At 67.7% G+C, this 55,690-nt stretch carries 53 protein-coding genes, 1 tRNA gene and 7 pseudogenes; 26 read left to right on the top strand and 35 right to left on the bottom strand.

Annotation, left to right across the window (positions count from 1 at the left end; translation table 11 throughout):
• Positions 1-243: 243 nt before the first annotated feature.
• Entirely contained in the window at positions 244-1,062 is an 819-nt protein-coding gene (locus ACZ5VQ_RS46680; protein ID WP_469110331.1) for an aminoglycoside phosphotransferase family protein, read from the top strand.
• 221 nt (positions 1,063-1,283) lie between these two features.
• Entirely contained in the window at positions 1,284-1,784 is a 501-nt protein-coding gene (locus ACZ5VQ_RS46675) for a hypothetical protein (protein WP_469110330.1), read from the top strand.
• A 95-nt stretch (positions 1,785-1,879) separates the two neighbouring features.
• Here the strand turns inward: ACZ5VQ_RS46675 and ACZ5VQ_RS46670 are convergent, their stop codons facing one another.
• From ACZ5VQ_RS46670 to ACZ5VQ_RS46650, 5 genes are all read right to left on the bottom strand, one after another.
• On the bottom strand, positions 1,880-3,373 hold the full coding sequence (locus tag ACZ5VQ_RS46670; protein WP_469110345.1) for a UvrD-helicase domain-containing protein: 1,494 nt from the start codon (positions 3,371-3,373) through the stop codon (positions 1,880-1,882).
• Positions 3,370-3,654 (bottom strand): hypothetical protein, encoded by a 285-nt coding sequence (locus ACZ5VQ_RS46665; protein ID WP_469110329.1) that lies wholly within the window; start codon positions 3,652-3,654, stop codon positions 3,370-3,372. The genes ACZ5VQ_RS46670 and ACZ5VQ_RS46665 overlap by 4 nt, the downstream gene beginning before the upstream one ends.
• Positions 3,655-3,844: 190 nt before the next feature.
• Complete coding sequence (locus tag ACZ5VQ_RS46660) at positions 3,845-4,045, bottom strand: hypothetical protein (RefSeq protein WP_469110328.1); 201 nt, start codon at positions 4,043-4,045, stop codon at positions 3,845-3,847.
• On the bottom strand, positions 4,045-4,626 hold the full coding sequence (locus ACZ5VQ_RS46655) for a DUF6083 domain-containing protein (protein ID WP_469110327.1): 582 nt from the start codon (positions 4,624-4,626) through the stop codon (positions 4,045-4,047). Before ACZ5VQ_RS46655 ends, ACZ5VQ_RS46660 begins: the two co-directional genes overlap by 1 nt.
• Before the next feature lie 73 nt (positions 4,627-4,699).
• Complete coding sequence (locus ACZ5VQ_RS46650) at positions 4,700-4,963, bottom strand: helix-turn-helix transcriptional regulator (RefSeq protein WP_469110326.1); 264 nt, start codon at positions 4,961-4,963, stop codon at positions 4,700-4,702.
• A 724-nt stretch (positions 4,964-5,687) separates the two neighbouring features.
• Here ACZ5VQ_RS46650 and ACZ5VQ_RS46645 point away from each other — a divergent pair.
• Positions 5,688-6,176 (top strand): hypothetical protein, encoded by a 489-nt coding sequence (locus ACZ5VQ_RS46645; RefSeq protein ID WP_469110325.1) that lies wholly within the window; start codon positions 5,688-5,690, stop codon positions 6,174-6,176.
• Positions 6,177-6,394: 218 nt separating this feature from the next.
• Positions 6,395-7,030, top strand: a complete 636-nt coding sequence (locus ACZ5VQ_RS46640; RefSeq protein ID WP_469110324.1) for a BlaI/MecI/CopY family transcriptional regulator — start codon at positions 6,395-6,397, stop codon at positions 7,028-7,030.
• Between the two features lie 1,352 nt (positions 7,031-8,382).
• Here ACZ5VQ_RS46640 and ACZ5VQ_RS46635 read toward each other — a convergent pair.
• Positions 8,383-8,850, bottom strand: coding sequence for a DUF6099 family protein (locus ACZ5VQ_RS46635; protein WP_469110344.1), 468 nt, complete (start codon positions 8,848-8,850; stop codon positions 8,383-8,385).
• A 244-nt stretch (positions 8,851-9,094) separates the two neighbouring features.
• The gene (locus ACZ5VQ_RS46630; protein WP_469110323.1) at positions 9,095-9,670 is read right to left on the bottom strand and encodes an RNA polymerase sigma factor; all 576 of its coding nucleotides are present in this window, start codon (positions 9,668-9,670) and stop codon (positions 9,095-9,097) included.
• A gap of 676 nt (positions 9,671-10,346) precedes the next feature.
• Between ACZ5VQ_RS46630 and ACZ5VQ_RS46625 the strand changes: the two are divergent.
• Positions 10,347-10,689: pseudogene (locus ACZ5VQ_RS46625) on the top strand (hypothetical protein).
• A gap of 175 nt (positions 10,690-10,864) precedes the next feature.
• Here the strand turns inward: ACZ5VQ_RS46625 and ACZ5VQ_RS46620 are convergent.
• The 4 genes from ACZ5VQ_RS46620 to ACZ5VQ_RS46605 form a co-directional block, all read right to left on the bottom strand.
• Entirely contained in the window at positions 10,865-11,548 is a 684-nt protein-coding gene (locus ACZ5VQ_RS46620; protein ID WP_469110322.1) for a restriction endonuclease, read from the bottom strand.
• Complete coding sequence (locus ACZ5VQ_RS46615) at positions 11,548-11,754, bottom strand: hypothetical protein (protein ID WP_469110321.1); 207 nt, start codon at positions 11,752-11,754, stop codon at positions 11,548-11,550. Before ACZ5VQ_RS46615 ends, ACZ5VQ_RS46620 begins: the two co-directional genes overlap by 1 nt.
• A gap of 612 nt (positions 11,755-12,366) precedes the next feature.
• Positions 12,367-12,642 carry a hypothetical protein gene (locus ACZ5VQ_RS46610; protein ID WP_469110320.1) on the bottom strand — a complete coding sequence of 92 codons (276 nt, stop codon included), beginning with the start codon at positions 12,640-12,642 and terminating at the stop codon, positions 12,367-12,369.
• Positions 12,639-13,127 carry an HD domain-containing protein gene (locus tag ACZ5VQ_RS46605; RefSeq protein ID WP_469110319.1) on the bottom strand — a complete coding sequence of 163 codons (489 nt, stop codon included), beginning with the start codon at positions 13,125-13,127 and terminating at the stop codon, positions 12,639-12,641. The genes ACZ5VQ_RS46610 and ACZ5VQ_RS46605 overlap by 4 nt, the downstream gene beginning before the upstream one ends.
• On the opposite strand from ACZ5VQ_RS46605, the gene ACZ5VQ_RS46600 reads away from it, so the two are divergent.
• Both ACZ5VQ_RS46600 and ACZ5VQ_RS46595 read left to right on the top strand, forming a co-directional pair.
• Positions 13,113-13,670, top strand: coding sequence for a helix-turn-helix transcriptional regulator (locus ACZ5VQ_RS46600; protein ID WP_469110318.1), 558 nt, complete (start codon positions 13,113-13,115; stop codon positions 13,668-13,670). The two genes, ACZ5VQ_RS46605 and ACZ5VQ_RS46600, sit on opposite strands and share 15 nt — an antisense overlap.
• A gap of 66 nt (positions 13,671-13,736) precedes the next feature.
• Positions 13,737-15,137, top strand: a complete 1,401-nt coding sequence (locus ACZ5VQ_RS46595) for a transposase (RefSeq protein ID WP_469110317.1) — start codon at positions 13,737-13,739, stop codon at positions 15,135-15,137.
• A gap of 108 nt (positions 15,138-15,245) precedes the next feature.
• Here ACZ5VQ_RS46595 and ACZ5VQ_RS46590 read toward each other — a convergent pair whose 3' ends face one another.
• On the bottom strand, positions 15,246-15,815 hold the full coding sequence (locus tag ACZ5VQ_RS46590) for a maleylpyruvate isomerase N-terminal domain-containing protein (RefSeq protein ID WP_469110316.1): 570 nt from the start codon (positions 15,813-15,815) through the stop codon (positions 15,246-15,248).
• Positions 15,816-16,683: 868 nt separating this feature from the next.
• Entirely contained in the window at positions 16,684-17,043 is a 360-nt protein-coding gene (locus ACZ5VQ_RS46585; RefSeq protein ID WP_469110315.1) for a hypothetical protein, read from the bottom strand.
• A 111-nt stretch (positions 17,044-17,154) separates the two neighbouring features.
• Between ACZ5VQ_RS46585 and ACZ5VQ_RS46580 the strand changes: the two genes are divergently transcribed.
• Complete coding sequence (locus ACZ5VQ_RS46580) at positions 17,155-17,565, top strand: hypothetical protein (RefSeq protein WP_469110314.1); 411 nt, start codon at positions 17,155-17,157, stop codon at positions 17,563-17,565.
• Positions 17,566-17,715: 150 nt separating this feature from the next.
• On the opposite strand, the gene ACZ5VQ_RS46575 is transcribed toward ACZ5VQ_RS46580, so the two are convergent.
• Positions 17,716-17,997: a hypothetical protein gene (locus tag ACZ5VQ_RS46575; protein ID WP_469110313.1), complete on the bottom strand. Its 282-nt coding sequence runs from the start codon at positions 17,995-17,997 to the stop codon at positions 17,716-17,718.
• A gap of 180 nt (positions 17,998-18,177) precedes the next feature.
• On the opposite strand from ACZ5VQ_RS46575, the gene ACZ5VQ_RS46570 reads away from it, so the two are divergent.
• Positions 18,178-18,381, top strand: coding sequence for a hypothetical protein (locus ACZ5VQ_RS46570; protein WP_469110312.1), 204 nt, complete (start codon positions 18,178-18,180; stop codon positions 18,379-18,381).
• Positions 18,382-19,138: 757 nt separating this feature from the next.
• On the opposite strand, the gene ACZ5VQ_RS46565 is transcribed toward ACZ5VQ_RS46570, so the two are convergent.
• Both ACZ5VQ_RS46565 and ACZ5VQ_RS46560 read right to left on the bottom strand, forming a co-directional pair.
• The gene (locus ACZ5VQ_RS46565) at positions 19,139-20,254 is read right to left on the bottom strand and encodes an alkene reductase (protein ID WP_469110311.1); all 1,116 of its coding nucleotides are present in this window, start codon (positions 20,252-20,254) and stop codon (positions 19,139-19,141) included.
• A 525-nt stretch (positions 20,255-20,779) separates the two neighbouring features.
• Positions 20,780-22,126, bottom strand: a complete 1,347-nt coding sequence (locus ACZ5VQ_RS46560) for an aldehyde dehydrogenase family protein (protein ID WP_469110310.1) — start codon at positions 22,124-22,126, stop codon at positions 20,780-20,782.
• 169 nt (positions 22,127-22,295) lie between these two features.
• Here ACZ5VQ_RS46560 and ACZ5VQ_RS46555 point away from each other — a divergent pair, with 169 nt between their 5' ends.
• Together ACZ5VQ_RS46555 and ACZ5VQ_RS46550 are read left to right on the top strand one after the other, a co-directional pair.
• Positions 22,296-22,649, top strand: a complete 354-nt coding sequence (locus ACZ5VQ_RS46555) for an ArsR/SmtB family transcription factor (protein ID WP_060895109.1) — start codon at positions 22,296-22,298, stop codon at positions 22,647-22,649.
• Between the two features lie 174 nt (positions 22,650-22,823).
• A pseudogene (locus ACZ5VQ_RS46550) lies at positions 22,824-22,937 on the top strand (transcriptional regulator); the annotation flags it as partial.
• A gap of 479 nt (positions 22,938-23,416) precedes the next feature.
• Here the strand turns inward: ACZ5VQ_RS46550 and ACZ5VQ_RS46545 are convergent.
• On the bottom strand, positions 23,417-24,025 hold the full coding sequence (locus ACZ5VQ_RS46545) for a TetR/AcrR family transcriptional regulator (protein ID WP_469110309.1): 609 nt from the start codon (positions 24,023-24,025) through the stop codon (positions 23,417-23,419).
• A gap of 88 nt (positions 24,026-24,113) precedes the next feature.
• Between ACZ5VQ_RS46545 and ACZ5VQ_RS46540 the strand changes: the two genes are divergently transcribed.
• A complete protein-coding gene (locus tag ACZ5VQ_RS46540; protein ID WP_469110308.1) occupies positions 24,114-24,833 on the top strand; it encodes an SDR family NAD(P)-dependent oxidoreductase in 720 nt (239 codons plus the stop codon).
• 20 nt (positions 24,834-24,853) lie between these two features.
• On the opposite strand, the pseudogene ACZ5VQ_RS46535 reads toward ACZ5VQ_RS46540, so the two are convergent.
• Positions 24,854-25,004 (bottom strand): annotated as a pseudogene (locus ACZ5VQ_RS46535) (MFS transporter); the annotation flags it as partial.
• Between the two features lie 251 nt (positions 25,005-25,255).
• Between ACZ5VQ_RS46535 and ACZ5VQ_RS46530 the strand changes: the two are divergent.
• Together ACZ5VQ_RS46530 and ACZ5VQ_RS46525 are read left to right on the top strand one after the other, a co-directional pair.
• Positions 25,256-26,095 carry an IS5 family transposase gene (locus ACZ5VQ_RS46530; protein ID WP_469110307.1) on the top strand — a complete coding sequence of 280 codons (840 nt, stop codon included), beginning with the start codon at positions 25,256-25,258 and terminating at the stop codon, positions 26,093-26,095.
• Between the two features lie 526 nt (positions 26,096-26,621).
• A complete protein-coding gene (locus tag ACZ5VQ_RS46525) occupies positions 26,622-26,858 on the top strand; it encodes a hypothetical protein (protein WP_469110306.1) in 237 nt (78 codons plus the stop codon).
• 227 nt (positions 26,859-27,085) lie between these two features.
• Here the strand turns inward: ACZ5VQ_RS46525 and ACZ5VQ_RS46520 are convergent, their stop codons facing one another.
• From ACZ5VQ_RS46520 to ACZ5VQ_RS46495, 6 genes are all read right to left on the bottom strand, one after another.
• A complete protein-coding gene (locus tag ACZ5VQ_RS46520; protein ID WP_469110305.1) occupies positions 27,086-27,535 on the bottom strand; it encodes a DUF6300 family protein in 450 nt (149 codons plus the stop codon).
• 385 nt (positions 27,536-27,920) lie between these two features.
• Positions 27,921-28,433, bottom strand: a complete 513-nt coding sequence (locus tag ACZ5VQ_RS46515) for a P-loop nucleotide/nucleoside kinase family protein (protein ID WP_469110304.1) — start codon at positions 28,431-28,433, stop codon at positions 27,921-27,923.
• A 677-nt stretch (positions 28,434-29,110) separates the two neighbouring features.
• A complete protein-coding gene (locus ACZ5VQ_RS46510) occupies positions 29,111-29,584 on the bottom strand; it encodes a hypothetical protein (protein WP_469110303.1) in 474 nt (157 codons plus the stop codon).
• 10 nt (positions 29,585-29,594) lie between these two features.
• Positions 29,595-32,420: a CHAT domain-containing protein gene (locus ACZ5VQ_RS46505; protein WP_469110302.1), complete on the bottom strand. Its 2,826-nt coding sequence runs from the start codon at positions 32,418-32,420 to the stop codon at positions 29,595-29,597.
• Between the two features lie 227 nt (positions 32,421-32,647).
• A complete protein-coding gene (locus ACZ5VQ_RS46500; protein WP_469110301.1) occupies positions 32,648-34,201 on the bottom strand; it encodes an ISL3 family transposase in 1,554 nt (517 codons plus the stop codon).
• Positions 34,202-34,871: 670 nt separating this feature from the next.
• Entirely contained in the window at positions 34,872-35,348 is a 477-nt protein-coding gene (locus ACZ5VQ_RS46495; RefSeq protein ID WP_469110300.1) for a MarR family winged helix-turn-helix transcriptional regulator, read from the bottom strand.
• 87 nt (positions 35,349-35,435) lie between these two features.
• Between ACZ5VQ_RS46495 and ACZ5VQ_RS46490 the strand changes: the two genes are divergently transcribed.
• Together ACZ5VQ_RS46490 and ACZ5VQ_RS46485 are read left to right on the top strand one after the other, a co-directional pair.
• Positions 35,436-36,326 carry an alpha/beta fold hydrolase gene (locus ACZ5VQ_RS46490; RefSeq protein WP_469110299.1) on the top strand — a complete coding sequence of 297 codons (891 nt, stop codon included), beginning with the start codon at positions 35,436-35,438 and terminating at the stop codon, positions 36,324-36,326.
• A 608-nt stretch (positions 36,327-36,934) separates the two neighbouring features.
• Entirely contained in the window at positions 36,935-37,252 is a 318-nt protein-coding gene (locus tag ACZ5VQ_RS46485) for an Imm51 family immunity protein (protein ID WP_469110298.1), read from the top strand.
• Between the two features lie 30 nt (positions 37,253-37,282).
• Here the strand turns inward: ACZ5VQ_RS46485 and ACZ5VQ_RS46480 are convergent, their stop codons facing one another.
• Positions 37,283-38,404, bottom strand: a complete 1,122-nt coding sequence (locus ACZ5VQ_RS46480) for an IS630 family transposase (RefSeq protein ID WP_469110297.1) — start codon at positions 38,402-38,404, stop codon at positions 37,283-37,285.
• 356 nt (positions 38,405-38,760) lie between these two features.
• Here ACZ5VQ_RS46480 and ACZ5VQ_RS46475 point away from each other — a divergent pair, with 356 nt between their 5' ends.
• The 3 genes from ACZ5VQ_RS46475 (at position 38,761) to ACZ5VQ_RS46465 (ending at position 40,896) form a co-directional block, all read left to right on the top strand.
• Positions 38,761-39,138, top strand: coding sequence for a transposase family protein (locus tag ACZ5VQ_RS46475; RefSeq protein WP_469110296.1), 378 nt, complete (start codon positions 38,761-38,763; stop codon positions 39,136-39,138).
• 121 nt (positions 39,139-39,259) lie between these two features.
• On the top strand, positions 39,260-39,943 hold the full coding sequence (locus ACZ5VQ_RS46470) for an ISAs1 family transposase (RefSeq protein WP_469110295.1): 684 nt from the start codon (positions 39,260-39,262) through the stop codon (positions 39,941-39,943).
• A 659-nt stretch (positions 39,944-40,602) separates the two neighbouring features.
• A complete protein-coding gene (locus ACZ5VQ_RS46465) occupies positions 40,603-40,896 on the top strand; it encodes a hypothetical protein (RefSeq protein ID WP_307530378.1) in 294 nt (97 codons plus the stop codon).
• Positions 40,897-41,425: 529 nt separating this feature from the next.
• On the opposite strand, the gene ACZ5VQ_RS46460 is transcribed toward ACZ5VQ_RS46465, so the two are convergent.
• Complete coding sequence (locus ACZ5VQ_RS46460; RefSeq protein ID WP_469110294.1) at positions 41,426-42,916, bottom strand: tyrosinase family protein; 1,491 nt, start codon at positions 42,914-42,916, stop codon at positions 41,426-41,428.
• Positions 42,917-43,377: 461 nt separating this feature from the next.
• On the opposite strand from ACZ5VQ_RS46460, the gene ACZ5VQ_RS46455 reads away from it, so the two are divergent.
• From ACZ5VQ_RS46455 to ACZ5VQ_RS46430, 6 genes and pseudogenes are all read left to right on the top strand, one after another.
• Positions 43,378-43,451, top strand: a tRNA-Met gene (locus ACZ5VQ_RS46455).
• A gap of 146 nt (positions 43,452-43,597) precedes the next feature.
• A pseudogene (locus ACZ5VQ_RS46450) lies at positions 43,598-43,744 on the top strand (IS5/IS1182 family transposase); the annotation flags it as partial.
• A 317-nt stretch (positions 43,745-44,061) separates the two neighbouring features.
• Positions 44,062-44,853 (top strand): matrixin family metalloprotease, encoded by a 792-nt coding sequence (locus ACZ5VQ_RS46445; protein WP_469110293.1) that lies wholly within the window; start codon positions 44,062-44,064, stop codon positions 44,851-44,853.
• 215 nt (positions 44,854-45,068) lie between these two features.
• Positions 45,069-45,227 (top strand): annotated as a pseudogene (locus tag ACZ5VQ_RS46440) (IS5/IS1182 family transposase); the annotation flags it as partial.
• 34 nt (positions 45,228-45,261) lie between these two features.
• A pseudogene (locus ACZ5VQ_RS46435) lies at positions 45,262-45,789 on the top strand (transposase family protein); the annotation flags it as partial.
• A 139-nt stretch (positions 45,790-45,928) separates the two neighbouring features.
• Positions 45,929-46,474, top strand: a pseudogene (locus ACZ5VQ_RS46430) (IS5 family transposase); the annotation flags it as partial.
• A gap of 154 nt (positions 46,475-46,628) precedes the next feature.
• Here ACZ5VQ_RS46430 and ACZ5VQ_RS46425 read toward each other — a convergent pair.
• The 9 genes from ACZ5VQ_RS46425 to ACZ5VQ_RS46385 form a co-directional block, all read right to left on the bottom strand.
• On the bottom strand, positions 46,629-49,361 hold the full coding sequence (locus ACZ5VQ_RS46425; RefSeq protein WP_469110292.1) for a Tn3 family transposase: 2,733 nt from the start codon (positions 49,359-49,361) through the stop codon (positions 46,629-46,631).
• Entirely contained in the window at positions 49,343-49,648 is a 306-nt protein-coding gene (locus tag ACZ5VQ_RS46420) for a DUF4158 domain-containing protein (protein ID WP_469110291.1), read from the bottom strand. Before ACZ5VQ_RS46420 ends, ACZ5VQ_RS46425 begins: the two co-directional genes overlap by 19 nt.
• Before the next feature lie 186 nt (positions 49,649-49,834).
• Positions 49,835-50,269 carry an SRPBCC family protein gene (locus tag ACZ5VQ_RS46415; RefSeq protein ID WP_469110290.1) on the bottom strand — a complete coding sequence of 145 codons (435 nt, stop codon included), beginning with the start codon at positions 50,267-50,269 and terminating at the stop codon, positions 49,835-49,837.
• A gap of 96 nt (positions 50,270-50,365) precedes the next feature.
• Complete coding sequence (locus ACZ5VQ_RS46410; RefSeq protein ID WP_469110289.1) at positions 50,366-51,109, bottom strand: SDR family oxidoreductase; 744 nt, start codon at positions 51,107-51,109, stop codon at positions 50,366-50,368.
• A 79-nt stretch (positions 51,110-51,188) separates the two neighbouring features.
• Entirely contained in the window at positions 51,189-52,298 is a 1,110-nt protein-coding gene (locus tag ACZ5VQ_RS46405) for an NADH:flavin oxidoreductase/NADH oxidase (protein ID WP_469110288.1), read from the bottom strand.
• A 99-nt stretch (positions 52,299-52,397) separates the two neighbouring features.
• Positions 52,398-53,063 (bottom strand): NAD(P)H-binding protein, encoded by a 666-nt coding sequence (locus tag ACZ5VQ_RS46400; RefSeq protein WP_469110287.1) that lies wholly within the window; start codon positions 53,061-53,063, stop codon positions 52,398-52,400.
• Positions 53,064-53,065: 2 nt separating this feature from the next.
• Positions 53,066-53,467, bottom strand: coding sequence for a RidA family protein (locus ACZ5VQ_RS46395; RefSeq protein WP_469110286.1), 402 nt, complete (start codon positions 53,465-53,467; stop codon positions 53,066-53,068).
• Positions 53,468-53,515: 48 nt separating this feature from the next.
• Positions 53,516-54,169 (bottom strand): NAD(P)H-binding protein, encoded by a 654-nt coding sequence (locus tag ACZ5VQ_RS46390; protein WP_402052627.1) that lies wholly within the window; start codon positions 54,167-54,169, stop codon positions 53,516-53,518.
• 49 nt (positions 54,170-54,218) lie between these two features.
• A complete protein-coding gene (locus ACZ5VQ_RS46385) occupies positions 54,219-54,650 on the bottom strand; it encodes a VOC family protein (protein WP_469110285.1) in 432 nt (143 codons plus the stop codon).
• 128 nt (positions 54,651-54,778) lie between these two features.
• On the opposite strand from ACZ5VQ_RS46385, the gene ACZ5VQ_RS46380 reads away from it, so the two are divergent.
• Positions 54,779-55,441 (top strand): GntR family transcriptional regulator, encoded by a 663-nt coding sequence (locus ACZ5VQ_RS46380; RefSeq protein ID WP_469110284.1) that lies wholly within the window; start codon positions 54,779-54,781, stop codon positions 55,439-55,441.
• Positions 55,442-55,690: the final 249 nt, after the last annotated feature.

Here is a 55,690-nt window from a genome sequence, read left to right as displayed (position 1 = left end):
GATGGGACGTACGCGCTTCCGCGCCCCTTCACGGCGGAGGGCTGCCGCACCTGGCCACCGCCGAGCTCGCGGATCTGCTCCACCCCCGGCTGAGCATCGCCCAAGCCTGCCTCCTGGCCGTCGCGTCCTGCCCCGGCGTCTCAAAAGTGCTGCTGTCGGCCTCGACTCCGGCACACTGGGACGCCGCTCGCACCGCCCTCAACGAGCCGCCCCTGCCCGCCGAGACCCTGCGGAAGGCCCTCGATGTACTCGCCCCCCACCACCCGGACTGACGAACAGCGCACCCTGGCCGCCCAGTCGGCCGCCGCCCACGCCCTCGGCATCACGTTCACCGGCCCCCGCCAGTGGGGCTACCAGGGACGCACCCTCGGCCAGCAGGCCCGCCACCCTGCCCACGGAGCCTGCTGGCTGCGCCTCATCTCCGCCCCCGCCGACAAGGCGAACGGAAAACTCTGGGACGGCACCGCAGAGGCCGCCGCCGCGTTCCCCACCGTACACAAACCCGCCCTGCACGCCCTCCACGACCTGGACCACGACGGCTTCGCCTTCCGCGCAGAGCTGTCGGAGTTCATCACCAGTCCGATCTGTTCACCCGAGCCCGTCCTGCGCACCGAACGGAACCTGGCCCCGGCATGGTGGACACGCCTGCGGTCCGACCTCGACACCATCGCCGCCACCCACACCACCCGCGTCGCCGTGCGTCAGCAGTGGATCGCACGGGCCCTCCCCCAGCACGCCGGGGTCCCCGCACCGGACATCACCCGCTGCGCCACGGCCCACGGCGACTTCCACTTCGCCAACATCACCGAGGACCCCATCATCTTGGACTGGGAGGGCTTCGGCACCGCCCCCCTCGGCTACGACGCCGCCATGCTGTACGCCTACTCCCTGCTCGCACCCGCCACCGCCGCCACCATCCGCCGGGAACTGCCCGTCCTCAACACCCCAGCCGGCACCACGGCCCTCCTCGTCGTCGCCGCCGACCTCCTCCAGTCCTGCTCCCGCGGCGACCACCCCGAACTCGCCAACCCCCTGCACTCCCTCGTCACCTCCCTCACCTGAGGAATCACCAGCGCAGACGGGCCCAGGACTTGATGCGCAGCAGATACACGAATCCGCAAGACCAGTACGCAGCAGCCGTGAACCACTGCCGCAGTTACCCACGGAACTGCTGTGCACGCGGTGGCCATGAGCCCTCCGGCGACAGGCCGCGGGCCATCCGAACGGGTGAGCTTTTGAACGCTCTTCCCAGATCGGTGCCCGCCTTGCCTACCGTCACCGAGATGGAAACCGAGTATCTACGCCATGGCGTGCCTTTGGCGGATTATCAGCTGACCCGGGCCGACCACAGCAGCCAGCACGAGGCGGTACAAGTCCATGAGTGGGTTCAACGCCACGTCGCCCAGGCCCCTCGCTGGTCAGACAAGCATTGGGAGCAGATACAGGATCTCCTCGGTCCTCCGACTCCTGCGTGGGAGCTGCAGCGATGGCGGCTGCGCTTGTACTGCGGGCACGTCATCGAGGCGACCCGTCTCCGGAAAAGCCCACGGCCCGATGGAGGACTCGGCGACAAGGAGCGCTGCCCGGAGTGCGGTCTGGACCCCGCCGTGATCGTCACCTTCGAGCCGCTGGGGCCCGTCGCCGCTCCCCCACCGGACAAGCGCTCCCGGATGCCCAGCCACTCCACCCGGAAACCACCCGGAGATCGGCGCAGCAAGGCCGAACTGGTAGCCGAGAACGAAGCGTTGCGTGCGGAACTGAGCGCCCTGCGAAATCAGGCATAGACCAACTACGCGCCCAATGAGCCGGTCTGGCGAATCGGCACGCCGTTCGTCCAGGTCCGGACGGTTCTTGACCCCTCTCCTCGTGAGCCGGGGGTCTACGTGGGCCCGTCCTCGGCCCGCGGTGACGGTGGCTCGGGTACGTCAGGGTGGTTCTCAATCCAGGACAGGCCACTGGTGTCGAGCCGGTAGCGGGCACGGGTGATGGCGACGTAGGCGAGGCGAGCTTCGCCGTCGTCGATCGGACCAGGGATCGTGTTGCCGGTGGCATCCAGCTGGTCGGTGTCCTTGGGCGGGGTGAAGTCGTCGGCGATTTTCACCCGCGGCCATCCGCGTCCTTTGGCCTTGTAGGCGGTGGAGGCGGTCACCTCTGCCTGGTTCTCGGGGGCAAGTTGGGCAACGGCGGACAGGATGGCGTCGGTGCCGTGGGTGTCGACGAGGTCGACCAGCGGCTGCAGATCCCGTCCGGCCGGGTCGTAGGCGGCGTAGTCCTGCAAATCGCCCCAGGAGGGGAACAGCACCAGTTCGGGATGGGTCGTGCGGCGGGCTTCCTTCAGGTCGCGGGCGGCCAGGGCCAGGGCGCGCAGGCTGTCTCCTCCCCCGACCAGGGCAACGCGGTGTCCGATGGTCAGCAGGTCCATGACCTGGGCCATGGCGCCGACGTTGGTGCGGCACAGGACGGCGTCGGGCCGGGTGAGGGGGCCGAGTTCGGTGGGCACGGTCTCGGTGCCGGTGAGGCGGATCGGGGCGTCGACGATGGCCAGCCACCGGTTGGCCTCGTCAGCGAGCCGGGGGCCGAAGCGGAAGGACTGGGACAGGGCGAGCTGGGTGCCGTCGAAGCCGGTCATGACGTCTTTGGCACCGCGCCAGTGGTAGATGGCCTGGGCGGAGTCGCCGACCATCACCAGCTGGGCGTGGCCGCGCTGGTTGAGGAAGATCTGCTCGACGACGGGGTTGGTGTCCTGGGCCTCGTCGAGCAGGAGGAAGTCGGTGTCGATCTTCGGACTCGTGAGGGCCCAGATTTTCAGGTAGTGGTCGTGGTCGAAGCGCACGACGCCGTCGTCCGGGTGCTGGAGGTCGTCCCAGGCTTTGCGGGCGAACGGGACGATGTGGGCGGCGAGTTGGGCATGCAGCGCGCGGTCTTCGAGGCCGCGCAGGCGCGGGACGTGGCGGCCGGTGATCGTCGGGTCGGCGGTGTGGCAGCAGCGGGCCACGGAGCGCAGGGCGGCGTTGGAGAGGGTCTTTTGTGACAGGTCGCGTTCGCCGATGCGGATGGCTTTGGTGATGCCGAGGGCGTGTCCGGTCTGCCAGGCGGGGCGGCGGGGCGCGTTGAGACGCTGGGTGTAGCGGTGGCCGGTGGCGGCGTAGGCCAGGGCGTGGGCGGTCTTGCAGCTGACGGTGGAGGGGAAGCGGGAGCGTGCGTCCTGGGCGATGGCCCGGTTGTAGGCGAGGTAGCGGCCTCGGCGGGTGGTGGCGTGGGCGAGCTGGGCCAGGGTGGTGGTCTTGCCAGTGCCCGCTCCGGCCTGCAGCGCCAGGTGGTCGCCGGTGTGGAAGGCGTCGGCTGCGGCCTGCTGTTCGTCGGTCGGGTTCAGCACTGCGCGGCTCCAGAGGTGTGGGTGAGGGCACGCCCGATGGCTGCCAGGAGGTGGGAGGCGGTGGTGTGGGCGAGGAGGTGCTGGACTGCTTGGTCAAGGCGGTTGGCTTCCTCGCTGCGGTGCCGGGCGATGGCCCGGTGGACGGCCAGCTGCAAGAAGATAGGGAGCGGTTGTCCCGCTTCGTCGGCGACGGTCCTCAAGGCGGCGTGTGTGGCGGGCGGGAAGGCGACGTTGAGCAGAATCTGGCCGTCTGGGTCGGGGTAGTGCGTGGTGATCACGTCGATGGGCAGCCGTCCGTCGATCTGATGGCGCAGTCGGGTGAGGCTTTGTCCGGGGTCTTGGCGCGCACCAGGGCCAGGAGGTGGGTGGCGTCATGGTGCCGCGAGCGGCATTGTGCGGGTGGCCTGGTGGAGTTCGGCCGGGGCGAGGGGCCAAGTCAGAGCAATGTCCAGGCATGGTGCGACATCGTCATGCCCTCCTGCAGCGGCCGGGTGTGGGGTGTGGCAGGCGGGTGTGGATGTGCACGGTGTGCAGGAGGGGGTCGAAGACCTGCCATCCGGCCAGGGTGAGATCGGCGGCGCCCGGGGTCGCGGCATGGTCGGTACAGTGCTGGGTGCGCCAGCGCAGCTGCTCGGTGTAGGGCAGGCGGCTGAGGTCGTAGACGGCCATCAGAGCGGCGGGCAGGGCAAGTTGGCCACGTTGCGGGCTCGCGGGCAGGAGCGTCCAGACGCCGGCCGGGGGTCGAGGACAGGGTGGGGGCAGCGGCGGCGCTGGCGTGTCTGGGCGACGCAGCGGATGCCGTCGATGGAGCCCTCGGCGAGGTAGCGGCCGAACAGGAGCTGTACGACAGCCCGGTCCGGACGGCCGTTGTCCGCGGGGGTCTTGCAGGGGGTGGGCGGGGCCTGGGTGATGGCGCCGGTGTCGATGAGGCGGCGGGTGCGGACGGCGAGTTGGCGGCGCATGGCCTCGATGTGCGGGCTCATCCGGGTGGTTGGGGTGCGGCTGGGGCAGAGCACGGGGTGCGGGATGCGGCACCAGGGGCTGCCGTCGCCGTGGGGGTGGGCGATGCCGCTGCTCAGGTGCCAGCGGCAGGCAGCGGGCACGCGGGCGGTGGCCAGTTCGGCGGGGTGCAGGGCGATGGGCCGCTGGTCGGCGCGCGGATAGAAGTCGATGCGGTTGCCACACCGGCGGCAGTGGCCGCTCTGGCCCGTGCGCAGCAGGCGGCTGGGGCTGGCGGCGGCCCGCAGCAAGCGCCCACGTGTTCGGCGTGTGCTCGCCGGTTCGGGTGATTCGTAAAGCGGTGCGCGACCGGGCGCTGCGTGGTCAGGGGTTCGGCGTGCCGGGTGGGGTGTGGTCGTCGCAGAGGGTGCCGAGCAGGTGCTCGATGGGGACGTCGAAGGTGTGGGCGAGGGCGTGCCAGGTGGTGACGCTGCCGGTGGTGCGGCCGTGTTCGAGGTCGATGAGGGTGCGCCGGGCCAGGCCGCTGCGGCGGGCGAGTTCGTCGAAGGTCCAGCCGCGCTCGCTCCTCAGCCGCGCGAGCGTCACGCGCAGCGCGGTGAGGTCGGGGTCGGGCGGCAAGATCGTCACCCCACCATCCGACGGTGCAGCACCCCGCCCTGTCAGTGCAGACCTCTGCACTATCGGTCGAGGTGGGGGTGACATTCACGGTGCAGGAATCTGCACTACCGTGCGTGCGTCCTGGGTGCTTCCGGCGGGAACACCCGCCACAGAGGCTCGGACAGACAGGAGGACAACGGGCCGATGAGGCTTGCCGGCACGCCTGCCGCAGTGCGGCGTATCTGGACGGTTGAACTGCGTTCACGGGCGGGCGGTCCGAGTCTGGTCTGCCCCCACTGCACCGTGCACGCCGCTCCCCTCACGGCGGCCTCCGCGCGGTCCGCGGCTCTGGCACATCTGGCCTGCCATGCGCGCACTGACGCGCTGCCGGGATATCTGCGCACCTGTCAGTGCCGGGCACGGGGCTGCTCCTGGCATCCACGTCACCGCGGCTGCGCCGGGCCGGTGCTCCTTGCCCTCACCCGCGACCGCAGCGGCCGCACCTGGCGTCTCGCCGACGCCTGCGCCGCGTGCGCGGCCGCCACCAGTCACACAGCCGTCGTCCCCGCCACCCTGCTCGCTCCGCGCCGGCCCGGATGCTCCGGGCGCCGGCCCGCGCCGCCGGGCGGCCCGGCCGAACGCGCCCGCGTGCGGGAGATGCTCACCTACCTGGCAGCAGCGCTCCCCCAGTTCACCTCCCCCGCCACCCGGCTCCTCGCCCTGCAGTGCGCTCTTCGCGCCGACACCCGTGGTCATGTCCGGCTGCCCGCAGGCCTGCTGCGCGGCATGCGGCTGCGCGGCCGCACGGGAGTTGTGGGAAGAACTGGAGCAGGCCGGGTGGCTGCGCTGTACGGGACGCAGGACTCCCCTTGTGGAGGCGCGGCTGCTGGATGCCGCCGTCCTCTGGCAGCAACCGGGCAGCCGAGCGCGGGCCCGCGCCGCGCACTGGGCTCTGCGCCCCACTCCACTGGCACTGCCGGCTGGACGGCCTCCGGCCATGCAGTTGACCGCGCTCGCTCTGGCCGCGCACCTCACCTCAGGCGGTGCTGCCAGCAGCACCGACATGGAGGCACTCGCCCGCCTGTGCGGACACTCACCCCACCAGATGGCCGAACTCCTCGACCGGCTGACCACATCACACACACTGGCCACCTGGCAGCACTCCCGCGAAACCGACGAGATCCTCTGGCACATCCCCCAGCAGCACACCGCAGCACGGCCCGGTGAGCATAGATCGCACTGAATTGCGATCCACGGATGACAGTGCGACTGAGCGCAAGACATCACCCGAGAGGAACAACCGACTCCGCCTGTCCGTACTATCGCTGCACAGGGACGACCTACAGCAGTCTCGGCCCACCCATAAGCTCCGTCGACGCCAACGGGAGCACCTCGCCGTCCAGGTGCCTGCTCTGCAGGATCCTTCAGCCCGCGGCCTCGCCCCGATGAAAGGCCAGCACCATGCCTGACACCCACACCTCCACCACCGAACTGACATCGCAGTACGCCGCCCAGGTGACCAGCGACCTTGAGCGCAATGCCAAGGAACAGGAACGCATCACGGCGGACATCGACGCGCTGCAGGAACAACTGCGCACCTTGCAGCACGACCACACCGTGCTGACCAACATGCAAAAGGCGCTCGGCACCTCCGACACGGCCACCCCACAGGAAACCGCAGCGCCCTCGGTACCGCGGCAGAAGACCGACACCAAGCCCGGTGCGGGCAAGCGGGCACGGGCGAAGAAGGCTCCCGCTGCGCAGGACGGCAAGGCAGCCAAGGAGACGGCTTCCAAGAAGCCCGCGGCCGCGCCCCAGGAGGCGGCCGCGAAGGCAACCGGGCCCACCCTCGTCGAGCTTGTCCGCCGCCACCTCGCCGATCAGGGCGAACCCCGCTCCGCGGCGGAAATCACCACCACGCTCGGCCAAGCCCATCCCGACCGCACCATCAAAACCACCGTCGTGCGCACCACACTCGAAAACCTCGTCGCCAAAAGCCACGTCCAGCGCACCAAGCAGGGCAGCTCCGTCTACTACACGACCGGCGAACCCGCGCCGGCCGCCCCGGCGGAACAGACAGACTCCGACACCGCCTGACCGTCAAGACGTCCGCCACACACCACCATCGAGGTGCTGGCCACACCGCCGCTGCCGAGCGGACGGAGCCCGAACCGTGGTCGACTCTGCGGGCTTGCAGCCCGGTCTCCGCTGCCGGTACATGGCAAAGACACCACCGAAGCATGCTGCCGGACGGAACCGGAGCGCGGGCCGGATGGTTGGAAAGGGCGTGGACGACACCTATCTCGACGAGGTCTTCGAGCTCACCGACGCCGACTTCGCTCCCGCCGAGCCCGCCGCGGAGCGCCTGCCCGTACTGACCCTCGATTAGGCGCACACGGTGCTGGAGTTGCTGCTGCATTTCGGCAAGGGCACAGACGACCCGGCAGAGTCGGCGCGGCGGCTTGCCCATGAAATCGCCGCGCGCATCCCCTCGGCCGCCTGACCCATGGCCGCCTCCGCCCACCACGGCTCAGGCGGCGGCCAATTCGCCCGGGGCGGTGGTTCGAAGCGGCTGACCGCCGTGGTGCTCCAGTTCACACGGCGCACAGCACCAACAACGGAACAAGCAGGGACAGTTCACCGTTCATCTATACGTGGCTGCGGAGGGGACAGTGTCCCCGGGCCTCACCTCAAGCCCATGGGGACGATCGTCCGGCTGAAGCCCAACATGGAGCACCCCGCCGAGAGGCGACCGCCCTCCGCACGGCCCCGGCTGGCCTCCCCCGTCCAGCCGGGGCTATCGCTTACGGCACGCCCCCAGGGCTGTCGTTACCGGGCCAGGGTGACGGTGACCGGCTCGTTGGGGCAGCGTCTCCGAAAGTGCGGCTTCCTCACTCACGTCGACGGCCAGCCCGTAACGGGCCTTGTCCGCGACCCAGCCGGTGGCGTACTGACACCGATAGCCCTCGAACGTCGGCAACCAGGTGCTGGGGTCCTGGTCCGACTTGGACCGGTTGCTGGATGCGGACACCGCGATCAAGGCCCGCGGGTCGTCCTGATCGTTGGCACCATGCCCAGACTCGGGTCACTGCGGTTGGAGGTGCTGCGGCTGCCCTTCGGCGACAGTTCCTCTCACAAAAGGACCAGCGGGCCACCTTCACACGCACAAGAAGGTCACCTGAGCCACTACCGCTCCGATTCCTCACTCCGCGATCCGGCAAGCGAATCACTCGACCGGACCGAATGCCGCCGGGGGACGGATCGACTTGACGCCGTCCAAGGTCTCCACCGGGAGCACTCCACTGGTCAGGCCGGCTGCCCTGATCGCCGACTCACCGGAGTAGGAGACGGACTCCGGGGCGGAGTGCGTACCGAGGGGTGAATCGCGGTGCGTTGCGCTGGCGGGGGGCCGTTGAGTCCCAGAGGGCGGCGGGGCGGAATGCCACCCCCTACCCTGCCGCCGACCCCCGCTTCACAACCTTCTGGTCCTGGGCCGTAAGCAGTCTCAGCATCTCGAGCACCCGGTCCCGGGACTCGTCCGCCGCGTCAATGGCCTCCATGCACCGCCAGTACGTCCCCTCATCGTCCGTCGCGCCAGCGACCCCGACGAGGGCGATGCCGACCTCACCGAGGAGGGTACCGAGGCCAAGGAGCGTCTCGCGGTGATCCCCCAACTCGGTCAGCTGGGCGGCGCGCAAGGCACCGGTGTCGAGGGCAGGGGCGTCCAGGACGCCGCAGCCCCGGCCGGCCAGTTCGGTCAGGCCGAGCGCCTGGCCCCGGAGTTCGGGAGGGCCGGAGATGGCCAAGCGGCTCCCAATCGCCTGGGCAAGGGCCTGTGCCTGCCAAGCCTCGGCGACCGCCGCCGGAGCCTCGACGCTCTGCGCGAGCGCATGCCTGCTCGCCGCGATGAGCCGCACCGCGCTATGGCGCTGCCCGGACGGGAGGCGCTCCTTGTTGTCTGTGCGGGCACTCTCTCCTGCGGCCAGTGCTTCCGTCTGGTCGGGGGAGCCCGTCTGTGGCCGGTCGTTCAGCCATGCGTTGAATCGAGCCAGTCCAGCGGCGGAATTGAACCCAGCATCAGCAGCCCGGTCCGTGACTTGGGACAGAGCGCTGTAGAGGTTCTGGAGATCGGCCTCAGTCCGGTCCTCGCCGGAGTCGTGGTCAGCCATTACTGGTTCCTCCCTCCAGGTCGTCGGCTCCGAACGGCAGATAGGAACCTGCCTCGTTTCTGAGTGTGCGTCGTGCCGCTGACACGTGGGCGCTGACCGTTCCCTCGGCCAGACCCAGCATCCTTGAGATCTCGCGGTTCTGGCACCCACACCTCCAACGGAGCAGCGCCACCAGATGCTGCTGCGGGGGCATCCGCTCGATCACCTTCCAACAGTGCTCAAGCGCGGCCTCCGTCAGCGCTTCGTGGAGGGTGTCTGCCGCAAGCCGCTGGTAGTGAAAGCGCAGCACCTCGGGTTGTTTGCGTCGCGCGGTCTCGTTGCGCCGGAAGTAGTCGATAGCGATATATGTTGCCGTACGGCACAGCCAGGCCACCTGCCGCGTGTCATCGAATGTCCGTAATTGCCCCCAGTTCCCGGCCGCCTCCTGGAACGCTTCCTGCACAACATCTTCCGTGAGCTCCCTGTCCCCTCGTGCCAGCAGGAAGACGTGCCGGTTGACGTCCTTCGCACACCGCACGTAGCACGTCTCCAGTTCGGCACGCCACGCCGCAGGAATGCGTCCTGTCACCCCCCACCTCCAGGCTGTACCGGCAGTTGGGGCTCCGGTTCACTCACCGGCTCTGCCGCATCGGCAGCGGCCTCCCCCACCTGCACCCACATCTCCGGCCCTCCCGGCCCGCCCTTTTGCGCGACGACGGTGCCGTTGGGCGCCTCACGAAGCAAATCGATCAAGGTCTTTCGTCGGACACGCTCCGCACAGACGCAGTACGTCACCACTGCGAGCCCCGTCGCGACCACCAGGCCAAAAGCGATCCACGGCCCGTGAGCAAGGACGCTCCCCAGCAGCACAGCCGCCCCCATACACGAAGTTACCGACATCCTCATGCTCTGTAGTCGTGCGAGCGGAAAAAGTCCTTACCGGCAGGTGTTCGGGCTGAGGAATGGCGAGGTGCACCATTGCGACCACACCAAGGGCTCGCAGAAGAACAACAGGCGGGCAATCAGCGCGTCGGCCTGCGAAGCCAAGTCCCGAAACCCACAAGCTAATTCTCTGCGAGCCCTAACACCCTCGTGGACGCTGGCCGTGGCTCGAGACTCAGTTGGCGCGGCACCTCTCATCGCCGCCCTGGAGTAGCCTTCCCCCGCCAACGAGCCCGCTTCGCCCTCTACCTCCCCTGCCGCGCGACCAGCGCGCCGGCCAGGCGCAGCAGCTTGTGCAGCCCGGAGCTAGCGCGCAGAGGAAGATGGATGCCGGGCACGACGAGCCCAGTTACATCGCATCGGTGCTGCGAGCGAGGTACCAGCGACGCCTGCCGTCCAGCCTCGACGAACTGGCCGGGCCCCGAGCACGGGATGGTGGAGCTGCCGCTGCACATCGCGTGGTCCGGACTGCGCGTCCTCGATCTGGACCGGCCACGCCAGCGCATGAGCCTGTACAGAACGGTGCTCGCCGAAGGCATGCGTGACGACCTGTGCCGCTTCCTCAACAAGGGCATCCTGCTTGAGTTGTGGCCAGTACTCCACAAGCTCATCAGCAGGGCCATCAAAGACGTCTGGGAAGAAGCGTTCCCCGAGCTGCAACCATGATCAGCCTCTGGCGCTCTCCCCCCTGACTCCCACCGGTGAGCCACCGCCAGAACGTCTTGACCGCGACTACAGCGGCAACCACGGCGAGCGGGAACCTCACCAACGGGTCGAGCGGGTCCATTGCCGTACACCAGTCCCCTTCGGTGGCACGGTCGTCGGATGCGGTGAGCGCGTCTCAGGCGGCTCGGCGGAAAGCCGCCCGGCGCGCGGGCCGGTTGGGCAGGCGAAGCAGGTCCTGCAGCGGGGTGCCGTGCTCGGCCCATCTGCGTAGCCGGTCGCGGTCGACCCAGTACACGTGGTGCCGCTCACCCCAGGCCTTGGCGTCGCGGGTGAAGGAGCCATTGGTCACCACGACCGCGATGTTCGCGCCGTGAACAGGGCCGGCGGTTCCCTTGACCTGATACATCACCGACGAGCCCACCTTGCCGGCGACTTTGGTGTGCTTGGCCTGCAGGACGATCCTGCCCCGCTGGCGGTCCTGCCCGATGACGTCCGCGGCCTGGTCGCCCTGTTGGCCGACCCGGTGTGCCGTCCAGCCGTCCCGGATGAGCAGATCCCGCAACGCGAACTCGAAAGCCACATCGTCCATGGCGTCGATCTCGGCCAGCGTGAGCCGCAGCCGGGCCAGCGTCTGGGCCCGCACCCGCCGGGCGCGTGCCGCACGCAGCATGCGCCACACCCCGACCACGGCAGCGGCGGCAATGAAGGCGGCGAGCCATGGCCAGGCACGGGTGGCGGCATGCCAGGCGGCCATGGCCATGCGGGCCAGCAGCCACAGTGCGGCGCAAGCGACGACCGCGGCCGCGGCCTGCTCGCCGCTGCCGCGGGGTTTGCGCAGCCGGAGTGCGCGGCGAGCCATCAGCGCCCCGTACTCGCGGACACCGACGGCTGCGGCGCGTCCGGCTTCGCCGGGGTTGCCTCACCGAAACCGACGAGCTGGCTCCATAACCACACCGCCGCGATCAGCGCGGCGATCGTCCAGCCGCTCATTTTCTTCCCACTCGTGCGCGGGTTGCGCCGGATGTGACCGCGGACGGTGTGGTATCCCTCAGGTGGCTTCGCCACAGTTTCCTCCCCTGTTCGCCAGAGCGCCAACTGCGGTCTGGTCTCTGGGAATTGGTGTAGCAGCGGACACTGACAAACCCGCCTGGACGATCAGCAGCACCCACGATCCGTGCTCTCAAACACGCCGTGGGGCCCGGTTCGTGACCCCGTGTTCGAATGCGGTCAGCGGCGGCGCCGAGGGCTGCGAAGACCATCCCCTTCATCGCCGAGCCAACAGGCGTGGAAGCAGCTTTGCGTACCGGTGCAGATGCTCATGCTTCACAGCACTGCGGCCAGACCTCTTCAGTCATCGTCAGAAATGGCAGGAAGCAGGTAGGTGTTCGAAATCGACTGTCCAGGCGCGGCGGATAGCACGCCGCACGCAAGGGGCGAACCGACAGTCACCAATGGGGTGCTGCATCGCCGCCCCGCCAAAGCGACTCCACCCTGATTCCGGCAGGGGAGGCGGACGTCGTATCCCGGCCGCAACGTACGCAGGCAAACACACCTGCCGGTCAGTGGAGATGGCGGCCTGCGGCCACCCGGCTTCAACAGCATGGGGCCCGACCCGGTACTGCCCGGTCTACGCCGCTGTGCACGGCCCGCCAGAGTGGTGACCGTGCACAGCGACCGTCACAGCCCGTCCGGGGTGAGGGAAGGCGGTGCCGAACGATGGCCCGGTTCGGGCCCTGCGGCTTCGGCCGGGGAGCTCTGCCAGGCCTGGATCAGGCGGCACAGACGGCGGGCCGGCGTCTCACTGGGGACGAAGAGCACTGCTGCCACCAGCACAAGGCCGCCCACAGCGAGTGCTCCGGCCGCCCAGGCGGTCAAACCTTCGTGCACCAGGGCCATCACGAATGCGGCCAGTGCCCCGAGGGCGGCCCCCAGCCGCGCCGCCCCACCCATCATCGCCGCTCCCGGCAGAAGGGGCGGCGCAGCGCCAGGGACAGTCGGGGCGCGCCGAGCAGGACACGGAGGGTGAAGCGGGTGCGGGCGTAGCGGGAGGCGTGGGCAGTCAGGTCTGCGCTCCATTCCTCTTGCCAACGCGCTCGTTGCCGTGACGGCAGCAGCAGCGTGACGGTGGCCAGGAGCCGACCGGTGACGGCGTAGGAGGACAGTGCGGGTTGCAGGACCACTGAAGCGAGGTCCTGCAGTTCACGGCCGACAGTGTCCAGTCCCGCCGCGGACGCCACGGGGGCGAAGACGTCGAGGGTTTCACGGGCTATGAGGTGCTGCCGGGTCTGGGCCACGAACGCGATGGTGCGCATGTTGTGGAGCCGATCGGCGAGCCGGATGGCCAGCCGGCCACCGAGGTCGGGGTCGCCGCCGCCGGCGGCCCGCTGGTGCAGAACCACCTCGCACAGATCCTGCTCGTGCACATGCTGCGTGCTCACGCCGGTCAGACAGACCGGCCCACCGGCTGGCTGGGCGCCCTGAACGAGGACGGCATCGGTGCCGCCCTGCGTGCCGTGCACGCGGACGTGGCCCACTCCTGGAGCCTCAAGGAGCTCGCCGAGATCAGCCACATGTCGCGTTCCACGTTCGCCCAGGCCTTCAAGAGCCACGTCGGGGTCCCGCCGTTGGAGTACCTGATCCAATGGCGCATGAGCCTCGCGCGCGGCGCCCTCACCCGCGACACTCTGTCGATCTCCGAGCTCGCACGGGCCACGGGTTACCTGTCCGAGAGCGCGTTCAGCACCGCGTTCCGCCGCGTGGTCGGCTCATCGCCCGCACAGTTCCGGAACCAGGCACGGCAGCCACCGCACTCGGCCGCGAACGGAAGCTCAAGGAGGCGTCCTGCGCTCAGCTGCGCCGCTCACGCCGACGACGAAGACACCAGTACACCGCCCGCCGACACCACTACCAGCGACGCGGACACGCGTCATGAACGCGACTGTAGTACCAGCGGTGCCGCAGTGAGTGTCGACGGGGCGTAACCCGCGGGCTCCCGACAGCAGTTGAGTTTGCGGTGTCTGGCAGACCGTCCCGTCGCCGGCCGTCAGGTGCGACTCGATCTGCGGGCACGCCGTCTCGTGTGCGTCACCGACAGCTGCACGCGCCGGACCTTCGCCGAGCAGATACCTGACCTGACGCGTCGGCATGCCCGCCGCACGAACGCGCTCACCACTCAACTCACCGACATCGCCTTGTTTCTAGGCGGACGCGCGGGAGCCAATCTGTGCGGGCGCCTGGCTGTGGCCACCGGCAAGGACACTCTGCTGCGCGCGCTGCCCGTCCCGGCGCCGGAATCTGTCCCGTGTCTGGGCGTCGACGAGTTCGCCGTGCGCCGCGGTCGGACCTACGCGACGATCCTCGTCGACATGAACACCCACCGTCCCGTCGACGTCCTCGCGGACCACACCGCGCAGACCTTTGCGGCCTGGCTTCGCGAGCACCCTGAGGTCCAGATCGTCTGCCGCGACCGTGCCGACTCCTTTCGCGACGGCGCCCACGCCGGTGCACCACAGGCCCCGGCAAGTGGCCGATGCCTGGCACCTGCTCCACATCCTCGCCCAAGCCGTCGAGCGCGTCGTTGGACGATACCGCGCCGACCTGCGCGAACCCATCACAGTCCGGCCCAACCAGGACGGCATCCATCCGCAGGCGTCCGGCCCACCGCCCTGCGTGAACTGGACGTGCACGGACGGCCTCGACCGCTGCTGGCCCGCACCCGCGAACGCCACCGGCAGATCCACGAACGCATCGAAAGTGGCGACAGTCTGCGAGCCATCGCCCGTGAACTCCGCATCAGCCGCGGCACCGTCCTGCGCTTCGCCCAGGCCGCTGATGTCGAGCAGCTTCTCGCTGCGGCAACCGACCGCCCGAGCATGGTCGACGACCACCGGCTCTACCTGCATCACCGCTGGATGGAGGGTTGCACCAACGCTGCCGCACTCACCCGGGAGATCCAGCAGCTCGGCTACCGCAGCGACATCAACACCGTTCGCCGCCACCTGCGGCCCTACCGCACCGGGACGATCCCGGCGGATGCCCCGCTGCCCCATGTGACCGTCTGTCGAGTCACCGACTGGATCATGCGCCGGCCTGAGCAACTCACCGACACCGAACGCAAATGCCTCGACGAGCTATGCGAACGCAGCCCCGCGCTGGCCACGACCACCCAGTACGCCCAGCGCCTGGCCTCGATGGTGCGCGCCCGCCGCAGCGAGCACCTGGCCTCGACGTCTGGCTCGCCGACGTCCGCCTCGACGGACAACGAGAACTCCGCACCCTGGCCGCCAGGCATACAGCGCGATCACGTAGCCGTACTCACCGCCCTGACCACCACCCTCACCTCAGGAGCGGTCGAGGACAACGTCACCCGAATCAAACTGATGAAGAGACAGACGTACGGCATGGCCAACTTCGACCTCCTACGACGCCGCATCCTCCTGTCACCTTGATCAACCGACTGACACCCCCAAATCAGCGACACAGCCCAGATCTGTGATCGGTAACGCTGGGTTGTCCGGCTAGTGCTGTGACCAGCACGTTCGCCGGGGTCAGCTCGATCAGTCCGATCGTGCTGCTTCCCACCTCCATGAGGTTTGGCGAGGGAAGCCGTCGAGTTCTCCGCGGCCAGTGCACCACAGGAGTACCCGGGTGGGGCCTCCGTGTGGGGCGACGGGGAAGAGCCGGTTGAGTACTGCTGCGCTCAGCCGTGCTGGTGGCAGCCAGTCCACGGACAGTCCCTGCGTGATGTCGTAGGTGTGCAGCAGGGTTTCGGCGACGCCCATCGCCGCGAACCCTTCGGGGTCACACGGGCCCCAGTGCCAGGCCCTCAGGGTCGGGGTGGCTGTGGCCAGGGCGCTGCTGAGCAGTCCGCCGCAGGCGGTGACGGCCTGGAGTACTTCGGCCGGCGAGGCAGTGGGGCGAACGTTCAGGTCGATGGGAAGGTAGGCGTCGGCGGGCTGTGCTGCCAGCTGCCCTGCGTAGGCCAGCAGGTCGTGGCCGATGTGGGCTGCTGTTTCCCAGCAGGTCCATTCGAGCGCCCCCGCCGGCACCGTCCAGTCCTCGGCGGTATGGGGGCCAAGCACCCGCAGCATCTCTGCCACAGCGGCATCGACGTCCTTATAGTCCATACAGAGCTCCTCGCGGTCGTGTGGTGGGAGTGGGCTGTGCCGGTTGTCGATCCTTCACGCCGCCGAGCATCTGGCACGGCGCCGGGCCCACCCTTCCCTGGAACTCCGGCGTCGTCGAAGGACACGTCAACCGGATCAAAATGCTCAAGCGCCAGATGTACGGCCGCGCTGGCTTCCAGCTCCTACGGAAACGCGTCCTGGTCACCCCGTGACTGTGCTTCGGCGCTCAACCGGATGCCAAACGGATCGGCCACGAACACGAGAAGCTGGAGCCATGAACACGGGAAAGGACGAAGTGCCACTGTCCGGAGGGCGGATCACTCAGGGCGTCGTCCGTGTCGGCGACACCGTCCGGCCGCCCGTCAGCCTTCGTAGCCGAATTGCTGAACCATCTGCGGGCCGCCGAACGGTCCGGCCGACTCGTCGACTTGCTCCACGCGATGGCGCATGCCGTATCGTCTGGGCCGGCTCCGGCTCTGCCGGAAAGCTCGTGACCTGGACCAAAGCGGACCTCGATCTCACCCTCAAGACCGTAAGCCGGCCGAAGGACGCCAGCGGGTTCGTGATCCTGCCCCGCCGCTAGGTGATCGAGAGATCGCTCGCCTGGATCAGGCACGCCCGCCGTCATGCACGGGACTACGAAAGGCTCATCCAGCGCTCGGAATCACTGATCACCTGGGCCGGGATCACGCTGATGACCAGGCGTATCCCCCGCCGAACTCCCGCAGGAGCAGACAGCCGGCCTCCCACGAGCCCAACGGGGCTGACCCCTCTTGGAGACGGTGACCACCGTCTCCACCCAGTACGAGGCGCGGTTGGTGCGGCCGAACGGTCGGTGATCTGCGCCGGGCGACGAACCGGGGATCGCTCACGAAGGCCAGTCGGAGGGAAGTCCGTCGTTTTCGTTGTAAAAGTCTTCCCCCGCTTGGGCGATCGCCGCCACGGCGCTCCGGTAGGCGTAGCCGTATTCGGTGACCGACAGCGACTCACAGCCGGGCGGCCGGGTCTCCGGCGGGGTCGTCTCCCCGGTGTAGAGCGAGGTGATGCCCGTCATACAGGCGCGGATCGCCTCGGCGTCGGCCGGGGGCGCGGTGGTGGCCGTGGCGGCCGTCGGGGAGGAAGCTGTGGCACTGTCCGCCGGGCTGCCGGAGTCCCCCGATCCGTCCGAACAGGCGGCAAGTGTCAGCAGCAGGGCTGCCGTGGGTATGAGCGCTGCCGTGGTCCGCATAACCCTTGCCCCCAGGTGATGTTGAAGAAGACATCACATAGTGGCAGATACGGGTAGGTTATGCACTGGTGTGCGCTGGGCCCGGCCTGCGCTCGGGCAACCTATCAGGAGATGGCGGTCGACTGCGACTTCAAGCGGTCGGTGACCTGGTGGAACAAGGTGCGATGGAACGAGATCAAGGTCCCACCGGAGTCGGAGTTGTACCCGCACTTGGCCAGGGCTCTGGAGGTGCCGGAGCGGCGAGTTGCGGAGATGGTGGCCGAGCAGTGGTGCGGAGTAACGCCGAACGACTCGGTACCCAGGCACCTGCGGCACCTGGTGGCCGTGTTGCGGGGCGTCGATCCCGATGACTTGCCGGTCCTCGTCGAACTCGCGCAGTTGCTCAGCGAGAAGAGCGGGACGATGCGACTACTGAAGGGCTTCGAGCCCCGGCTGAACGCGGAGTGGGACGAGTGGACGAAGCTTCCGGAGGACGAGCTGGACGAGCGGATCAAACGGCTCACGGGCTCTGCTGGCGAATGATGCGAAGGCAGGTACGCCAGCCATCTCTCAAGGAGTCGCCCACGCCGATGTCCCTCGGCGAGATCTCGGACGCCATGACTACGGCTGGCGCGGAACCGGTCCAGAACATGTAGCGGATCGGCTCTGTGAGCCTTCCGTGCGTAGGCCTCGTCAGCACAGTTCGTCGCAGTACGCGTCCGCGTCCGGGCGCCCGCTGCGCAAGTCGTAGATCAAGATTGCCAGCGCATTCACCGCGGCCCGGGCCTCTTTCCTGTCCAGACCCGCATCGATGACCTCCAGCGCCGCGGCTGCCGCCACCCTCACCGGCCGGGGCAGTCCGTCATAGGCAGCAAGCCGGTAAGCGACCGTCCGGCGTGCCTGCCGTTCCTGCGCACTGGTCCCTCCGCCGATGAGCGGGAAGGCCGCAGCCTCGTACAGCGTGATCCCCGTCAAGCTGTGTCCGCCGTCCCCTGCGCATGCCCGTCGCCCAGGACAGCGCGGACCGTAGCCGCAACCCGCAGGCTGGCAAGAGCCAGCGTGATTCGCACTGCCGCAAGAATCCCCACCGTCGCCACCACGGCTCCCGCCAAGGAACCCAGCCGGCCGCCGAGCTGGAATCCGGCGTAGGACCCGATGCCCGCCGTGCACGTCACCGACAAGGCGAGCGCCGCGTACAAGAGCGCAGAGGGCGAGATTTTCATGCCCAGCAGTATGCACACCGGCAATGCCCCCGTCCCGTCCGGGCAAGGGTCGTCCACGGGTGCGGCCGACGCCGTGGCCGGGGATGTCTGCCGTCGCGGGGCGACGACCGGTGACGGCGTACAACCACTCGGCTGACCACGCCCGCAGTTGCCCAGGAGGGTGGAAGGCATCCCAGATGACGTGGACTCTGCCGGAGCCGATGCTCACCGACGCGGTACGCAGCCCCGCCCTGCCAGCGTCGTCGGCCGCGGAGCCAAAGTTATGGATGGGGTTTCGTTCTGTCCGTTGTCCACTGTGGGCATGGCTCAGGGCCCTCCGGCGTGAAGGGCCCTGGACCAGTGGTGGCGTCGGTTGGGGAGCCGTTTAACGAGCGGCGAATCAGGTGCCAAGCAAGACGGCGAAGCCCAGCCTGGTGGTGCCGCGTTTGTTCCGTAACCAGCCCGTCTCGTCGCCGGACAGGGTGAAGTAGTCCACCACCCCGTTCAGACCCAGATCCCGCTCGGCCGACAGCCCCTTTCGTCACCCCCGTTCCCAGCGTTCGGGCTGGACGGTATGGGCGCCGGTGTACGGCGGGGACGGATATCGGCGAAGGACTCCCTTACGGAAGGCGGACCTGGTAGAGGGGCCGCCGCCGGAAACTGTCATAGGCGTCAGCTGTGGCCGAGGGCCGCTGCGGTGGCCACGCACGAGAGCGATGTGCTCGACGAGGTCACCGAACGCAGGCTGCTGACCAGGATCTGCGGACCCGTCAACGCCCTGACGGACCCGACGGTCCTCGAGCCGGTCATCGCCGGTGTGACCGCGGGCTCAAAAGGGCTGGCACGGTGTCGCCGGTCGGGCGCCTGTCCATGGGTACGTGGGGCTGCCGCATGGACAGGCGTGACCGTGGGCCTCAAGCCGCTTCGAGGAAGGGGTAGTCGGTGTAGCCCTCGGCGTCCAGCCCGTAGAACAGTTCCGGCCGCGGCTCGTTCTCCGGGTGGCCACCCTGCCAGCGCTCGACCAGGTCGGGGTTGGCGATGAGGGCCCGGCCCACGGCCACGGCGTCGGCGTGGCCGGCCTCGATCTGCTGGAGCGCCTGCTCGCGGGTGGTCTGCCCCCCGCCGAGGGGGCCGTTGTTGACGATCAGCTTGCCGTCGAAGCGCCGCCGCAGCTCCTGTACCAGCTCGCCGCCCGGCTCGGCGTGCAGTACGGAGAGGTAGGCCAGGCCCAGCGGGCGCAGTTGGTCCATGAGGGTGCCGTAGGTGGCCAGGACGTCGTCCCGGTCGGTCTCGAAGACGTCCCCGAAGTCGACCTCCGGCGAGATCCGCAGCCCGACCCGCTCGGCACCGACGGCCTGGGCGACCGCCGTGACGACCTCGACGACGAAGCGGGCGCGGTTGTGCGGCGAGCCGCCGTATTCATCGGTGCGCTGGTTGGCCGCCGGGGAGAGGAACTGGTGGAGCAAGTAGCCGTTGGCGCCGTGGATTTCCACGCCGTTCGCTCCCGCCTCGATGGCCCGGCGGGCCGCGGTGACGAAGTCCTCCAGGGCTGCCCGGATCTCTGCGGTGGTCATCGCTTCCGGTACGGGGTAGGGCTGCTCGCCCTTCTCGGTGAACGTCTCGCCGGTCCTGGCGATCGCGCTGGGGGCGAGGATGCGGCGGCCGCCGTTGATGGCGGGGTGGGTTTGGCGGCCGGCGTGCATGATCTGCAGGACGATGCGGCCGCCCTCGGCGTGCACCGCCTCGAACACCCGCTGCCAGCCGGCCGCCTGCTCGTCGGTGGCGATGCCCGGCTCACCGACGTACCCCTGCGACGCGTGGTCGGGGTAGGTGCCCTCGGTGATGATCAGCCCGACGCTCGCCCTCTGCCGGTAGTACTCGACCATCAGATCCCCGGGAATGCTGGAGGAACCGGCCCGGACCCGGGTCATCGGTGCCATGACGACGCGGTTGGCGAGCTCGATCTTCCCGAGCGAGACGGGGGAGAAAAGCGACGGAACGGGCGAAACTTCTGAAATATTGACAGTCATGGGTTTCTTTCTTTCTCTAATACGGAGGGAAACGGGATGAAAGTCTGCGACGCAGGGCGTCCACGCTGTCCCGGCGGAGGCGCGGATGCGGTCCTCGGGCAGGCGCGGGCCCGCTGACGGTGACGCGATTCCAGGACCGCGATCGGGGTGCGAGTGGTGCTGGCGGCGAACGCGGTGAGAACCGCATGCCGTCGGCGCCGTCGCCGGTGTCGGTGTCGGTGTCGACGCCGGTCAAGCGCAACTGCCCGCCGGAGTACGGGCGTTCGCTCCTTGCGCACGATCAGCAGCCGGCCAGCTGACGAAGTCATGGGTGCCGCCGCCGGAGTCGGTACGGATCGGTGTCTGCAGGCCGCGCCGCGACCGACTCCCTCGACGCGCCCCGCGCAGAGGACCGATACACGACTTCACCTGGAACGCGATTGCGGCGGGGGCGGGAACAGCGATCTCAGCGATCCTCATTCTCGGCCTGAGGCACTTCCGCCGGCCGATCGCCCATCGGACAGCCTGCTTCACGAAAGCGCGGGCCTAGCTGAGCGGCACGTCCGCGACGCCCTTGAGGTGGCTGAACGTCTCGAGGGAGTACCGGCCGTGGTATCGGCCCATGCCGCTTTCGCCGACGCCACCGAAAGGCAGTCCCGGCATGAGCAGTTGCATCACCGGCTGGCCCCAGGCGACGCCGCCGGAGGACGTCTCGTTCAAGAGGCGCGACTTGGTGGCCTCGGAGGTGGTGAAGGCGTAGAGCGCGAGGGGCTTGTCGCGTTCGTTGATGAAGGCGATGGCGGCATCGAGGTCTTCGACTTCCACGACGGCGAGGATCGGACCGAAGATCTCCTCCTGCATGACCGGCGATGTGGGGTCGACATCGGTGAGCACCGTCGGTGCGATGAACAGGTCGTCACGGTCGTGCTGGCCTCCCACCGCCGCCCGGCCGGAGTCCAGCAGAGCGGTGAGCCGGTCGAAGTGCCGCTCGTTGATGATCCGGCCGAAGCCGGCCGAGGTCTGCGGGCTGGTGCCGAACTGAGCTTCGACCGCCGCACGCAGGGCGGGGACCAGTGCGGCGGCGGTGGCAGGATCGGCCAGGACATAGTCGGGGGCTATGCACTGCTGCCCCGCATTGCCGAACTTGGCACCGACCAGCCGCTTGGCGGTCTCGACCACGTCGGCGTCAGCCGCTACGAAGACCGGCGACTTGCCCCCGAGTTCGAGCGTGACGGGGGTGAGGTTCTTGGCTGCTGCGGCCATGACGATCCGGCCGACCGTGCCATTGCCGGTGTAGAAGATCTGGTCGAAACGCTGCGCCAGGAGGGCCGTAGTCTCCTCGGCGCCCCCTTCGACGACAGTGAGCACGTCGGCGTCGAAGTACTCACGCAGCAGGCGTGAAGCGACCGCCGAGGTGTGCACCGACATCTCGCTCGGCTTGGCCACCACGGTGTTCCCGGCGGCCAGCGCGCCGATGATGGGGTCGATGAGAAGGTGCAGCGGGAAATTCCACGGAGCGATCACCAGGACGACCCCGAGCGGGTCGTACGTGGTGTAGGCCGTTGTCGTGGGACCGAAGTGGGCAGGAACCTCCACCGGGCGAGGCTGAAGCCAGCTCTCGAGATTCGCCAGCGTCTCGTCGATGTCGGCGACGGTGAAGTCGATCTCCTGAGTCTTGGCCTCGGCGGCGTTCTTCCTCAGGTCAGCCCAGAGGGCTTCGATCAGCTCCTGCTCGTTCTCGACCAGCAGTGCCCGCAGCCGCTGCAGTTGGCTGACGCGCCAGTCCAGTCCGCGGGTGACGCCGGTGTTGAACGTCGCACGAAGACGGCCGACCACCTCCGCGGCAGTTTCGGTCCGGTGCGTCCTCGGCTCGGTCGCCTGTGTTGTGGTCATGGGGTGTGCTCCGTTCTTGATGCAGGCCGCGCCGTCAAAGGCGTTCGTGGCATGCCGTAGTACCGGTGATGGGCAACCCGGTAGATGACGGATGAAGGGTCAATCCGTGCCTTCACTGTAACCCATGTACGCGCCGACGCGAACATAGGGCAGGGGTTATTCTTTCCTCATGGCCAGCCGCACCTCATCCCCCCTCGTCCACCCCGACACGGACGACCTCGACCTCTTCAAGATCATGAGCGCGCTGACCGACGAGACCCGGCTCACCATCGTCGTCACCCTCTCCGTCTCCCCCGGTCTGGCCTGCAGCGGCTTCACGCAGGACGTCACCGCGTCCGTACTCACCCGCCACTTCCGCGTCCTGCGCGAGGCCGGTCTCATCCGGCAGCACGATGTCGGCACCCGCCGTTTCAACACGCTGCGCAAGGAAGATCTGGACCAGCGGTTCCCCGGACTGCTCGACCTCGTCCTCAAGGAGAGCGTCGGCCGCGTGGAGCCTTACGTGAACGCCGAGTGTGCCTGACCCTCCGGGGCGCCCCTCCGTGACCGCGACGAACCGGACCCACCGCAGCCAGGTGTCCAGCTTGCGGTCGGCTTCGATCACGTCGAACAACACCTTGTGCGCCGAGCGGCAGTAACCGGTGCCCCAGCAAGGCGATACGCCACCGGCCCCGACGTACCCGCTCACACGGAGGCGACGTACTACGCCGAACCCGGTTCCCCGTCGGCGGAGGCACTACGACTGCTGGCCAGCTGGGGCACCGACGCGACAAGGACGGGAGCCGGCACGCCGCCGGCACGCACGGCTTGATGAACAGTTGATCATCGGTTGTTGGCTGCGCGCCACGCCCAGCGTCCTTTCGCACGCCAGACGCCTCCGGGGGCGGTGCCGGATTCAGGACGGCGCGGGCGTGCTGCGGGTAGGCAGTGGAAGAACGGCGGCGCCGCTGCGCAGGCGTCATTTTCGAGGGCCGGCTGGCGGACGGCCTCCTCGCACAGGTTCCGGCGGGCTGGCTTCTCCCCGCACGTCTGCCGCGTCGACATCAGGTACCGCTCCAGGTGACGCACCCACAGCTCCTCCACCCGTCGCGGCGGTTCCGTGGGCCCGTTGACCGTGGACATCTCCCGGTCCCAGCTCGTGTCTTACAGACGAGGTCCACGCTCGTCGCGACGACGCCACCACTCGTACGCCGCCCGGTCATCCATGGACGCGTCGCGCCACTCAACGCTGGCCTCGCGCGAACCACCGAAAGTCGAAGTACGTGCGCAGATCCCGGGCAAACTAGCTGACTACAGCTTTGGCCAGCTGCCCAACGCGAGGTTCGCGACTTGCAGCAGTTCAGGGCGGGAACTACCACTCGCGGCCTGGACGGCAATCCCATTGGCGACTGTTCTTAGGTAGAGCGCAAGAAGATGAGGATCTGTGGCAGGCGGAAGGTCACCGGCGTCCACCGCCTGTTGAAACCGGCGCGTCAAGTGGGCTATCCCCTCCTCGCGCCATGCGATGAGTGCGCCTCGGACTTGGCGGCTGTCATCCCCGGTAGCCAACGCACCGTGCACGCCAAGACAGCCCGTGGGCAATCCCGGCATGGTTGCCGCCTCGACCGTCCCGTGGAGCACAGCAGTAGCCACGGCTCCGCTTGTGGGCTCTGCCAGAGCTCGGGCGAAGTAGGCGGTCAAGCCCTCGGTGTACCGCTCCAGCGCCTTGTAGAAGAGGTCTTCTTTGCTGCCGAACGCCCTGTACAGGCTGGGGCGGCTGATACCCATCGCTTCGGTGAGGTCGTCAAGGCTGGCGCCCTCGAAACCCTTTGACCAAAACACCAGGACTGCACGATCGAGTGCCTCGTCGATGTCGAACGCGCGAGGCCTGCCAGGCCGGACCGGTGTCGTCGAGCACATTTCTTCATCCTACCCCTTCGATACCGATCGGTACGGATGCGCTAAAGTGTTTCGTACCAATCAGTACGGTATACGGAGAGGCGACACTGTGTCACAGACGGTACTCATCACTGGCGGAACCTCAGGCATCGGCTTGAGCCTCGCGCAATCCTTCGTGGAGCTCGGGGCGTCTGTCGTCGTTTGCGGGCGTTCGCAGGCTGCGCTTGACCGATTCGCGCAGGCCCACCCGCAGGCGCTGGCCGTGCGGGCCGATGTGACGGACGCAGCTGATCGGGCATTGTTGCTGCAGGCAGTCGCTGATCACTTCGGGCGTCTGGACGTGTTGGTCAACAACGCCGGTACGTTCGAGGAACGAGACTATGCCGCCGGCAAGAACCCCAACGCGACTCTCGATGACGAGGTGGCGCTGAACCTCACCGCCCCCATCCACTTGACGGGTGAAGTGCTCGAACGATGGCCATCGCCCGACGCGATCGCATTCATCACCTCGGGGTTCGCTTTGGTCTCGCCCACTCGCGCGCCTACCCACGGCGCGGTGAAGGCCGGCCTGCACGGCTTTGCGGACGGCCTGCGCCGTCAACTCGCCCCGCAGGGCACCCATGTCCTCGAGGTCCTCCCACCGTCTACGGACACGCCCATGAACGCCGCAGCCACGGGGAAGAAACTGACTCCCGCACAGGTGGCGGCGGTCACGATGAAAGCTCTTCGGCGGGGGCGGAACATGGCATTCCCCGGTCAGACGAAAGTCATGCCCGCCATGCTGCGCATCGCGCCGGGCACACTACGACGCGTCGTCGCCGAGCTCTGAACCCCATAGAAATCATCGCGGGTGCCGGAGACGAGGCCCAGGTTCCAGCCCAGCCGCGGCAGGCGCCGCGGCGGCGGTGACTCCGGCGCCGAGGAGGGTGAGGCCGGAGGCTGCGGCTATCGGCGTACGGCCGTACCGGTCGACGAGCCAGCCGGTCAGCGGGGAGGGCAATACAGACATCAAGCCACGTACCGCCCTCTCAATGGGCATTTAGAGATGACTTATGTTGGTAACTGGCTTTCGTGGCTGTCAGGTTTGAGTCGTTTGCCCTATCGGTCACGCTCGCGTCCATCAGGCTGCGAACGGGGCCGCCCGTTTTTTTCGGTTCTCGCGCCCAAGGTCCGTCTGGTTTCAAAAACAGGCAGAAACGCCCAACAGCAGCGGAACGGCACCGTCCACCGCATCCATGATCACGCTACGGCGTGATCCAGCGGAAGCCGTACCCCAGCGACCTGTACGACGCCCGATGGGCCTTAATCGAGCCGACGTTGACAGCCTGGAGAAAGGCTCGGCTCGACCGCAGACCCACCGGACAGCCGGCCAAGGTCGACCTGCGCGACGTATTCAACGCACTCCTCTACGCCAACCGCACCGGAATCCCCTGGAAATACCTCCCGCACGACTTCCCCAACCATGGCACCGTCTACGCCTACTACTCCGCCTGGCGTGACGAGGGAATCCTCACGCAGCTCAACTACGACCTGACCGGCCTGGCCCGCGTGAAGGAAGGACGCAAGCCCGAACCCACCGCTTCCGTGATCGACACCCAGAGCGTGAAGACCTCCACCAACGTGCCCCTGACCAGCCAGGGAACCGACGCCACCAAGAAGATCGTCGGCAGGAAACGGGGCATCCTCACCGACACGATCGGACTCATCCTCGCCGTGACTGTCACCGCCGCGAGCCTGTCCGAGAACGCCGTCGGAATACGCCTCCTCGACCAGGCCAAGAAGACCTACCCGACCATCTCCAAGAGCTGGGTCGACACAGGTTTCAAGAACACCGTCATCGAGCACGGCGCCAGCCTCGGAATCGACATCGAAGTCGTCAACAGAAACCCAGGAGTTCGCGGCTTCCACATTATCAAAAGGCGCTGGGTCGTCGAACGAAGTATTGGTTGGATCATGCTGCACCGGCGCCTGGCCCGCGACTACGAGACCCTGCCCGCCAGCTCCGAAGCCATGATCCACGTCGCCTCGATCGACAACCTCACCAAGCCCATAGCAGACGAAACGACACCCACCTGGCGAGGAACCTACTAGGACATAAAGGGCAATCCACCTAGAGTAAACGCCCTCTCAGGTGTGGGCCCTTTGCCGAGGTTCTTTCGGCCGCCGCCCCCTCTCGGAGGTTTGGTGTACGGCGAGCCGATAGAACCCGTTCGCTAGGCGAGCGGTGGAAGCCCGGGAGGCTTTCCCTTCCGTCCAGGACAACGAGCAGATGGTCAAGGCGTTACGCGGCTCAGCTGACCGGCGACCTGCGGTGTCTCGCTGAATCGGAGGCAACCCGAGTTGATGCCTCGGATTGAGCGGGACTGCCTCGCCTTCAGCGAGACGGGACAGCGGGCCCGCCACCTCACCTGCGTATCTGCTGACCGCAGGTGTCCCGTGACACTGAACCTTGACCGGTTGCCACTGAAGGTTGACCAACGCCGGTTTGTGACACTGCAGATTGATCGCCGCAGCGGACATAGGCTGACTCGACTATCAACCGGAGGAGCGTCACGCCATGGAACCGACCGTCGACAGGCCAGCGCCGCAGGTTACCGTCACAGACATCCGTACCCTCTTGGACTCTTCCGCTGAACTCCCCGTTCTGTACATCAACTACGGTCCTGGCAGCGGGGGCACCGAAGCGGAGTTGGACGTATGGGCCGCAGGCCTGGTCTACCAGGCCGACATCGTCCTCACCCGCGCGACCGCTCTAGACCTGCTCGGTGAGGAACCCAACAGCGAGACCATCGCGGCATTCCTGCCGAAGGTTCAGCAGGCCGTGGACCAGATGATCTCAGTCCGAGGCATATGAAGCAGATCGCTGATCGAGTCATTCGGCTGTAGACCCGGCACCGTGCCGCCTCCCCGATCTGCGGCGATCAATCTTCAGTGTCACAAACCGGCAACGTTCAGTGGCAACCGGTCAAGGTTCAGTGTCAGAGGACAGCGGACGTCGTTGGACAGATCCAGTGCACTCGCAGGTGTGCGTTGTAGTGGCCCGAGACCTGCCCGGTCTCTCGGGCCCCTACGTGTGTCGGCTCAGCCGCGTCCGCGCGGCACCAGGCTGGGGTGAGCCAGCGGGGCGTGCGGCGCCTCGGGTTCGGCAGCGCGGGACCAGCCGTGGGCACGCATGGTCTCGGTCTCCCAGTCCTCGAACAGCTTCTGCAGGATTTTGGGATCGCGGTCGGGGTCACGGTGCCAGCGGATGAAGGCGCGGGCGGCGGGACGGTCGGCGTCGCAGGCCGGGCACAGCTCCATCCAGACCCCGGCCATCCACGGGCCGTGCCAGTGCAGCATGAGGTCGCCTCCACAGCGCGAACACGGCTGCCGGGCCGGCTTCTCCTCTTCTTCGTCTTTGTCCGTGCTGCGGGCGACCTCCATGTGGGCGAGGTCGGCGTCGCTGTAGTTGTCGAGGCTGCCGTCGATGTTGCTCACACGGTAGAATGATCCGTCGGGGTACACCAGGTAGCGCCAGGAGAACGACTTCATACGAGCCCCCTTCTTTCGGGGTGGAACGCGCGAATGGCCACGATCCGCCCGCCCGTTGATCAGCGTCAAGGCGCGTGCACGAGAGAATCCGGGGCCGGAACAACGCGCGTACGCGGCCGAAAGAGCTGGCCCCGCACTCGCGGGCGGGGCGAGTACGGGCCAGCCTGCGCTATGCTCGCCTGACGGCGCGAGACCGGCCGCGCTCAACGACCGGTCCCCCATCGGCTTTCTGCCAAGCTGTGACTGAGCGCTTCAGTTGGCGAGTAAGTGGTTGAGTTGGCGTGTTGAGCTACGCCAGGCGCGTGTGCTGGCCTGCGGCAACACGACAGCCGCACCGCAGGCCAGCACGAACGCCGTCAGAACGCTCCCGGGATGGACAGCCGGGTTAGCTGTCAGTGCACGAGGGCCAGTGGTCTACCGCCCACTCCGGCCAGTTCCGCCAGCCCGCCGGCGGGGTGGGAATCTCGCCGCCGTCGAGTTCGGCGGCGTCAGGCACCTGGAACTGCTCCCGCCATTGGTCTACGTCAGCTTCGTTCATCGGGAACGTCTGATGCGGTGCCGTCGCCTGGCGGTGCGCGATGCGGGCGAGCTGGACGTCCTTGTCGACGGGCACGTAGACCACCTGGCATGCTGCCCCAGCCGACCATGCCAGCCAGCGCAGTGCCGACCGTTCATCGCGGCCCCAGAGCCCGTAGTCGAGTACGACGCTGGTCCTCAGCCGCAGCGCCTGCAGGGCGACCGAGATGAGCCGCCCTTCGAGCACCCACCGCTTGCCGTCGGCCATCGAATCGCCGAAGAGCGGGACCATCCAGTGATCTGGGGTCAGCCGCAGCGCCAGATGCGTTGCGGCGAGCTCTTTGGCCCGTGTGGTCTTCCCGGCTCCGGGGAGCCCGACCATCAGGAGCAAGGTGGGGACCCGCGGGTCCTGCGTGACGACAGGTCTGGCCACATACGGGCACGGGAATGGGTTTTCGTACTGTGAATCGAAACGCTGCGACTGAGACATTGCTCCCCTGATCAGGCAGGATGGCCCGGCAGCACAGAGCGAGTGACTGCCGGCAGGACACTGATCCGGCGGTACGTCTTGGCACTGGCCCCGACAGGGGGCAGCCATGAGGCCGCGGTTACGGCAACCTCGGGTACCGCCGCTAAGCGGCGGTACGGGTAGTCATGGCAGCGCAGCAGCACATGCTTGCACCATAGCCGACCCGGACGGCGAACCGTCAGCAACATGCTCGTCAAGCGAACCGGGCTCAGCCCTGCACGTCCTGAACGTGGACCCGCCAATTCAAGCGCTCACTCGCCAACTGAAGGGTTCTGACCACTCGTCCGTGACGGCTACGCCAGAGTGACGGCGTGTGTCGAGGTCAGGAAGCCGCCTCAATCGTCTGAGCGTTTCCGGCCTTCGTCGCTGAAGGCACTCGGGGGCGGTGACAGGCTGGCCCTCTGCGGAAAGGCGGTCAGAACTCACCTGACTGTGACCGCCCTTCCGACTGGCTTCTGGTCGGGTACGCATCGCTGCGTCGGCCCTGCGTCGTATCCACCGCCGAGAGACGGACGTAGCAGCGCGTTGGCTCAGTCAGTGGGCTGGGCTTCGTCGAGTGGGGAGCGCCAGCGGCTGCGGGCGTGGTCGTAGTGCAGTGGGCCGAGACGGTACCGGGTCAGGTCGAGGGACAGGAGCTGCTGGTAGGCGTTGTGGGGCAGGTCGGGGTCAAGGACGATGCGCAAGCCGGTGGCCGGGTCTTGGAGCACCACGGGGCGTGACGGCTCAGGTGGTGTGGCTGCGGTAGCCGTAGCGGAGGAGGCGCGTAGGTTGCGTACGGCGTCCTGAAGGCGGTGGTAGGCGGCCTCAGCTGCCTTGGTTCCCACGGTGGTCAGGAAGGCGTGCAGCGGCAGAGAGACAAGGATCAGCCAGGAAAGCGGGTCGACTACCCGGCGTGGTGGCAGCACCCGAACGCTGGGGGCGAAGCCGAGAGCAGTCAGTGCGTCGGACAGCAGTTGTTCCTGCTCGCATGTGACCCGGTGGTCAACGACAAGGTCTACACGCATGCGGTCCGGCTCAGCCATCATCGCCCTCCTCCAACTGCCATACCCGCGCCGTCTTGCCCCGGCTGGCGGTGGCGAGTCGGTGACCGTCCGGGCTGAACGCCACCGCGTCCACCCAGTTGCGGTGGGTGAGGGTCAGGAGTTGCGTGCCGGTCTCGGCGTCCCACACCCGTGCCGTCTTGTCCCAGCTGGCAGTGGCGAGGCGGCGACCGTCCGCGCTGAACGCCACCCCGCGCACCGAGTTGCGGTGGGTGAGGGTCAGGAGTTGCGTGCCGGTCTCGACGTCCCACACCCGTGCCGTCTTGTCCTCACAAGCGGTGGCAAGTCGGTTACCGTCTGGACTGAACGCCACCCCGCGCACGAAGTCGCCGTGGGTGAGGGTCAGGAGGAGGGCGCCGGTCTCGGCGTCCCACACCCGTGCCGTCTTGTCCCAGCTGGAGGTGGCGAGGCGGCGACCGTCCGGACTGAACGCCACCCCGTGCACCGTGCTGCCGTGGGTGAAAGTCAGGAGTTGCGTGCCGGTCTCGGCGTCCCACACTCGCGCCGTGCTGTTCGAACTGGCGGTGGCGAGGCGGCGACCGTCCGGACTGAACGCCACCCCGTAAACCTCGAGGCCAGGGATGAGGGTCAGGAGTTGGGCGCCGGTCTCGGCGTCCCAGACCCGCGCCACCATCTCCCCGCTGGCGGTGGCGAGGCGGCGACCATCCGGACTGAAGGCCACCCCCACAATCCAACCTCTGATCCAGCCTTTCCGATTCGTGCGCAGAAGAGTGAGGTGCTTCTGTCCGTGGCTGTCCACGATTAGCGCGGTCTCGTTATTACACGCCAGGGCGAGGCGTTCGCCATCAGGGCTGAACGCGACCGCCCTGACTGGGCCGGGCCCTTTGATGAGGGTCGGAGACTTGGTCTTGAGAGTGCGGGTCGGACTCGGAGACTTGGTTTTGAGCATGCGGTTGAGCTTCTGACGGGCTTTGGTTGTGAGTTGCGCTGTAGCGCGATAGTCAGGGCCTATCTCCCGGACTTTGTCGAGTGCCTGCAGGGCTTCTTGCCAGCGGTCGGCTTCGAAGTGATCGAGGGCCTGGCGGTAGTGGCCTTTGAGGGCCTGCTCACGGTCGGTGGTCTCCGCGGTTTCCCGCGCGGCTTTGATGATCGCCTCCAGCTCTGGGTCGGGAGCCGGTGCCGTGTCCTGAAGGGTGTGCTGGTTGAGCTGTTCGGCTGCGGCCAGGACGGCATGCCACTGCCCCGCGCGGTGCAAGGTGGTGATCTCCTCGCGCAGCCTGGCACGGACCTGCTCGGCGCGGGCTTGGTCCAGCAGGGATCGGGCGTCGAGATAGTCGGCTTCGGTGGCGACGACCGCTTCGAGGTGCTCGATAGCCTGGCCCCAATCGCAGGCGGCTACTGCGTCCCTGGCTGCCGCATACAGCGCGTTGAGACGCTGGCCGTGGCGTGCCTGGGTGAGTTTGGCCTGGCTGTCGCGGTAGTCGCGGTCGCAGGCGATGATCGTGCGGAACGCCTCGACGGCCTCGTCCCACCGTGCGGTGTGAAAGGCAGCGAGCCCCTCGGTATACAGCTCATCCAGGTCTGCTTGCCCCTCCTCGCGGCGTTGCATCATCAGCCGACTACCCGCCTGCTGAAGACCAGCGCCCGGGTGGTTGGACGGCTGTGTGGTGGGGCCGGGGGTGTCGGTGAGGTCGAAGAGGTGGCCGTGGCCGTCGGGGGAGCGCATGTACAGCACCGGTGTGCCCCACTCCAAAGAGCCGGGGCGGGCCAGCATCATGGCCTGGCGGGCTTCCATGACCGCCACGTCGATCGGCAACTGCCGGGCCAGAGCCGAGTAGAAGGCGTGCGCGCACTCCAGCGCGGCCTCGTCGCTCACCTCGTACTGCATCGCCAGCACCGCGGGCAGGGCCTTGTGCATCAGTGCACCGGCCACGCTGGAAAACGGGTTGAGTCCGCCCGCGCGCCCGGTCTCGCAGGCGTTGAGTACCGCCAGCCGCAGCGAGGGGTGACCGGCCACCAGCATCGCCAACCGCCCGGCACCCAGCAGATAGGTTCCTCCCTGCTCGCCGGCCAGTGCCAAGGCGCCTTCCTGCGCGCGGGTGTCATACCCTCCGTGCCCGATGAAGTGCAGCACATGCCACTCACGCCGAGCCCCGCCCCCTTGTAAGCCACCCTGCACAGAAGCACTGCGAGCATCTCGGCGGAGCGCGTCACGCAGGTCGCGCCAGGTCTGGCCTTCCGTCCAATCCAGCTCCACCCGGCCCTCCGCCACCAGGTCGGACAGAGCTTCGCGCAGAAGCTGCTGCTCGGCCCGGACCGCCAGCGGATCTTGATCCTCCGGGCGGGCGACCATGCCCAGGATCCGCAGCGGCGGCATCACCCGCAGCGGCGCCATCGGCCGCGCCACCTGCGGATGGCGTACCAGCGGGACCTCCAGGCACAGATAGTCGCCCTCACTGGTGTCGTAGAGGAACTCCCATGGCAGCCGCGCCAGCTCTGGAGCCTGCACGCGCAGCACCAGACGGACTTGGCCGCCCTGCAGCGCGGCACGGTTGCGCGCAGCCCGCAGCAACCCCGCTCCGGACCCGTCCAACAGGGCGTCGAACAGTGTGCGCCCCAGCTCCCGCACCGGTGCCTCTCCATCGGCCATGGCGCGGCGCACCAGGGCCGAGGAAGCCACCACCGCATCCGGTATCCGTGCCGCCCGAGCCTCCAGCTCCTGCGCCGGCGGCAGCCGCATCATCCCCGGCGTTTCATCTCCGCCCGTCGTCCGGAACACCACCGGGTAGCCGTCGCTGCCACCCGGCCCGACCTCAACCTGAAGATCGACATCCACCACAGCGCCCCCCCACGTCCTGCCGGTCAACCAGACCGCCAGCGACCGGCATCGCCGTTCCTCTACACGCTACGGCCATTGCCCCGGCCCGTCCCCACAACGGCACCAGGCCAGTACGCGGCAACTCCCGTCAACTCAAACGCTCGGCCCTGCCAGCGAACAGAGAGGCCACGTGAGGGAGATCCCCTGGCGGAACGGCCCTGGAGCCCGGGGCGGCGCTGCTGTGACAGCTATGGCTGGAGGAGGATGCGGGCTCTGAGCAGAGTGAAAGAGGCGCGGCCGTACATTTGCCGCTTGATCGTCTTGATCCTGTTGACGTGTCCTTCGACGATGCCGGAGCTGTAGGGCAGGGTGAGGCCGGCGGTGACGGCCTGGAGGTCTTGGCGGATGGAGTCGGCAAAAATGCCGATGGCTTCAGGTCCGCTCAGTTCAGCTTTCTGGATCCAGTCCCGAAGTCGATGGCCGTGGCGGTGGCGGAGCAAATTGGTGAACTCCCGCGCGAGGTCGCAGGCGGCAGCAACCTCAGGGCAGGCGTTTCGTAGAGCATCCAACTCCGCTGCCTCCGAGGGGCGCAGCGCCTCCTGCGGACGCATGATCCATGCAGTGATGGTTCGAGGACTGGGTACAGCTGTCAGGGCGGGGATCGCCGCGCCCTTCCTGATGTTCGCCACGTAGCGGTTAACGACGTGATAGCCGCCGGTGTAGCCGAGAGCGCGCACCTCGCGGTAAAGCTGCATCGAACTCGTGCAGCCCGCGCGAAAGCGGTGCTGGACGTATGCGGTGAACGGGTCGAGGACGCCGACGCCCCGGTCCCGTGCCGAAGCGAGGAGGTCCTCAAGGTCTTGGTCCCGATAGCGCCGAACCGTCTTGCGGTCCAGGTGCAGGCGACGCCCGATGGCGCTGAGAGAGAGCCCCGCAGCAGCCAATTCGGTGATCTCCCGGTGGCGTTGGCACACGCGCTCCAGAAGAGGAGTCGCCGGCACAACAGAGGGCGATCCGTTGTCTAGGGCGACAGGTCGGCGCAGGCATCCGCGATGGCGGCGGCACGTCTTCTCCACGGCCGTTGAGAGGTTCTGGAGGAGGTGCCAGCGATCGGCCACTTCCCGAGCGTTGGGGGCCGCCTGCTGGATGGCCTTGGTGAAGGCCATCAGACGGTCGCGGCACACGATCTCGGTGCCGGGGTGCTCGCGAAGCCAGGTCGCGACCGAGGCGGTCTCCCGGTCCGGTAGAACGTCCACGGGCCCGGAGGTCTCGACGTTGACGAGAACGGTGCCGTAGGTCCGTCCCCTGCGGAACGCAAACTCGTCGATACCGAGTATCCGCGGTGCTTGGGCCGGAACGGACGGTGCCACCAGCTCGTGCAGGAGCGCGGTGCGTCGGCCGTGGACCCGTAGTTTGGCGCACAGACGCTGGCCCGGGCGCCCGCCGAATTCGATGGCGACCGCCCGCATTGCCGCTCGCGCCGCTGCTGAAGCACGGCGTCGTGGCTCGGTCAGGCCCCCCACCTGTTCCACGAACGTCCTGCGCAAGCACTGACTCTGATCACAAAAGAACCGACGCACGTGCAGGCGGATGACTACCTCCCGCCCACCAGCGGGCAACTCGGATATCTGACGCCAGTAGCGGCTGTGGACCCGTGAGGCACGATGGCCGCACTCGGGACACCTGCCGGGTGAGCCGCATCCTGCCGCGTCAACGATCAAGCGGCCATCGACGGCCACGATCTGCCGCACCTTGAGGCCCAAACCCGCGAAGAGTAAGTCTTCAAGCGTCTCCACCTGCATGACAGTGCAATCCCCGCCGGAATGTCCCACAGTCCCGCAGGCGCTCCATAAAATGTCGTACCTGTCACGGAAGAGCGGTCAGAACCAAGTAGGACGCTCAGTCACAGTGACACCGCTCCATGACCCGAGGGGCTGCCTCGGACGGCGGCCGGGTACGTTCGCCGTGGGTCCGTGCCGGACGGAACCGGCACGGGCCCAACCTCCCTCGCTGCTTGGGCTCGTGGGCCCGGGCGGCTTGTCCGTCCGGCGTCGCGCGCGGCCCCGCCGTCGCGCGAGCAACACCGGCGGCGCCCGATCCCCTCGCCCGCCGCCCGGGGCCTGTCCCACCCACCCACTTCTCTATTTCATCCTGCTGTGGGCGGGGCTCAGGGTCATAGAGGGGATGTCGGCCTCCCGACCACGACCTGGCGGGCATGGTGACCTGCGGGTTCGCGGACATGTGTGCCAGGGGGTGCGGACGGTTGTCGGCCGGGTTGTCGGCGGGGAAACCGGCCTGGTCCACGGAGGCGTTGTCGCATCGTGACCGTGGTCGGGCCTTGATGGTCGGGTCTGTGGTCGAGGCCGGCTGCTGGCCTCTCCGGTACGCGCGGCGCCACAACGGCGCTGTACCGGACAGGAAGCGGCGAGCCCGTGATGACGAACGTGAACGTGGATGTGGGCGGGCTGACCGCTAGCGCAGTTCCTGTCCCGCCGCCCAGCCCGGAGCGTCGAGGTTGATGGGCGAGTCGCCGACGAATTGGGCGAGCTGCGTTTCCAACTCGGCGAGTTCGGCGGCGCCCAGACGCACTTCCCAGCGGGCCCGCACCTCGTCGAAGATCGCCGTGCCCTCGGTGATCAGCCCGATCCCGTGATCGGTGATCCGGATGTTCTTGCGGCGGCTGTCGGCGGGGTCGGTCTCGGTGGTGACGTACCCGCGTTCGACGAGCGCGGCGATCGTCTTCGCCGCGGCCTGCTTGGTGACGGCGAGTCTGCGGGCCAAGTCCGAGGCGCTGTCGGCGCCGGCTCGGATGGCCCGGATCGCGTACTCGTGCGACGGCCGGGCGTCGGGGTATCCCCGGGTCGCCAACTCCCGGACCACTTCGTCCACCAGATTGCGATAGCTGCCCAGGAGCAGCAGGGCGAGATCGGCGCCGGATCGTGAGGACATGACCACAGTCTAGATCTTCCCTTGACCTGGACAACCAGGTTGACCAACACTACAGTCAACCTGATTGTCTATCTTGGGAGTCACCGCATGACCAGCTCTTTCGTGACCGCCTCGCCCGCCGTGGCGGGCGTCACGCACCACACCGCCGAGGTCAACGGCACCACGTTGCACTACGTCTCGGCGGGCGACACCGGCTCCCCGATCCTTCTGGTGCACGGGTGGCCTGAGTCCTGGTGGGCCTTCCGCGACGTCATCCCGCTGCTCGCCGCCACCCACCGGGTGTTCGCCGTCGACCTGCGCGGCTTCGGCGACTCCGGCATCGCCGACGGCGACCACGACTTGGCCACCATGGCGGAGGACCTGCACCGGCTGGTCGCCCACCTCGGCGTCGGGCCCGTGCACGTGACCTGCCAGGACATCAGCGGCGGGCCGGTCTTCGCGTTCGCGGCCACGCACCCCGGCGACGTCCTCAGCTTCACCGGCATCGAGACCACCCTTCCGGGGTACGGCTGGGAGATGCTGGCCGACGTGAGGAACGGCGGCTCCTGGCACGTGGGATTCCTGGCCGCCCCGGGAATTCCGGAGCTGTTCCTGGCCGGCCGCGAGCGAGTGATGCTCGACTGGGCCGTCTCGGTGATGACGATGGTGCCGGGCGGGGTCACCGAGGCCGACCTCGACGAGTTCGCCCGCACCTACGCGCGGCCGGGCGGCTGGCGCGGCACCGAGGGGCTCTACCGTTCCTCCCTGACCGGCGGCGACCGGATGCGGGCACTGGCCGAGTCGCGGCCGCTGACCGTTCCCGTGCTCGCCGTCGACGGCATCAACGCCCCCTTCACCGAGCGGACGATGCGCCAGGTCGCCGGCGACGTCACCGCGGTCACGATCCCGGACGTCGGGCATTTCGTCGCGCAGGAGGCGCCCGCCGCCTTCGCCACCGCGGTCGGCGACTTCGTCGACCGCGTCGACCGGAGCCGCTGAACGGCCGAGTCCCTGCACCGCCACCCTCCGCGCCCTCTCCGGCCTGCCGCTGACGCGACCTCGAGCCGGGGCAGCGCCGTTGCCTCCCGGACTCGTGCTGCCGAGGTGGGCAACTCCCGCGCCGACACCGCGTGATTCAACCGCGGATACGCCGTCCGCTCGATCGACGCCACGAACCCACCCCCCGACCATCAACCGGACAAAGGCCCCCGCGCGGCGACGACTCCAACGAACACCAATGCGACAGGAAAATCCCCAGCTCAGCGCGATGCATCACCGCCCTACGGCAGGTTTCCGGCGTACTCCGGTCGGACCCGCTCTTCGGCCTGCTCTTTACACTTCTCGCGCAGCTACGTGAGCTGATGCGGCAGACCGGCCGCACCATCGACGAGTGGCATGACCTGCGCGGTTCGGGGAACGACGAGCCCTCCGACAAGTAGCAAGACAGAAGGCCCCGCTCCTCGGCTACCGAAGGGCGGGGCCTTCTCCGTACCCAGGCGGCCCACGCCGTCTAGTGCTGTGACCGGAAAGGTTCACCGGGGTCGGGAGCGGATGAGCCTCTGGAGGGAGCGGACGGCCCGTGGGCCAGGCGTGAGAGGATCGCGGCCGTGACCATCAAGCTTCATGACTTCGACGGCGAACACTCGCTGACGTTGGATGTCGGTGGCCTGGCTGCTGATGCCGCAGTGGTCGATGCAGAACACGAGCCGAACGGATACTTCTGGGAAGGTCTCGTGCGGTTTGCCTGGCCAGACATCGCCGAGCGCCTCGACTTCGACAGCGAGGCCGGCATGTTCTGCGCGGTCGGGAGTCCGAGCGACCTCGCGCTTCTCAAGACGGCCGTTGAATCAGTCATCACGAACCCCGAGGCAGTCCGCGACATCATCGCCCGGGCGGAGACTTCGGGCTTCGAGTTCGACGATTAGAGATCCAACCGGATAGCAACACCAGTTGGGTCAGGATGCTGTGCTGAGTGGGCGTCCGCCCCAGCGGATGCCCTTCTCGCTGCGGATCCGGGCACGCTCCTTGCGCTGGGCGGCCAGCACATCGGGGTGTCGGGCGTTCTTGTTGCGCCAGCGCAGGTAGGCGTGCAAAGCCCGGGTCTGGGTGGGGTGGCTGCGGTGGTTGGAGTTGGCGACGGTGAACTGCCGCAGTGGTCCGAAGTGGGCCTCGATCGGGTTGGCCCAGGATGCGTAGGTGGGCGTGAAGCATAGCTCGACCCGGTTCCTCCTGGCCCAGCGCCGGATCGTCTCGCCCTTGTGGGCGGACAGGTTGTCCAAGATGACGTAGATCGGCGCGCCGTCCGGGCGGGCCGCGCGGATCGACCTCAGCGCGGCCAGGGCGTTCTCGGCGCCCTTCTTGCGGCAGTTGACGCCCCACAGGGTGTCGTCGCCGATCGAGTAGCAGCCGTGGAAGTAGCGGACGCCGTGGGTGCGGTGGTAGGTCGCGGGGTGCCGCTCGGGGTGGCCGGCAGGGGCCCAGCCAGAACCGCCGGTGGGGCGGATGCCGAGCGGGCCGAACTCGTCGAACGCGAACACCCGGTCCGGGAACCGCTCCAGGACGTGCTCGATCCGGTCGAGCTTGGTGGCACGCTCGGGGTCGGGTGATTCCTTCCAGGTCTTGGTGCGCTGGAAGGTGATGCCGCGGCGGGCGAGCAGGCACCGTAACGCCTCGCGGCCGATCCTGATCACGCGACCGTGCACGCGTCGCAGGTGGGCGGCAAGTTTGCGGACGGACCAGCGGGTGAAGGGACGGCCGAGCTTGGTCGGGCGGGTGGTGGCCGTCGCGACGACGAAGTCCTCGTCGTCAGGACTGAGCAGGCGGGGACGGCCTCCCGCCCACTGAGGGTCCAGGCAGGCCAGGCCGATCTCGTTGAACCGGTGGATCACGTCGCGGACGGTGTCCTCGTCTGCCTGCAGCAGCTGGGCAATCACCGGGACCCGGTTCCCGCCGGCCGAGGCCAGCAGCATCATCGCGCGCCGGTAGCGCACCGAACTGGTGCTGCCCCGGCGCACGATCTGCTGCAGCTTCTGCCCCTCCTGGTCGGTCAACCTGCGCACACGGACAGGCTCAGCCACCCACACCCCCAGCGATCGGACGAACGGACGTCACCGGACATCCAACCGCCGCGACCACCAACCCAGCGAACCTTCCCGGTCAGAGCACTAGATCAACTGCCTAGCGTTGATTTTCCGCTGAAAGCTACGGACGGTCCGACGGCCAAGTGGGGCCAAAAGAACCTGGAACAACCGCCCCCGACCCACCCAGGGTCATTGCGTGTTCGGGATCGGTCCGGTTCGCCGGTCTCGCGCATGACATGACGTCATGTCCCGGTGAGGGGTGGGACGTTCCCGGGAAGCAGCGCTGGTGATCATGTGGTTGTCGAGACCCATGAGAACCGAGCGAGACCGTGCCTGCCCGAACATCATCGCCCATGACCAGCGGGCTGGGGCAACTGGCCTTCCCGAACCTCCGCCTCACCCAGCAGGACGCCGCCGACCTGCGTCGCTTCTTGATCTGGGTGCCCGATCCACGCGGCCTGCGGGGGCGGCGGTATCCCCTGCTCCCGCTGCTTTGTGCGGCCGCCGCCGCAGTCCTGACCGGCGCACGCTCCCTCATCGCGATCGGCGAATGGATAACGGACGCCCCGCAGCCCGTCCTGAGGGTCCTCGGCTTCCCGGCCGACCCGCTCACCGGCATCCGGCCGATGCCGCACGCGGCCACGGTCCGCAGCCTGCTTCAACGCGTCGACGGCGACGCCCTCGACGCGGCCATTGGTGCATACCTCCAGGCCAGAACACCACCGTCGTAACTGCCCGAGCCGTCGCCGAAGCCGTCGTTGCGAGCGATCGCGGTCGATGGCAAGACCGTGCGCGGCTCTCGTACGACCACGGCCACCGCGATCCAACTGCTGGCCGCGATGGACCACCACGGTGTGGTCCTGGCCCAGCGGCAGGTCGGCCTCCAAGAGCAACGAAATCCCCGCCTTCCAGCCCCTGTTGGACACCATCGACCTGGAAAGCACCGTGCTGACCACAGACGCCCTGCACACCCAGCACGCCCACGGCGCCTATCTCCGCACGCGCGGCGCCCACTACCTGGCCATCGTCAAGAAGAATCATCCCGGTCTGTATGAGCAGGTCAGGAGGCTTCCGTGGGCCGAGATCCCGCTGGAGCACCGCACCCGCGACAAGGCCCACCACCGCGTGGACATCCGTCGGCTCAAGGCCGCAGCCTTCCGACACCTCGACTATCCCGGCGCTCGCCAGGCCATCCAAGTCGTCCGATGGCGAAGGGAGTTGAGTACGGGCAAGCTCACCGTCGAGCGGGTCTACGCGATCACCAGCCTGGACATCTACGACGCCACCCCGGCCCAGCTCGCCGCCTGGATCAGAGGCCACTGGGGCATCGAGAACCTCCTGCACCACGTCCGTGACCGCACCTTCCGCGAGGACGACTCCAAGGTCCGCACCGGCCACCTGCCCCGCACCATGGCCGGCCTCCGCAACCTCGCCATCAGCGTCTTCCGCCAGAACGGCGAGACCAACATCGCCGCCGCCCTCCGCCACACCAGCCGCGACTACCACCGCCCGCTGTCAGCCCTCGGTCTCACGTGATCAGCCCGGACGATCGCGATCATGCAATGACTCTGATTTGGGAGCCACCGTTTCAGGCCGATTGGGGCCAGGGGTGTCGGTGAGTTGGGGAGCCAGTCAGTGCGATGGTCTGTGACATGCCGCAGTTGACGTAACGGGGTGGGTTGGGCTGCGTAGCCGTTCACGCCCGTCTTGTTGATCACGCTCATGTCAGGAGAACCGTGCATCCAGGTCGCACGAGTGACTTTCCGAGGAGATCCGGCAGGCCCGGCGAGATGATCCGTCGGCGTTGAGGGAGCCAGTCCTGCGCTCGAGGCCGTGACGGAGGTTCGGAGAACAGCTTCTAATTCGAAATGGTGCACGCTTTATCGTTTCCTCCTATTTTCGTCCGCAATCTATGGAAGTGCTTGCCGATACTCCGTTAGCGTTGCCCGCAACTGGCCCGCACCATGCGGGGATGGCTCATCTCAGGCAAGGACTACAAGGGCGGCAATATGTCCGAGTCTGTGCTTGAGCACACAGCTAATAACAACGGGAACCTGAAAGGGTCGACATTGACCACACCAACAGTGCAGCCATCATCGCTATCTTCACCGCGAGATTCGGCATCACAGCCTTCACCGCACGACGTTCAGCGCCTCCGACGCCTTACTCGCCGAGGAGGAATTGTCGGCGCTGTCATGGCTTCAGTAGCGGCGTTGATCCTCAGCGTCTCTCCGCCCGCTTACGCTGGCGGTCCCTATATGTGGGCAAACGGCAACAGCATCGGTAAACGACTGACGGTCTGCGCTCAGGACCTCGGTGTCAGGGGCTCGCCGGGAAGTGGTGCGTTCGCTTACCTGCACCACCCACAGACCTTCACGGTCGAGAACGCCGGCCAGTATGAGTTCGGCGGCGAGTGGGTTTACGGCTTCGCTTGGGGCGACGTCAACCGCCGCGGCTGGGTCCAAAACGGTTGGTTCTGCAACAACTGACGCGTCCCTGACCGGGCTCGCAAGTCCTACCCATGGGAGGGACAGGAACGGGCTCTCGCGATAAAGCGGCGGCGAGACCAGGATTTCCGGTCTCGCCGCCGCCTCTGCCGTGTTGTGCGGGCTGTCAAGAAGCAAGGGCCGGACCGTGCCGGGCTTCGACAATCACATGATCACCGGCACCGTGTCTGCACCCCCGTTCCTGGGCAGCGACCCACAAATACCGACATGACGCGCAGTCAAGGATGAACCCGACGAACCTCGTTCATGCAATGCCCCTGGGGCGATGGCCGGCCGCGGTGAACCTCGCGCCGACTGGAGCATGATCGTTCTCAGCGTCAACGGCTATACCATTACCCGTACCGACGCCAATTGCGCACCTGTACCTCGTCCACACCGATGGCCGCAGGCTCCGCGTGAAAAGAATCCCGCAGGGGACGCGAGCGGTGTTCCAGCCGACAGACGAGCAAGCTGCACGTGTGGGCGATCCCTTCTGCCACCGGTGACGTCTGCGCGGGCGGCGTCCCGAGGGCTATACCTCCTGCACCAGAAGCCGCGCGTTGATGGTGGGATTGCCCGCCTGCCCGACGGGGAAGGCCGAACCGATCTCCGCGGCGTGCCGGGGCACGTCGATACGGACGGACAGCGTCCGGTCGAGAAGCTGTTCCTGCGTCATCCGGAAGTCGATGTTGACGATGCCGTGCTGCACACACGTCGCACAGTTCCGCGGATCCTCCGGTTGAAAGAAGAAGCGCTTCGCGACAGGCTCGTCGTCGGCGAGCAGACTCACCACGAACGACCCCGGGATTTGCAGCCGGTTGATCCCCTTCACCCGCACCGAAACCGGATTGGCGCTCCGGAACGCGAAAGTGCGGGAGGCGTCGATGCTTCCGGACAGATTCTCCAACGCGCCCTCCACAGGGCTGATGAGTTCCAGTCGATCGTACGAGACGTCGGTTTCGATCGTCTGGTCGGCGGTCGCGCTGAACGGTGGCAGAGCGTTGAACGGCGTGGTGAGCCACTCGGTGTTCTGCCCCAGTGTGGTTCGGAATCCGGTCAGCGTGGTCGCGCCCACGAGTGTCTGCCAGCTTAGCCAGAGGCGGTCGAGGTTGCAGTGGAAGAACCAGAACACCGGGTCGAAGGACGCGACATTCTGGTCGCCCATCGTCGGCCCGATCGATCCGTGGCCACCGTCGTGGGCCTGGATTGAGAAGTCTTGGTAACCGTTCACATTGGACTCGCCCCACAGCGACTGGGTCAGCGATGTGGCAATGTCGTCCAGGACCCCGAAGTCCCTCACGTTCTGTGCGATGTCGGTGGCTGAGAAGCGTTCGGTCTTGTACGGGAAGTATCCGGTCACGGGCTGTGGCGTCGCGGTGCCGCCGGGATCGGCCGGCAGGGTGTACGTGTCGAACGGTGGCTGTTGCAGCCGGTCCGGCAGCGTGGTCGAGATGTCCCAGTAGGGAATCGTCACCTCTTCGCAGCCCGGGACGGAGCGCAGGGCGTCTTCGAACACCCGCAGGTACTGGCGGTGCCAGGGGTTGTAGCGGTCTTCGTGGTGCAGGCACCAGCGCTTCGGGAGGCCGTGTTGCCCGGCCAGGGCGAAGTAGCTGTCCGGATCGCTCGGGTCGCGGTCCATCAGGCCGGAAAACGCTCTCGCCAGCAGATCGAACTCGGCATCGCTCAGCGCTGTGATGTCCTTGCGCAGCCGTGTCGCGGGATGCCCGTTCGCCGGTGGCTCGACTGGCGTCGCCGTACCGAGCGGACATCCGTTGACGATCCAGTTGCGGAACGTCTGGGAGCGTTCGGCACTCCATTGCCCCTCTGCGTCTGGCGGCATCTGAGGGTTCGGCGGAGCGGTCTGCGCGTGAATTGAGAGCGCGTTGCTCTTCACCCCGTCATAGGTGCCGAGCTCGATTCCCTTGGCGGCCATATGGGCCACGTCTTCGGGTCGAAAGAAGAAGCGAATATTCGCCAGATAGGTCGGAGCTGAAACGACTTGGTCGGCGATCGGGTTGTTCATACTTCCTCCGTTGGGTTTCGCGCGGGTGTGAGGGTCGACTGGGTGTTGCAGTAGTCGAGGCACTCGCATGAGCTATTTCGAGTATGCGGTACCCCAAGAGGTGTCTGAACGATCGACACTGGCCGACCACGGCCTGAATCGCGAGGGGGGCGACACTCTGCGAATTTCGGGCTCCGGTGCTGCTAATTGACCCCGCAATTTCATTTCGCCAGGGATCCGGGACGAATATCGCCTCCGGCCTGCTCGGGAAGTGGTGGGTGCGTGGCGGGCCCGGGTTTCCTGCGTCGGCGGGCGGCCTTGCCGTCGCCGTCCGGGAGCGACGCCGCGCTCGGGACAGGAGCGCCGCTGTCGTCGCCGTGAATCGGGATGCGTCGTCGCCGGAGCGCCGCCCGGGCTGTTTTGTCCCCTCCGGGCAGTTGCCAGGGATCGTGCTCCGGATGGCGTAGGGTGGTGTTCACCGACGCGGGGTGGAGCAGCTCGGTAGCTCGCTGGGCTCATAACCCAGAGGTCGCAGGTTCAAATCCTGTCCCCGCTACTGCTATCGCACCTTCGACAGACTGTCGAAGGGGCCGATCACGTTCTGCGGGCGCGGGCCCGCGCCGCGCAGGCTGCCCGCGGTGATCCGGGTTGACGAGCGGGGTCGCCACCTTCTGGGTTCCGGCGCAGAGTCCCCAGGCGTGGGAGACCTACAAGCAGCGGAACGCCGTCGAGCGGTGCATCAACAAGGTCAAGCAGTGGCGCGGCCTGGCCACTCGCTACGACAAGACCGCCACCATCTACCTGGCCGGACTCCACCTCGCCGCCATCTTCATCTGGTCGGCGAGGTGATCCAAAGAAGACGGAAGGGCCGCAGTGCCGCCCCCGGCACGGGAAACGGCTGCCTTCCGGCCGGGCGGCGTAACCCCGCACCTACTGCACGGGGGTCGTCACGATGCGTCGGAGGCCCGGAACAACGTCCGGCCGGTGGTCGTGCCGACGGGGCCCTGCCTCTGCCAAGGTGAAGCGACCGGCTGAGATGCGCCGGGTCCGGTGGTGGGGCTACGGTGAAATTGCGGCGGCGGTTCGGAGGTGCCATGCGGACTGGGCGTTCGTGCAGGGCGGCCGTCTTCCGTTCCATCCCATGTCGCTCCCGGGAGGAGACTGTCATGCCCGACGGACGCGTTGAAGCATTCAGCCAGATCGCAAGTGTGGCCCTCGCCGACCCAGGTACGAGAGATCCGCAGCTGAAGTTTGTGCAGGGATTCCTGCAGCGGTTCGGATATCTGGGAGAAAACTCCTTCACGCCGGGAACAGTTGACGTGAAGACAGCCGATGCCCTGAAGAAGTATCAGGAGCGGAACACCGTTCCCCCCACCGGCAGTTTCGACGAACTGACCCGCGACGCCATGACGAGCGCTCGGTGCGCGCTTCCCGATCTCGACAACGGGGTGGCGTTCAGCACCCGTTGCTCGTGGACCAAGCGGGAACTGACCTACGCGTTCGACGTCGACAGCACGGACATCACCGGCACACCTGAATTCGAGGCGGTGCGCAACGCCATGCGTACTTGGGCGGCGGCGGTGCAGCTCACGTTCACCGAGGTCACCAACGAAGGCGCCCCCGATATCCTCATCGGCTGGCGGCCGGCCAACGACCCCGATCACACCATGGTCGGCGGCACTCTGGCGCATGCCGACTTTCCCCCTGACTGTGACATCGTCACCACAAATCTGCCCAAGCCCGTGCACTTCGACGACACGGAGCACGTCTGGTCGATGGGCGCGGCGGTAAACGCTTTTGACGTGGAAACCGTGGCTCTCCACGAGCTAGGCCACATTCTGGGCCTCCAGCATTCCAGCGTGAACGGCGCTGTCATGTTCCCCACGGTGAGTTCGAATTCCACCCTGCGCGTGCTGCAGCCCGACGATGTGGCGGGAGTGCAGCAGCTCTATCCGTGAGAGTGCCCGCTCGGGTGTCGCACCGGCCCCCAGCCAGCCCCCGACGGCTTCGGCGATCTGGTTCAACGCCGCGCGGAGCGTCTCGACCACGAACTCCAGCCGGTTCAGATCCCTGGTCGCCCCGGCGTCCCGCAGCACCGCGTCGAACACCGCACACCCCACCCGTACGGTCTCCTCCGGAATCTCCGCCAACTCCACCCCACGCAACGACACGAACCCGGGCGATCCGCCATTCCCTGCGGCGCAGGGACATCCGGGCGGTGATCCCGGAGCGGGCGGATCAGAAGGCCAACCGTGTGCGGCGCGGACAGACCGGCGGCAGGCCGCCAGCCTTCGACCGAGAGCTCTACAAGGCCCGCAACGTGGTCGAGCGCGTAACTGGTGGGGCAGTTGGTGCGTTGGCTGGGCATGGGTGGGGTGATCTCAGCGGATGATCCGAAGTGGATCGAGCCGTTCTCCGGGCTGAGCGAGTCGCAGTTCACCAGGCTGGTGGCGCTGGTGCGGCGTCGCGGTGGTGACGTCCAGCGCGGCCGTCCCTGGCGGCTGCCGCTGGAGGACCGGGTGTTGCTGGTGGCGACGTACAGGCGCACGAATCTCACATTGCGGCAAGTGGCACCGTTGTTCGGGGTCTCGAAGTCTGCGGCTGACCGTATCCTCGACCATTTGGCGCCCCTGCTGGCCATCTCGCCGGCCCGCCGACCGCGCGAGGACACCGTCTACATCGTCGACGGCACCCTGGTGCCCACCCGTGATCGCAGTGTGGCCGCCTCCAGTAAGAACTACCGGTACTCGACGAACGTGCAGGTCGTGATCGACGCCAACAGCCGCCTGGTGGTGGCGATCGGCCTGCCGCTGCCCGGCAGCCGCAACGACTGCCGGGCTTTCACGGAGTCCGGGGTCGACCGGGCCTGCCGCGGCGTACCGACCATCGCCGACGATCGCCCGGCTCCACAACCTGGCCCTCACCGGATAACTCACGCCTCATACGGGACAACCTCTACAAGGCCGGAGTCCACCCCGCCTCACTGATCCTCTGGCTCCGCGAACCCACCCAGGATCGTTTGTCAGACAGAACCTAGCGGAGCTGAACGCAGCGGCACAGCTCGACTGGTCCCGCTGTGTGGTCGACTCCTCCCACGTCAGGGCGTTAAAAAGGGGGAGCCACACGGGCCCCTCGCCGGTCGACCGGGGTCGGGCCGGCTCGAAGCACCACCTCATCACCGACGGACACGGCACCCCGCTCGCGGTCCTGCTGACCGGCGGCAACCGCAACGACGTCACCCAGCTCATGCCCCTGCTCGACGCGATCCCGCCCGTCCGCGGCCGGGTCGGCCGTCCGCGCCGCAAGCCAGACTCGCTGTTCGCCGACCGCGGCTACCACCACGACAGCTACCGCGACCAGGTCCGCGAGCGCGGCATCGTGCCGGCCATCGCTCGCCGTGGCGCCCGACACGGCACCGGGCTGGGCACCTACCGCTGGGTGATCGAGCGGAGTTTAGCGTGGCTGCACGGATTTCGACACCTGCGGATCCGGTGGGAACGGCGGACGGACATGCACGAAGCGTTCCTCAAACTCGCCTGCTGCCTGATCGCTCACCGACAACTCAGCTCATTGTGTTAGCCGTTGTAAGCGTGTTACCGCAGGTGGGGGTGCCGTTAACGAGCGGCGAACAAGGTGACAAGTAACCCGTCAGTAACTTTTGGATCGAAGGCGCTCTACGCAGAAGAGGACTCCGGCCGTGGCCGGGGTCCTCTCAGGCTCTGGGGGTGCCGGGCTACGCGGCGACCGGCTCGGGGTCCGGTTCCTGGGGTACGGGCTGGGCGAGTTGGAGGCGGCTGCCCATGTTGAGCCGCACCTCGCCGTAGGGCTGGATGTGCATCCAGAAGAGCGGGGTCAGGGCCCGCTTGTCCTCGTCGGTCAGGACGTTCGCCCACTCCGGGTCGGCGAGCATCTCCTGGATCATCAAAGTGTTGACGAAGACGAGCGCTGTTTGCAGGAGATGGAGCGCGAGGACGGACAGTTCTTTCTGGTCACGGCGGTTGGAGGAGAGTTCGCCGCTCTTGCCGAAGAAGATGATGTCGTTGGCGCCGTTCCAGCCCTCGACGACGTTGAGGCCCTCCTGGATCTCGCGCTGGAGGTCGCGGTCGCGCAGGTAGCGGGCCACGAAGATGGTCTTCTGCGCGCGCCCGACTTCGAGCATGGCCTGGTAGACGGGGTGGGAGGCGGTGCGGGTGAAGCGCCGCAAAATGGCCTCGGTGGAGGCGGTGCCGACCCGGATCGCGGTGGCGTACTTGATGAGCTGGTCGTAGTTGTTCTCGATGACGTCCCAGCGGATCGGGCGGGTCATCGCGTCGGACAGCCGCTCGTAGGTGTCTTCGTCCTCCCGGCCAGGCCGGTACAACTTGACCTTGTTGATCTGTTTGATGCGGGGCAGCAGGTCGTAGCCCAGGAGCCTGGTCAGCCCAAACCCGATTTCCGACTGGCCATGCGAGTCCACGTAGTTGCCCTCGGCCTGCATGGTGGTGGCGTGCCGCATCATGCCCTCGATCGCGGCGGCGACCTCGGAGGCGGTGCAGTTCAGCAGCTGGCTGTGGATCGCCATCGACCCTTTTTCGATGTGCCAGTACACGAGCACGCCGCGGCCCCCATACCGGGAGTGCCACTCGGTGAAGATGTTGCGGTCCCAGGCTTTGAAGTGTGTGGAGTCCGAGGCCACCGTGGTGGTGCCCTGCCCCCACACGGCCTCGGAGCGGGCCGCGAAGGTGGCGTTGGCGATCTCGACACCGGCCGCCTTGAGCCCGACGGCGGTCAGATAGCGGCGGGCGGTGTAGCGAAGCTCTTCCTCGCTGTGCCCGTGCTCGTCGGCCGCGACCGAGCTGATCCCCGAGTTCGTGCCGTACGCGTAGGCGATCAGGAACAGGCGTTCCAGGAGCTTGGCCTCGTCGATCGCCTCGCGGGTGCCCACAGGTGCGAGGGCCTTGAGCATCCCGGTGCGCAGGGCGGCCTCTTTGAGGATGTCGATGAGGGCGACGGTGCCCCACTTCTTGCGGATCTCCTTCTTGAGCTTGCGCAGGTTCTTGGGTTCCTTCTGCGGCTCGGGCTCGGTGAACTTGATCGCGCCGTTGCGGTGTTTGCCGCTGACCGTCACCCACAGGAGTTTCGGGAGCTTGGTGTCCAGCGCGCTGAGCTCGGCGCGCATCTCGGCCTGGAGTTGGGCGGTGAACAGCTTCGCGTCGCGCGGCTTGTTCAGCTTCTCGTAGTACTCGGCGCGGCGGACCTCGAAGTCGTCGGGGTCGCGCCACTTGTCGGCTCCGACCACCCAGATCTCCTTGCAGCGCAGCCGGTCGCGCAGGGCCTGGAAGACACACGCCTCGTACACGGTGCGCATGACGCGCTTGGGTCCCTTGTCGGGGGTGAAGAGCGCGAACTCCATCCAGTCCTTGCGTACGACGCCTTCAAGCGGGATGGTCTCGCCGAGCGGCAGGTAGGTGGTGGAGGAGTCCTTGTGCCGCTCGATGAGCTTCAGCGCGTCCATGACGGGCTTGTGCTGGTCGTTGGAGGAGCGGAAGTCGAGCACGCCGAGCAGCTTCATCAGCCCGCTGCGATAGTGGTTGCTGTAGGAGGACTTGAACACCTCCCGCTTGTTGCGGGCGAACTCCGCGTTGGTCGCCTTCATCTCGGCGACCAAATCCTTGAGGGTCTTCTCCCCGCCGGCCGCCGGGTACACCACGGAGCGGACCGAGCCGTCCGGGGCGGCAAGCGAGGCTGCCGCGATCTTCCCGAGGAGCCCGGACTTGCCGCGGACCTTGGTGAACTCGGCGACGAACGCCTCGGTCACCCTCTTCTCCGCCCGCGCGTTGATGCGGTGCACGGTGGAGTTCAGCAACTCCACCAGGGTGTCGGTGATCTCCCGCTGACGCTGGAACAGCAGGGATGCGAGCAGGACGCGGCGCACGGGGGCGTCGAAGCGCCGCAGGTGGCTCGGGGAGGCGGCCGATGCTCTGGCCCGCCAGGCGTTGATGACCTGTACGCCGATGCCGGCGAACACGCTGGCCGGGACGCCGACGGCGCGGACCTGCTTAAGCTTGGATATCTCGTCCAGCAGCGAGTTGAGGCTGACGTTGCCCGGATGAGCCTTGATGTCGGAGAGCACCGACTCCACATCGTCGTCGTCCTCCGCACCGTCGCCGTCCACGGTATCGGTGTCGTCGTCCTGTGCACTGTCGGCGGTCGGGTCGGTGAAGACCAGCGCGTCCAGGCGGCGGGGACAGTCCTCTTTCCGGGCGAGGCGTTCGGCGACCTCGGCGACGGCCCGCTCGTCGGCCTGGTGCAGCGCGGACCGGATGATTGCGTCGACCTGGGCCGCGGTCGGCGGCTCGATCAGGTCCATGCGCATCTGCCGCAGCAGCTCGGCGCGTACCTGTTCCTCGCGGCGTTCGTCGTGCCAGATCACGTCCACCAGCTGCGAGATGAGCTTGACCTGGTCGGTCAGGTGCACTCGTGCCACCCGGTCAGATCCCGTAGTTCGCTGCGGTGCCGCTTCGCGGCGCGGGAGGTGAAGTCGTAGAACCCCAGCTCGGACGCGGCGACGCCCACCTGTTTGGCGACGTGCTCGACCGCGTCGGGCGGCAGTTCCAGGCGCATCTTGGGGAACCGGCCGCGCCAGGTCAAAAACTTGAGCTGAACGGCGAAGCCCAGCCTCGTGGCCCCGGTCTTGTTCCGTAACCAGCTTGCCTCGTCGCCGGACAGGGTGAAGTGGTCCACCACCCCGGCCAGACCCAGATCCCGCCCCACTCGACAGCCCTTTCCGTCACCCCCGTGATCAGCATTCGGGCTGGACGGTAGAGGCGGCGCTGTACAGCGCACGCGGATATCTGCGAAACAGTCCGGCAAGGCGGGCGGACCTGGTAGAAGTGCCGGCTTCCGCCCACGTCGGGTCCAGGCGAGCGCATCAAGGAACACTGCGCTAGTCGGTGCGGGTCAGCCGAGGGTCTTGTGGAGGCCGACGATGGCCTGGGCGTAGGCGCCTTCGAGGACCGCGCTGGCCTCTTCGGAGGTGGTGCCGTCGGCCGCGTCGAAGGTGGACTGCCAGGTAAGAAAGGAGCCGCCGGTGTCGGCGACGGTCTGGATCTGGAGGGTCGAGCGGTAGCCGCTGACTGGCAGCGGTGCGTCGACGATCTCGTAGGTCAGGGTCCGTCGGGCGTCGTCCAGGGCCACGAGGCGTTCCCGGTAGGTGTTGCCGTCCGTGCCGGTCAGGACGCGGATCGCGCCGGGCGTGAACTCGCTCTCGCCTTCGACGAGAGCACTGTCCTGGATGGCCGGGTGCCAGTCGGGCAGCCCGTTGAACCGTCGTACGACGGCCCATATGTCCTCTGCGGAGCTGGTGAAGGCCGAGCTCCAGTACGCCTGTGCCATGGCCGGTGGTCCTCTCGTTTCGGGGTGGCGGGCGACCGTGTGAGTGGCCGCCCGCCGTCTTCTCTGCTTGTCGTGCGGGAGTGGGGAGTTACCGTGTCACCAGTTCTGGCGGGCCGGGGAGATGATCAGGTCGTTGACGTTGACGTCGGCGGGCTGGTCGAGGGCGTAGACGACGGCGTCGGCCACGCTCTCGGGGGTGATCGCGACCTTGTTGAGTTCCTGGGCGGCCTGGCGTCCGATCGGGTCGGTGACCTTGTCGGCCCAGCCGGTGTCGATGACGCCGGGGCTGATCGTGGACGCCTTGATGCCTTCGCGGACGCTGAGCTCCCTGCGCATGGACTCGGTCATGGCCTGGACGAAGAACTTGGTGGAGCTGTAGACCCCGGCGCCGTCGCCGACCTGGTGACCGGCCACCGAGTCCATGTTCAGGATGTGACCGGACTTCTGGCGCAGCATCACCGGAAGAACGGCGTGGACGCCGTTGAGGTACCCGCGGATGTTCACGTCGATCATCCGGTTCCAGTCGTCTATCGCCCCGTCCTTCCAGAAGGAGAACAGCATCAGGCCCGCGTTGTTGACCAGGACGTCGATCCGCCCGAACCGCTCGACCGCAAAGTCGGCCAGCGCCTGGACGTCCTGCGCGTCGGCGACGTCGGTGAGCCTGGCGACGGCGGTGCCGCCGGCCTTCTCGATGTCGGCGACCAGCTGGTCGAGGGCTTCCTGGCCGCGGGCTGCGGCGACGATTGTGGCGCCGCGGGCGGCGAGTGCCTTGGCGCTGACGGCGCCGATGCCGGAGGAGGCGCCGGTGATGACGACGACCTTGCCTTCAAGGTGGTTCATGGGGATCTCCGTGTGAGGTGTCCGGCACGTCTTCCCTGGTAAGGACAGTGCGGCCGGTGGTGATGAAAGCGGCAGGGCGTCAGCGCTTGCGGCGCTTGACGACGTAGGCGTACTGGTCCGGCCAGTTCGGCTCGGCGCCCAGCGCGAGGGCGGCGTGCTGTGCCCAGTACGGGTTGCGCAGGAGTTCGCGGCCGAGGAAGACGGCGTCGGCCTGGCCGGAGGCGATGACGTCCTCGGCCTGCTGCGGCTCGGTGATGATGCCGACGGCGGCGGTAGGGATGCCGGCCTGGTCGCGGGCCTGGGCGGCGAAGGGGACCTGGTAGTTCGGACCGGCGACGATCTTCGCGTCGCGGACCATGCCGCCGGTGGACACGTCGAGCAGGTCCACGCCGTGGGCCTGGAGCTCCTTGGCGAGGCGGACGGTGTCCTCGGAGGTCCACCCCTCGCGCGTGTCCTCGGGGTTCTCGGTGAGCCAGTCGGTCGCGGAGGTGCGGAAGAAGACCGGCAGGTCGGCGGGCCACACGGCGCGGACGGCGTCGACGACTTCGAGGGCGAAGCGGATGCGGTTGGCGAAGCTGCCGCCGTAGGCGTCGGTGCGGTGGTTGGAGACCGGAGAGAGAAAGGAGTTGATCAGGTAGCCGTGGGCGCCGTGGACCTCGGCGACCTCGAAGCCGGCGGCCAGGGCGCGCTGGGCGGAGTCGGCGAAGTCGCGGACGAGCTGCTGGATCTCGGCGACGGTCAGCTCGTGGGGGACGGTCAGGCCGTCGTACGCGATCGGGCTCGGGGCGACGGGCTGCCAGCCGCCCTCGCTCTCGGGCAGGGCCCGGTCGGACAGCCAGGGCTTGTCGAGGGACGCCTTGCGGCCGGCGTGCGCGAGCTGGATGGCCGGGACAGAGCCGTGGGCCTTGACGGCCTGGGTGATCCGCGCGAACGCCTCCTGCTGGTGGTCGTTCCACAGGCCCAGGTCCCACTGGCTGATCCGCCCGTCCGGGCGGACACCGGTGGCCTCGGCCATCACCAGGCCCGCGCCGCCGGCCGCGCGGGAGGCCAGGTGGGCGAGGTGGAAGTCTGTCGGCACACCGGTCTCCGGCCCGGTGGGGGCAGCGGAGTACATGCACATCGGGGACATCCAGACCCGGTTGGGTATCTGGAGGGATCGCAGCTTGAGGGGGGTGAACAGGGCACTCACGGCTGAGTCTTCTTTCATGGTGGTGTGCTGGTTGTCCCGGTCGGGCCTGGCCTCCGCCTTCGGTGGCTGACCTGGCCCTTCCTGGTGTCCGGAACGCGTTCAAGCGCCGGCGAGCGTGTCCAGGGCGTCCACGATCGGGGTGGGGCCGCCGATGACCTCGACGGTCCGGCCGTCCAGCCGGGGGTCTTCGAGGAGGGCGAGCAGAACGGCGGCGACGTCGGCGCGGGGAATCGGGCCGGTGCCGGTGCGGTCACCGAGGTCGACCCGTCCGGTCCCCGGACTGTTGTTCAACAGGCCGGGGCGGACGATCGTCGCCCGGGGATTGCTCCGGGCGCGGATGGCGTCCTCGGCGGCGGCCTTGGCCCGCATGTAGATGCCGAACTCCTGCTCGAAGTCCGCCGGGTCGGCCCGCAGGTGGTCGCCCATGGCGGAGACGAGCAGGTAGCGGCCGACTCCGGCAGCCTCGGCGGCGTCCGCGAGGAGGACCGCCGCGTCGCGGTCGACGGTCTCCTTTCGGGCCGATCCGCTGCCCGCCCCGGCGCCGGCGGCGAAGACGACAGCGTCCGCGCCGGCCAGATGCTCGGTGAGCTCGCTCACCGTGGCCTTTTCCAGGTCGAGCACGATGGTCTCGGCGCCGGCCTCGGCAAGGTCATCGGCGTAGGCCGGGTTCCGTACGAGCCCTGCCACCGAGTGGCCGCGCTCGGTCAGGAGCTTCTCCAGGATGAGGGCGATCTTGCCGTGCCCTCCGGCGATCACGACCTTCATGATCAGGCCGGCAGGCGGGTGTCGAGGACGAAGTTGACCTCGATGAGCTGTCCGGGGAAGAACAGCGTGGCGACGCCGATCGTGCTGCTGGTGGGGCGGTGGTCACCGAAGTAGGCCAGGTTCGCCGCCGCCATCGCCATGTTGTACTTCGGCAGGTCCACGATGAACTGGGTCTCGGAGACGACCTGGTTGCGGGTGGCGCCGTAGTGGGCGAGCACCTTCTCGAAGTTGGCGTAGGACTGCTTCAGTTGGGCGTCGAAGTCGCCGGGGTAGAGGAAGTTGCCCTGCTCGTCGTGGGAGAGCTGTCCGGAGACGTAGATGGTGTCGCCGACCTTGATGGCCTGGGCGAACCCGAACTCCTTCTCGCCGGAGACGTCGTGGCTGTAGGAATCGATGGCGGTCATGGTGCTTCTCCTTGCTGATGGTGCTGTGGTTGAGGTGCGGGTGTGAGCTCAGGCGGCCGCGAGGCGGGTGACGGCGTCCGCGACGGGGGTGTCACCGGAGGTGAGCTCGACGATCACGCGGCTGAGGGCCGGAGCGTGCAGGGCGGCGTCGAGGAACGCGGCGACGTCGTCGCGGTGCACGTCGCCGTACTCGACGGCGGGACCGGCGGTGACCCGGCCGGTGCCGGGGGTGTCCAGAAGGGTTCCGGGACGGACGATCAGCCAGTCCAGATCGGAGCGCGTCAGATAGACGTCGGCGGTCTTCTTGACCTTGATGTAGTGCTCGAAGCCCTCACTACGTGTCCCGTCGCGCAGCGCGTCGGGGAACACCGAGACGAGGACGAACCGCGCCACCCCGGCCAGCGCGGCCGCGTCGGCGGCCTTTTGAAGGCCACGGCCGTCGATCAGGGTCGTCTTGTCCTGACCGGTGCCATGTGCGCCGGCCGAGAAGACCACGGCGTCATGGCCGCGCATCTTGCCGGCCAGATCCTCGACCGAGTCGGCGATGAGATCACCGACCACCGGAGTCCCGCCGGCCGCCCGCACCGTCTCACCCTGAGCGGGCCCGCGGTGCATGCCGGTCACAAAGTCACCGCGTGCGGTGAGGAGTTGAGTGAGGCGGCGGCCGACTCCTCCGGCGGCGCCGATCTGGAACACCTTCATGAGCTCATCCCGTCTTTCGCGAATGGGGGTGGGTGGTGCTGGCCGCCGGTCAGGCGGCGAACACCTGCGAGTCGTCGGCGAACGCCTTGAACTCCAGCGCGTTGCCTGCCGGGTCGAGGAGGAACATCGTCCACTGCTCGCCCCTCTGACCCGCGAAACGCACGTACGGCTCGATGACGAACTCGGTGCCCGCCGCCCGCAGCCGCTCGGCAAACTCCTGGAACGCCTCGACCGTCAGAACCAGACCGAAGTGCGGCACGGGTACGTCGTGGCCGTCGACCGGATTGTGTATGCGCTGCGCGCGCTCCGGCGCGAGGTGCGTGACGAACTGATGGCCGTGCAGATTCCAGTCCACCCACGTGTCCGCACTGCGGCCCTGCTCCAGGCCCAGGACGTCGCCGTAGAAGCGGCGCGCGGCAGCCAGGTCGTCGACCGGCACGGCCAGGTGGAAGCGGGGGATCGGGGAGTCGAGAACGGTCATGGCACTGCCTTCCTGCCGGGGAGCGGAGCGGCCCGTGGGCGATCCTGCTCGACTTGTCCTAATGTTGACATCACGACAACGTCCGAATGTTAACATTAGGTCATTGGTGGAGGAGGTGCAATTCGGACATGGGTGATCAGGGCAAGGTGGCCCCGGCTCGCCGCCGGGGTCTGGCCGACGAGGTCGCGGACCGCATCCGCGAGGCCATCTTCAACGGGGCCTACACCCCGGGCGAGCAGCTGCGCGAGGTGGAGCTGTCCGGCGAGATGGATGTCAGCCGCGGCCCGGTGCGCGAGGCGCTGCGGCTGCTGGAGCGCGAGGGCCTGGTGCACTGTGCGTGGCACCGGGGCACGACGGTGACGACGCTGTCCGCCGAGGACGTGGCTGAGCTCGACAGCCTGCGCGGCGCGTTGGAGGACCTCGCCGTACGGCAGGTGATCGCCCACGCCTCGGACGAGGACCTCGCGTCCATCGCGAAGACGGCCGACATGATGGAGCGGGCCGGCGATGCGCACGAGATGGTGCGCCTGGACATCGCCTTCCACGACGCGGTGTTCGCCGCCGCAGGGCACCAGCGCCTCGCCGACGCCTGGGACGGCATACGGTGCCAGGTCCACCTGTTCCTGCTGACCCGGATCGGCCGCAGCATCGCCGGCTACCTCGACTGCATCCCGCGCGAGCACCACGGACTCGTCACCGCACTGCGCGCCCGGGACACCAACACCGCCCTCGACCTCTTCGCAGCACACCGGCGCCACGCCGTCGACGTGGTCGCCGGAACCACTGCCTGAGTGTCGGCAAACGATCGAATGACGACAGGCGCGACGGACGTCCAATGAACCCGTGTAATCCGGAGGTTCGCGGCGGCTCGAATCCAACAGATCCGATGGTGATTGCTGACAGGGTTTGACGACAGATAGGGTCCGATCCTCCGTACGGAAGGGGGGGCCTTGACCCGGAGTCTTGGACACGGGTTATGCGGCTGGGGCCAGGTTAGTTGATGTTGTGTCGAGTGCGGTTTCGTAAGCGATGGGACTGCG

It is taken from the genome of Streptomyces sp. NPDC033178, from assembly GCF_055577685.1.
This window is presented reverse-complemented; position numbering and strand designations above follow the sequence as displayed.

What these genes read in the sequence shown, in the direction of transcription:
- ACZ5VQ_RS46555 (WP_060895109.1), top strand. Translation starts at nt 22,296, where the DNA reads ATGGCCAGCCGCACCTCATCCCCCCTCGTCCACCCCGACACGGACGAC.
- ACZ5VQ_RS46385 (WP_469110285.1), bottom strand. Translation starts at nt 54,650, where the DNA reads ATGACCGTTCTCGACTCCCCGATCCCCCGCTTCCACCTGGCCGTGCCG.
- ACZ5VQ_RS46460 (WP_469110294.1), bottom strand. Translation starts at nt 42,916, where the DNA reads ATGAACAACCCGATCGCCGACCAAGTCGTTTCAGCTCCGACCTATCTG.
- ACZ5VQ_RS46445 (WP_469110293.1), top strand. Translation starts at nt 44,062, where the DNA reads ATGCCCGACGGACGCGTTGAAGCATTCAGCCAGATCGCAAGTGTGGCC.
- ACZ5VQ_RS46675 (WP_469110330.1), top strand. Translation starts at nt 1,284, where the DNA reads ATGGAAACCGAGTATCTACGCCATGGCGTGCCTTTGGCGGATTATCAG.
- ACZ5VQ_RS46510 (WP_469110303.1), bottom strand. Translation starts at nt 29,584, where the DNA reads ATGCGTGTAGACCTTGTCGTTGACCACCGGGTCACATGCGAGCAGGAA.
- ACZ5VQ_RS46475 (WP_469110296.1), top strand. Translation starts at nt 38,761, where the DNA reads ATGACCAGCGGGCTGGGGCAACTGGCCTTCCCGAACCTCCGCCTCACC.
- ACZ5VQ_RS46560 (WP_469110310.1), bottom strand. Translation starts at nt 22,126, where the DNA reads ATGACCACAACACAGGCGACCGAGCCGAGGACGCACCGGACCGAAACT.
- ACZ5VQ_RS46640 (WP_469110324.1), top strand. Translation starts at nt 6,395, where the DNA reads ATGCCTGACACCCACACCTCCACCACCGAACTGACATCGCAGTACGCC.
- ACZ5VQ_RS46515 (WP_469110304.1), bottom strand. Translation starts at nt 28,433, where the DNA reads ATGGTCGGGCTCCCCGGAGCCGGGAAGACCACACGGGCCAAAGAGCTC.
- ACZ5VQ_RS46415 (WP_469110290.1), bottom strand. Translation starts at nt 50,269, where the DNA reads ATGGCACAGGCGTACTGGAGCTCGGCCTTCACCAGCTCCGCAGAGGAC.
- ACZ5VQ_RS46490 (WP_469110299.1), top strand. Translation starts at nt 35,436, where the DNA reads ATGACCAGCTCTTTCGTGACCGCCTCGCCCGCCGTGGCGGGCGTCACG.
- ACZ5VQ_RS46380 (WP_469110284.1), top strand. Translation starts at nt 54,779, where the DNA reads ATGGGTGATCAGGGCAAGGTGGCCCCGGCTCGCCGCCGGGGTCTGGCC.
- ACZ5VQ_RS46520 (WP_469110305.1), bottom strand. Translation starts at nt 27,535, where the DNA reads ATGAAGTCGTTCTCCTGGCGCTACCTGGTGTACCCCGACGGATCATTC.
- ACZ5VQ_RS46465 (WP_307530378.1), top strand. Translation starts at nt 40,603, where the DNA reads ATGGCTTCAGTAGCGGCGTTGATCCTCAGCGTCTCTCCGCCCGCTTAC.
- ACZ5VQ_RS46565 (WP_469110311.1), bottom strand. Translation starts at nt 20,254, where the DNA reads ATGACTGTCAATATTTCAGAAGTTTCGCCCGTTCCGTCGCTTTTCTCC.
- ACZ5VQ_RS46570 (WP_469110312.1), top strand. Translation starts at nt 18,178, where the DNA reads ATGCCCGCCGTGCACGTCACCGACAAGGCGAGCGCCGCGTACAAGAGC.
- ACZ5VQ_RS46580 (WP_469110314.1), top strand. Translation starts at nt 17,155, where the DNA reads ATGGCGGTCGACTGCGACTTCAAGCGGTCGGTGACCTGGTGGAACAAG.
- ACZ5VQ_RS46500 (WP_469110301.1), bottom strand. Translation starts at nt 34,201, where the DNA reads ATGCAGGTGGAGACGCTTGAAGACTTACTCTTCGCGGGTTTGGGCCTC.
- ACZ5VQ_RS46495 (WP_469110300.1), bottom strand. Translation starts at nt 35,348, where the DNA reads ATGTCCTCACGATCCGGCGCCGATCTCGCCCTGCTGCTCCTGGGCAGC.
- ACZ5VQ_RS46645 (WP_469110325.1), top strand. Translation starts at nt 5,688, where the DNA reads ATGTCCGGCTGCCCGCAGGCCTGCTGCGCGGCATGCGGCTGCGCGGCC.
- ACZ5VQ_RS46545 (WP_469110309.1), bottom strand. Translation starts at nt 24,025, where the DNA reads ATGTGCTCGACGACACCGGTCCGGCCTGGCAGGCCTCGCGCGTTCGAC.
- ACZ5VQ_RS46600 (WP_469110318.1), top strand. Translation starts at nt 13,113, where the DNA reads ATGCTGCGTGCTCACGCCGGTCAGACAGACCGGCCCACCGGCTGGCTG.
- ACZ5VQ_RS46680 (WP_469110331.1), top strand. Translation starts at nt 244, where the DNA reads ATGTACTCGCCCCCCACCACCCGGACTGACGAACAGCGCACCCTGGCC.
- ACZ5VQ_RS46410 (WP_469110289.1), bottom strand. Translation starts at nt 51,109, where the DNA reads ATGAACCACCTTGAAGGCAAGGTCGTCGTCATCACCGGCGCCTCCTCC.
- ACZ5VQ_RS46585 (WP_469110315.1), bottom strand. Translation starts at nt 17,043, where the DNA reads ATGCGGACCACGGCAGCGCTCATACCCACGGCAGCCCTGCTGCTGACA.
- ACZ5VQ_RS46610 (WP_469110320.1), bottom strand. Translation starts at nt 12,642, where the DNA reads ATGATGGGTGGGGCGGCGCGGCTGGGGGCCGCCCTCGGGGCACTGGCC.
- ACZ5VQ_RS46590 (WP_469110316.1), bottom strand. Translation starts at nt 15,815, where the DNA reads ATGGACTATAAGGACGTCGATGCCGCTGTGGCAGAGATGCTGCGGGTG.
- ACZ5VQ_RS46660 (WP_469110328.1), bottom strand. Translation starts at nt 4,045, where the DNA reads ATGGCCGTCTACGACCTCAGCCGCCTGCCCTACACCGAGCAGCTGCGC.
- ACZ5VQ_RS46400 (WP_469110287.1), bottom strand. Translation starts at nt 53,063, where the DNA reads ATGAAGGTCGTGATCGCCGGAGGGCACGGCAAGATCGCCCTCATCCTG.
- ACZ5VQ_RS46395 (WP_469110286.1), bottom strand. Translation starts at nt 53,467, where the DNA reads ATGACCGCCATCGATTCCTACAGCCACGACGTCTCCGGCGAGAAGGAG.
- ACZ5VQ_RS46620 (WP_469110322.1), bottom strand. Translation starts at nt 11,548, where the DNA reads ATGGCTCGCCGCGCACTCCGGCTGCGCAAACCCCGCGGCAGCGGCGAG.
- ACZ5VQ_RS46390 (WP_402052627.1), bottom strand. Translation starts at nt 54,169, where the DNA reads ATGAAGGTGTTCCAGATCGGCGCCGCCGGAGGAGTCGGCCGCCGCCTC.